This window comes from Amycolatopsis orientalis DSM 40040 = KCTC 9412 (assembly GCF_000478275.1).
GTDB classification, from domain to species: domain Bacteria; phylum Actinomycetota; class Actinomycetes; order Mycobacteriales; family Pseudonocardiaceae; genus Amycolatopsis; species Amycolatopsis orientalis.
In genome coordinates, this window is sequence record NZ_ASJB01000074.1 from 56,527 (window position 1) to 104,399 (window position 47,873).

At 69.5% G+C, this 47,873-nt stretch carries 49 protein-coding genes (1 of these 49 running past the window's edge); 31 read left to right on the forward strand and 18 right to left on the reverse strand.

Annotation, left to right across the window (positions count from 1 at the left end; genetic code table 11):
- The 6 genes from arsB to L324_RS26660 all read left to right on the forward strand — a co-directional run.
- Positions 1-915, forward strand: partial view of an ACR3 family arsenite efflux transporter gene (gene arsB, locus L324_RS26635; protein ID WP_037314376.1) — the 3' portion only. Its footprint begins 171 nt before the window's first position; only the last 915 of its 1,086 coding nucleotides appear in the window; its start codon lies beyond the left edge, outside the window; its stop codon occupies positions 913-915.
- A gap of 124 nt (positions 916-1,039) precedes the next feature.
- The gene (locus tag L324_RS26640; protein ID WP_037314379.1) at positions 1,040-2,689 is read left to right on the forward strand and encodes a fatty acyl-AMP ligase; all 1,650 of its coding nucleotides are present in this window, start codon (positions 1,040-1,042) and stop codon (positions 2,687-2,689) included.
- Positions 2,682-2,945: an acyl carrier protein gene (locus tag L324_RS26645; RefSeq protein WP_037314382.1), complete on the forward strand. Its 264-nt coding sequence runs from the start codon at positions 2,682-2,684 to the stop codon at positions 2,943-2,945. The genes L324_RS26640 and L324_RS26645 overlap by 8 nt, the downstream gene beginning before the upstream one ends.
- A gap of 5 nt (positions 2,946-2,950) precedes the next feature.
- Complete coding sequence (locus L324_RS26650) at positions 2,951-3,262, forward strand: hypothetical protein (RefSeq protein ID WP_037314384.1); 312 nt, start codon at positions 2,951-2,953, stop codon at positions 3,260-3,262.
- Positions 3,262-6,201: a WXG100 family type VII secretion target gene (locus L324_RS26655; RefSeq protein WP_037314387.1), complete on the forward strand. Its 2,940-nt coding sequence runs from the start codon at positions 3,262-3,264 to the stop codon at positions 6,199-6,201. Before L324_RS26650 ends, L324_RS26655 begins: the two co-directional genes overlap by 1 nt.
- Positions 6,202-6,221: 20 nt before the next feature.
- The gene (locus tag L324_RS26660; protein WP_037314390.1) at positions 6,222-6,620 is read left to right on the forward strand and encodes a hypothetical protein; all 399 of its coding nucleotides are present in this window, start codon (positions 6,222-6,224) and stop codon (positions 6,618-6,620) included.
- A gap of 22 nt (positions 6,621-6,642) precedes the next feature.
- On the opposite strand, the gene L324_RS42865 is transcribed toward L324_RS26660, so the two are convergent.
- Positions 6,643-6,786, reverse strand: coding sequence for a hypothetical protein (locus L324_RS42865; protein ID WP_161780885.1), 144 nt, complete (start codon positions 6,784-6,786; stop codon positions 6,643-6,645).
- Positions 6,787-6,969: 183 nt separating this feature from the next.
- On the opposite strand from L324_RS42865, the gene L324_RS26665 reads away from it, so the two are divergent.
- The gene (locus L324_RS26665; protein ID WP_037314499.1) at positions 6,970-7,845 is read left to right on the forward strand and encodes a manganese catalase; all 876 of its coding nucleotides are present in this window, start codon (positions 6,970-6,972) and stop codon (positions 7,843-7,845) included.
- Between the two features lie 66 nt (positions 7,846-7,911).
- On the opposite strand, the gene L324_RS26670 is transcribed toward L324_RS26665, so the two are convergent.
- Positions 7,912-8,736: an arylamine N-acetyltransferase family protein gene (locus tag L324_RS26670; protein ID WP_037314393.1), complete on the reverse strand. Its 825-nt coding sequence runs from the start codon at positions 8,734-8,736 to the stop codon at positions 7,912-7,914.
- 74 nt (positions 8,737-8,810) lie between these two features.
- Here L324_RS26670 and L324_RS26675 point away from each other — a divergent pair, with 74 nt between their 5' ends.
- The gene (locus L324_RS26675; RefSeq protein WP_037314396.1) at positions 8,811-9,410 is read left to right on the forward strand and encodes a TetR/AcrR family transcriptional regulator; all 600 of its coding nucleotides are present in this window, start codon (positions 8,811-8,813) and stop codon (positions 9,408-9,410) included.
- A gap of 296 nt (positions 9,411-9,706) precedes the next feature.
- On the opposite strand, the gene L324_RS26680 is transcribed toward L324_RS26675, so the two are convergent.
- Both L324_RS26680 and L324_RS26685 read right to left on the reverse strand, forming a co-directional pair.
- Positions 9,707-10,765 (reverse strand): hypothetical protein, encoded by a 1,059-nt coding sequence (locus L324_RS26680; protein ID WP_037314399.1) that lies wholly within the window; start codon positions 10,763-10,765, stop codon positions 9,707-9,709.
- Positions 10,766-10,914: 149 nt separating this feature from the next.
- Complete coding sequence (locus L324_RS26685) at positions 10,915-11,838, reverse strand: LysR family transcriptional regulator (protein ID WP_037314403.1); 924 nt, start codon at positions 11,836-11,838, stop codon at positions 10,915-10,917.
- 72 nt (positions 11,839-11,910) lie between these two features.
- Here L324_RS26685 and L324_RS26690 point away from each other — a divergent pair, with 72 nt between their 5' ends.
- On the forward strand, positions 11,911-12,828 hold the full coding sequence (locus L324_RS26690) for a DMT family transporter (protein WP_051174115.1): 918 nt from the start codon (positions 11,911-11,913) through the stop codon (positions 12,826-12,828).
- Here the strand turns inward: L324_RS26690 and L324_RS26695 are convergent.
- A complete protein-coding gene (locus tag L324_RS26695; RefSeq protein WP_037314407.1) occupies positions 12,816-13,706 on the reverse strand; it encodes a LysR family transcriptional regulator in 891 nt (296 codons plus the stop codon). The genes L324_RS26690 and L324_RS26695 overlap by 13 nt on opposite strands.
- A gap of 100 nt (positions 13,707-13,806) precedes the next feature.
- Here L324_RS26695 and L324_RS26700 point away from each other — a divergent pair, with 100 nt between their 5' ends.
- A complete protein-coding gene (locus L324_RS26700) occupies positions 13,807-14,685 on the forward strand; it encodes an NAD(P)H-binding protein (protein WP_037314410.1) in 879 nt (292 codons plus the stop codon).
- 35 nt (positions 14,686-14,720) lie between these two features.
- On the opposite strand, the gene L324_RS26705 is transcribed toward L324_RS26700, so the two are convergent.
- The 4 genes from L324_RS26705 to L324_RS26720 all read right to left on the reverse strand — a co-directional run bounded on the left by L324_RS26705 (position 14,721) and on the right by L324_RS26720 (position 20,102).
- The gene (locus tag L324_RS26705; RefSeq protein WP_037314413.1) at positions 14,721-15,938 is read right to left on the reverse strand and encodes a glycosyltransferase; all 1,218 of its coding nucleotides are present in this window, start codon (positions 15,936-15,938) and stop codon (positions 14,721-14,723) included.
- Between the two features lie 301 nt (positions 15,939-16,239).
- Positions 16,240-16,905, reverse strand: coding sequence for a helix-turn-helix transcriptional regulator (locus L324_RS26710; RefSeq protein ID WP_051174119.1), 666 nt, complete (start codon positions 16,903-16,905; stop codon positions 16,240-16,242).
- A gap of 220 nt (positions 16,906-17,125) precedes the next feature.
- Positions 17,126-17,773: a TetR/AcrR family transcriptional regulator gene (locus L324_RS26715; protein ID WP_037314415.1), complete on the reverse strand. Its 648-nt coding sequence runs from the start codon at positions 17,771-17,773 to the stop codon at positions 17,126-17,128.
- A gap of 79 nt (positions 17,774-17,852) precedes the next feature.
- Positions 17,853-20,102 (reverse strand): ATP-binding protein, encoded by a 2,250-nt coding sequence (locus tag L324_RS26720; RefSeq protein WP_051174116.1) that lies wholly within the window; start codon positions 20,100-20,102, stop codon positions 17,853-17,855.
- Positions 20,103-20,194: 92 nt separating this feature from the next.
- On the opposite strand from L324_RS26720, the gene L324_RS26725 reads away from it, so the two are divergent.
- Positions 20,195-20,839, forward strand: a complete 645-nt coding sequence (locus L324_RS26725; RefSeq protein ID WP_037314416.1) for a helix-turn-helix transcriptional regulator — start codon at positions 20,195-20,197, stop codon at positions 20,837-20,839.
- 9 nt (positions 20,840-20,848) lie between these two features.
- Here L324_RS26725 and L324_RS26730 read toward each other — a convergent pair whose 3' ends face one another.
- The gene (locus L324_RS26730; RefSeq protein ID WP_081736481.1) at positions 20,849-21,418 is read right to left on the reverse strand and encodes a helix-turn-helix transcriptional regulator; all 570 of its coding nucleotides are present in this window, start codon (positions 21,416-21,418) and stop codon (positions 20,849-20,851) included.
- Between the two features lie 491 nt (positions 21,419-21,909).
- Between L324_RS26730 and L324_RS26735 the strand changes: the two genes are divergently transcribed.
- The 5 genes from L324_RS26735 to L324_RS26755 all read left to right on the forward strand — a co-directional run bounded on the left by L324_RS26735 (position 21,910) and on the right by L324_RS26755 (position 26,783).
- Positions 21,910-22,440: a toxin-antitoxin system HicB family antitoxin gene (locus L324_RS26735; protein ID WP_037314421.1), complete on the forward strand. Its 531-nt coding sequence runs from the start codon at positions 21,910-21,912 to the stop codon at positions 22,438-22,440.
- A 49-nt stretch (positions 22,441-22,489) separates the two neighbouring features.
- Positions 22,490-23,335, forward strand: a complete 846-nt coding sequence (locus tag L324_RS26740; protein WP_037314423.1) for a DUF4097 family beta strand repeat-containing protein — start codon at positions 22,490-22,492, stop codon at positions 23,333-23,335.
- 35 nt (positions 23,336-23,370) lie between these two features.
- Positions 23,371-24,321 carry a daunorubicin resistance protein DrrA family ABC transporter ATP-binding protein gene (locus L324_RS26745; protein WP_037314425.1) on the forward strand — a complete coding sequence of 317 codons (951 nt, stop codon included), beginning with the start codon at positions 23,371-23,373 and terminating at the stop codon, positions 24,319-24,321.
- Entirely contained in the window at positions 24,318-25,106 is a 789-nt protein-coding gene (locus L324_RS26750) for an ABC transporter permease (RefSeq protein ID WP_037314427.1), read from the forward strand. The genes L324_RS26745 and L324_RS26750 overlap by 4 nt, the downstream gene beginning before the upstream one ends.
- A 213-nt stretch (positions 25,107-25,319) precedes the next feature.
- Positions 25,320-26,783, forward strand: coding sequence for an alpha/beta hydrolase (locus L324_RS26755; RefSeq protein ID WP_037314429.1), 1,464 nt, complete (start codon positions 25,320-25,322; stop codon positions 26,781-26,783).
- Positions 26,784-26,799: 16 nt separating this feature from the next.
- On the opposite strand, the gene L324_RS26760 is transcribed toward L324_RS26755, so the two are convergent.
- Complete coding sequence (locus L324_RS26760) at positions 26,800-27,375, reverse strand: helix-turn-helix domain-containing protein (RefSeq protein ID WP_037314430.1); 576 nt, start codon at positions 27,373-27,375, stop codon at positions 26,800-26,802.
- An 89-nt stretch (positions 27,376-27,464) separates the two neighbouring features.
- On the opposite strand from L324_RS26760, the gene L324_RS26765 reads away from it, so the two are divergent.
- From L324_RS26765 to L324_RS26775, 3 genes are read left to right on the forward strand one after another with little or no spacing between them, the layout of a single operon-like run.
- Positions 27,465-28,085, forward strand: coding sequence for a class I SAM-dependent methyltransferase (locus tag L324_RS26765; RefSeq protein WP_037314431.1), 621 nt, complete (start codon positions 27,465-27,467; stop codon positions 28,083-28,085).
- Positions 28,082-28,552, forward strand: a complete 471-nt coding sequence (locus L324_RS26770; protein WP_037314432.1) for a DinB family protein — start codon at positions 28,082-28,084, stop codon at positions 28,550-28,552. Before L324_RS26765 ends, L324_RS26770 begins: the two co-directional genes overlap by 4 nt.
- Positions 28,553-28,575: 23 nt before the next feature.
- On the forward strand, positions 28,576-29,568 hold the full coding sequence (locus L324_RS26775; protein WP_037314434.1) for an alpha/beta fold hydrolase: 993 nt from the start codon (positions 28,576-28,578) through the stop codon (positions 29,566-29,568).
- Between the two features lie 63 nt (positions 29,569-29,631).
- Here the strand turns inward: L324_RS26775 and L324_RS26780 are convergent, their stop codons facing one another.
- From L324_RS26780 to L324_RS26790, 3 genes are all read right to left on the reverse strand, one after another.
- Positions 29,632-30,780: a S1 family peptidase gene (locus tag L324_RS26780; RefSeq protein WP_235783664.1), complete on the reverse strand. Its 1,149-nt coding sequence runs from the start codon at positions 30,778-30,780 to the stop codon at positions 29,632-29,634.
- Between the two features lie 319 nt (positions 30,781-31,099).
- Positions 31,100-31,834: a TioE family transcriptional regulator gene (locus tag L324_RS26785; RefSeq protein WP_037314437.1), complete on the reverse strand. Its 735-nt coding sequence runs from the start codon at positions 31,832-31,834 to the stop codon at positions 31,100-31,102.
- Between the two features lie 53 nt (positions 31,835-31,887).
- Complete coding sequence (locus L324_RS26790) at positions 31,888-32,364, reverse strand: DUF6194 family protein (RefSeq protein WP_037314439.1); 477 nt, start codon at positions 32,362-32,364, stop codon at positions 31,888-31,890.
- A 62-nt stretch (positions 32,365-32,426) separates the two neighbouring features.
- Here L324_RS26790 and L324_RS26795 point away from each other — a divergent pair, with 62 nt between their 5' ends.
- Positions 32,427-33,143: a MerR family DNA-binding transcriptional regulator gene (locus tag L324_RS26795; protein WP_037314441.1), complete on the forward strand. Its 717-nt coding sequence runs from the start codon at positions 32,427-32,429 to the stop codon at positions 33,141-33,143.
- A 24-nt stretch (positions 33,144-33,167) separates the two neighbouring features.
- On the opposite strand, the gene L324_RS26800 is transcribed toward L324_RS26795, so the two are convergent.
- Entirely contained in the window at positions 33,168-33,632 is a 465-nt protein-coding gene (locus L324_RS26800; RefSeq protein ID WP_037314442.1) for a peroxiredoxin, read from the reverse strand.
- 43 nt (positions 33,633-33,675) lie between these two features.
- Positions 33,676-33,930, reverse strand: a complete 255-nt coding sequence (locus L324_RS26805) for a hypothetical protein (protein WP_037314512.1) — start codon at positions 33,928-33,930, stop codon at positions 33,676-33,678.
- Positions 33,931-34,182: 252 nt separating this feature from the next.
- Between L324_RS26805 and L324_RS26810 the strand changes: the two genes are divergently transcribed.
- From L324_RS26810 to L324_RS26825, 4 genes are all read left to right on the forward strand, one after another.
- Positions 34,183-36,162: a hypothetical protein gene (locus L324_RS26810; RefSeq protein ID WP_037314443.1), complete on the forward strand. Its 1,980-nt coding sequence runs from the start codon at positions 34,183-34,185 to the stop codon at positions 36,160-36,162.
- 127 nt (positions 36,163-36,289) lie between these two features.
- Entirely contained in the window at positions 36,290-37,852 is a 1,563-nt protein-coding gene (locus L324_RS26815; RefSeq protein WP_037314445.1) for an adenylate/guanylate cyclase domain-containing protein, read from the forward strand.
- Between the two features lie 215 nt (positions 37,853-38,067).
- A complete protein-coding gene (locus tag L324_RS26820) occupies positions 38,068-38,739 on the forward strand; it encodes a papain-like cysteine protease family protein (protein ID WP_152547010.1) in 672 nt (223 codons plus the stop codon).
- A 9-nt stretch (positions 38,740-38,748) separates the two neighbouring features.
- Positions 38,749-39,522: a hypothetical protein gene (locus L324_RS26825; protein ID WP_037314449.1), complete on the forward strand. Its 774-nt coding sequence runs from the start codon at positions 38,749-38,751 to the stop codon at positions 39,520-39,522.
- On the opposite strand, the gene L324_RS26830 is transcribed toward L324_RS26825, so the two are convergent.
- Positions 39,509-40,447: a hypothetical protein gene (locus L324_RS26830; protein WP_037314451.1), complete on the reverse strand. Its 939-nt coding sequence runs from the start codon at positions 40,445-40,447 to the stop codon at positions 39,509-39,511. The two genes, L324_RS26825 and L324_RS26830, sit on opposite strands and share 14 nt — an antisense overlap.
- 148 nt (positions 40,448-40,595) lie before the next feature.
- Positions 40,596-40,991 carry a RidA family protein gene (locus tag L324_RS26835; RefSeq protein ID WP_037314453.1) on the reverse strand — a complete coding sequence of 132 codons (396 nt, stop codon included), beginning with the start codon at positions 40,989-40,991 and terminating at the stop codon, positions 40,596-40,598.
- Between the two features lie 92 nt (positions 40,992-41,083).
- On the opposite strand from L324_RS26835, the gene L324_RS26840 reads away from it, so the two are divergent.
- The 7 genes from L324_RS26840 to L324_RS26870 all read left to right on the forward strand — a co-directional run bounded on the left by L324_RS26840 (position 41,084) and on the right by L324_RS26870 (position 47,691).
- On the forward strand, positions 41,084-42,064 hold the full coding sequence (locus tag L324_RS26840; RefSeq protein WP_037314455.1) for a helix-turn-helix transcriptional regulator: 981 nt from the start codon (positions 41,084-41,086) through the stop codon (positions 42,062-42,064).
- 57 nt (positions 42,065-42,121) lie between these two features.
- Positions 42,122-42,394, forward strand: coding sequence for a hypothetical protein (locus tag L324_RS26845; RefSeq protein ID WP_037314457.1), 273 nt, complete (start codon positions 42,122-42,124; stop codon positions 42,392-42,394).
- Positions 42,395-42,463: 69 nt separating this feature from the next.
- The gene (glmS, locus tag L324_RS26850) at positions 42,464-44,284 is read left to right on the forward strand and encodes a glutamine--fructose-6-phosphate transaminase (isomerizing) (RefSeq protein ID WP_037314459.1); all 1,821 of its coding nucleotides are present in this window, start codon (positions 42,464-42,466) and stop codon (positions 44,282-44,284) included.
- An 82-nt stretch (positions 44,285-44,366) separates the two neighbouring features.
- Positions 44,367-44,726, forward strand: a complete 360-nt coding sequence (locus tag L324_RS26855; protein ID WP_037314514.1) for a YciI family protein — start codon at positions 44,367-44,369, stop codon at positions 44,724-44,726.
- Positions 44,726-45,910 carry an RNA polymerase sigma factor gene (locus L324_RS26860; RefSeq protein ID WP_037314461.1) on the forward strand — a complete coding sequence of 395 codons (1,185 nt, stop codon included), beginning with the start codon at positions 44,726-44,728 and terminating at the stop codon, positions 45,908-45,910. The genes L324_RS26855 and L324_RS26860 overlap by 1 nt, the downstream gene beginning before the upstream one ends.
- 57 nt (positions 45,911-45,967) lie before the next feature.
- Entirely contained in the window at positions 45,968-46,861 is an 894-nt protein-coding gene (locus L324_RS26865) for a carbohydrate ABC transporter permease (protein WP_037314463.1), read from the forward strand.
- 2 nt (positions 46,862-46,863) lie between these two features.
- The gene (locus L324_RS26870; RefSeq protein WP_037314465.1) at positions 46,864-47,691 is read left to right on the forward strand and encodes a carbohydrate ABC transporter permease; all 828 of its coding nucleotides are present in this window, start codon (positions 46,864-46,866) and stop codon (positions 47,689-47,691) included.
- Positions 47,692-47,873 lie beyond the last annotated feature (182 nt).

The following is a 47,873-nucleotide window of genomic DNA, read 5'->3' on the forward strand; positions in this document are numbered from 1 at the left end:
GGGCAGGTGTCGCTGCCGATCGCGCTCGGGCTGCTGCTGATGATGTACCCGGTGCTGGCGAAGGTCCGCTACGACAAGCTCGGCACGGTCACCGGCGACAAGCGCACGATGGTGCTTTCCCTTGTCCTCAACTGGATCGCGGGCCCGGCGCTGATGTTCGCGCTGGCGTGGCTGATGTTGCCGGATCTGCCGGAGTACCGGACCGGGCTGATCATCGTCGGGCTGGCCCGCTGCATCGCGATGGTGATCATCTGGAACGACCTGGCCTGCGGCGACCGCGAGGCCGCCGCGGTGCTGGTCGCGCTGAACTCGGTGTTCCAGGTGATCATGTTCGGTGTGCTCGGCTGGTTCTACCTCGACCTGCTGCCCGGCTGGCTCGGCCTCGACACCACCAGTATCGACTTCTCACCGTGGGAGATCGCGTTCAGCGTGCTCATCTTCCTCGGCATTCCCCTCGCCGCCGGCTATCTGTCGCGCCGCGTCGGCGAACGCGGCAAGGGACGCGAGTGGTACGAGGGCAGGTTCCTGCCGAAGATCGGCCCGATCGCGCTGTACGGGCTGCTGTTCACCATCGTCGTGCTCTTCGCCCTCCAAGGTGACACCATCACCTCCCAGCCGCTGGACGTCGTCAGGATCGCCTTGCCGCTGCTGGTGTACTTCGCGGTGATGTGGGGCGGCGGATACGCGCTGGGCAAGGCGTCCGGCCTGTCCTACGAGCGCACCACGACGCTGGCCTTCACCGCCGCGGGCAACAACTTCGAACTCGCGATCGCCGTGGCCATCGGCGTTTTCGGGGTCACGTCCGGGCAGGCGCTCGCCGGGGTCGTCGGCCCGCTGATCGAAGTGCCGGTGCTGGTGGGGCTGGTGTACGTCAGCCTGTGGTTGCGTTCGCGCTGGACGGCTCGTTCGCGGTAAGGGGCTGAAGGGGCCCTTCACCGCATCTCACGCGGCGAAGGGCGCTTTCCTCGCATGAGATGCGGGGAAAGCGTCCTTCAGCCCTGCCGAGTCGGGGGCGCGGTGGTCCAGTAGGTTGCCGATCATGACCGCGTCGCCGGTGGATGTTCCGGAACAGGTGCTGCGCACCTCGATCATCGAGCGGCTGTTCACCCGCGCCGCCGACCCCCGTCCCTTGTTCACGCATCAGGACCACAGCGCGGGCGTGGACCACACGGTCACCTGGACGGAGTTCGTCTCCCGGGTGCGGGAAGTCGCGGGAACGCTGCGCGGGATCACGCGGCCGGGCGATCGCGTCGCGGTGCTCACCGGTCAGGACCTGAACTATCCGCTCGCCTTCTACGGGGCGCTCGCGGCCGGTCTGGTGGCCGTGCCGTTGATGGCGCCGGGCAGCCCCGCTCAGCGAGGCAGGCTCACCGGGGTGCTGGAGGACTGCGATGCCCGGGTGTGGCTGACGTCTTCGGCCGCCGCGGCGAAAACACGGGAAGCCGGGACGCCCGAACACCTCGTCGTGGTCGACGAGCTTTCCGGGCCGGGCGCGGATCCGCTCCCGGTCACGCCCGGGAGTCCCGCCTATCTCCAGTACACGTCCGGTTCGACGCGGGAGCCCGCCGGTGCGGTGATCCCGCACCGCGCGGTCGTCGCGGCCTGCTGGCAGGCGAGCCGGGCCTACGCCGTCGACGAGGGAACGACCTGCGCCGGCTGGATCCCGTTCTTCCATGACATGGGCCTGATCCAGTTGCTGTGCCTGCCGGTCTTCGCCGGCGCGCGGTCGGTGTTCATGGCGCCCGCCGAATTCGTGCACAAGCCCGCACGATGGCTGCGTCAGCTGGCGGATCATCCGGCCGTGTTCACCGCCGCGCCGAACTTCGCCTTCGACCTCGCCGCCGACGCCGCCGGAGAGGCCGGGGACGACCTCGATCTTTCGGATGTGCGTATCGCGCTCAACGGCAGTGAGCCGGTCCGGCCGCGCACGATCGCGCGGTTCCAGGAGGTCTTCGGCCCGCGTGGGTTCCGGCCCGAAGCCCACCGGCCGTCCTACGGCCTGGCCGAGGCGACCGTGTACGTGGCGAGCGCGGACGAGGAGGGGCCCCGGAGCGCGGTGTTCGACCGCGAAGCCCTCGCGCAGGGCCGGGCGGTGGAGGTGCCGGACGGCACGGAACTCGTTTCGGTCGGCCGTCCCCTCGGACAGCGGGTCAGGATCGTCCGCGACGGGGTGGCGATGCCGGACGGCCAGGCCGGGGAGATCTGGATCCACGGCCCGAACGTCGCGGCGGGTTACTGGGGCCGCGGTGACGCCGCCGCGTTCGGCGGCGGACTCGACGGTGTCCGCGGCTGGCTGCGCACCGGCGATTTGGGCCTCTTCCATCGCGGCGACCTCTACATCACCGGCAGGCTCAAGGATCTCATCGTCATCGACGGCCGCAATTTCCATCCTCAGGACATCGAAGCGGTGGCCGCCGAAGCGCATCCGGCGATCCGTCGCGACCGCGTCGCCGCTTTCGGCGTGGCGGACGAAATGGGCGAAGGGGCAATGGTGGTAGCCGAATGGGCAAAGAACGCCGAAGCCGATGTCAAAGAAGTCGCCAGAGTGGTATTGCGGGCGGTGTCACGCGAACATGATCTGACGTTGCGATCGGTCCGTATGGTTCCCTCCGGTGACCTTCCGCGCACTTCCAGTGGCAAGGTCGCGCGGGCGGCGGCCAAGGCGCGTTATAGTCGGCGCCGTGGGTGATCACCGCGCGGATGTCGCGAACGTCGTCAGCGAGACTTTTCGGCTTGATCCAGCCGAAATCGAGCTGGACGCACCGCTCGAAGAGCTGGGAATCGACTCCAAAGGACGGATAAAACTCCTTTCGGCGCTGGAGATCTACCACGACGTGAAGATCGATCTGGACCAGCTCGACCGGTTCACCGACATCGGGTCGGTGGCCGAAGTACTCGCCGAGGCACTCGGCGACAAGGCCGGCGTATCCGACGAAAGGCGCTGAAAAGAATGAGCGGGGGCTTCACCGCGGCGACCGATGCGCTTTCATCGGCGTCGAAGAACGTCGGGAAACTGACGGATCGGTTGCTGGAGGACAACCCCGATCTGTCGAGTACTCCGGTGAACGCGGCCGGTTTCGGCCAGGCGCACGGCGATCACGCGAAGAAGTACACCGATGGTGTGGCGGCGTTGTGGGCCGCGGTCAACGGCTACAAGTCCACCCTCGCCACGTTCGGCACGAATCTCGGTACGGCGGGCACCACCTACGGCGCCAACGAGGACGAGCAGAAGAACAAGATCACCAAGACGGGGATGCGCTAGTGGCCACCACGACCACCTGGACCGACGTCAAGGCCGTCCTCGACGACCCGAGTGTGCCCGCCGAGCAGAAGAACCGGCTCATCAGTACGTGGATGCGGACGCATCCGGCGCCGCCGCCGTTCATGGCGGATCAGGAACCGGAGGAGATCAAGCAGAAGCGCAAGGAAGCCGAGAAGTACGCGGCTTCCTACAACGCCATGCCGATGCTGGCCTCCGGCGATCTCGACGAGGTCTTCAAAGGCGCGAAGGCGGCCGGCGAGCAGGCCAATTACAACCAGAAGCAAGAGACGAAGGCCGTCACCGAAGGCAACAAGAAGCTGGACGGCACGAAGGAACCCACCGCGGAGGGCGCCGGGACCAAGACGTCGGACGAGATCTTCGACGCCGCCGCGCCGGCGCTCAAGGTGTTCCAGACCTTCGGTTCGCTGCTGGCGAAGCTCCCGGAAGACTGCCGGGGGACCACCCGCGCGCTCGACTTCGAGAAGGACATCAAGAAGCCGTTCGACGAGCAGCGCGGCATCAACTTCAAGAACTTCGTCGACGACGCCGCCCACTTCAAGACCGGCTCGACGACCGTCGACAGGACGATCCAGGACACCGGCTCCGAGCTGAACACCCTTTACGGGACCTGGACCGGTAAGGCCGCGGACGCCTCTTCGGAGAACTACAACGAGAAGATCCTGCCGAAGGCGAAGAAACTCGCGGAGACGCTGAACCACGCGAGTGAGGCGACGCTGAGCACCACCGCCACGGTGTTCAAGCTGTGCAAGGGCAAGGCCGACGCGATCATCGACATGTACAAAGAGGTGGTCGGGCGCGCGGACTTCCCGATGGCGCAGAAGGTGATCGCCATCGCCGCCGGGGAGAAGAGCGGCAAGGAGGACCTCGGCGCGATCGCGGGCTGGATGGACGTCAACTTCGGCTCCAACCTGGTCCAGCAGCTGAACAACGACGGCTGCTGCGACGACGACGAGTTCAAGAAGGCCGGCCAGAACCTCGCCAAGCAGTGGGTGCAGAAGCAGTTCGTCCCGGAGATGTGGGACATCATCTACCAGGGATTCGAGAAGACCTGTAAGGAAACCAAGGAGTTCGTCGACCAGGCCTACGCCGAGCTCGACAAGGTGATGGGCAAGGTCAAGAACGAGTTCGAAGGCGCGGACAAGCCGGGCGGCTCCGGCGCGGGCGGACAGGGCGGTGGCCCTGGCGGCGGACCGGGCGGTGGACCAGGCGGAAGTGGTGCCCCGGACTTCACCGGTGGTTCCGGCGGCGGCCCCGGTGGTTCCGGTAATGGGGGATCCGGCGGCGGCCCTGGCGGTTCGGGCCACGGAGGATCCGGCGGAGGCCCGAACGGCTCCGGCAGCGGTGGTCCCGGCGGCTCGGGCCCCGGCGGCACCGATCCGTCAGGCCAGCAGAAACCTCCTCCGCCGATCCCGAACGTCTCCATCCCCGATGGCGGCTCGGGCGGGGGAGCACCCGGCGGTTCCGGTGGCCCTGGCCCCGACGAGGACAAGGACAAGACCTCGCCCTCGGGCTCGGTCCCGCCGCCGTCCTCCGGTGACGAGCAGAAGGCGGCCGCCGAAGAGGCGAAGAAACAAGCCGCCGCGGCGGCCGAAAACGCGAAGAAACAGGCTTCCGAGGCACTGGGCAAGATGGGCGACGGCCCTGCCGGCGGTGAACTCGGCGGCGGTGGTTCCGGTCCGGCGGGCGGTCCCGGTCCGGCGGGCGGTTCCGGTGGTGGCCCGGGGAGCACGGACGCCGCCGCCGAAGCCAAGGCGGCGAACGAGCGAGCCCAGGAAGAAGCGAAGAAGCAGGCATCCGAGGCACTCGGGAAGCTCGGCGACGCCCCGCTCGGTGGCACGGGTGACGATGCCCGTTCGGATGCCGCCGACGCGAAGGACGCCGCCGACAAGGCGACCGAGGACGCGAAGAAGAAGGCGTCCGACGCGCTGGACAAGATGGGCGACGGGCTGTCCGGGGAAGACGGCGACAAGCTGACCGGCGACAAACCCGGGGACGAACCTGGAGACAAGCCCGGCGAAGACGGCGACAAGGCCGAAGACGGCGAGCGCGAAACCCTCAAGGTCAAGCAGGGCGACAAGACCTTCGAGATGACCGAGCCGGACAAAGACGGCGAGATGGAGATCAAGGTCGGCGACGGTTCCGGGCCGGCCAAGGACTTCAAGCTCGACTGGACCGGCGACGGTGAGGAATCCAAGCTGGGTTCCGCTCCCGGGGCGGACGACGGGCAACCGGGCAAGGACGGGGTCCACCGGCCCGGTCCGGACGGCAAGATCCACATTCAGGACGGCGACGTCAAGATCACCGCCGAACGTCCGGACGGTCCGAACGGCCCGACGGTCGTCACCGTCGACGACGGCACCGGCAAACCGACCACGTACACGCTCGGCGAAGAGAATTCCCGCGCGGACAAGGCGGCGCATCCGCTCACCCCGGTCACCGGCACGGTGCACCCCGAATCCCGTCCGGCGTTCACTCCGCATGGCGGTACAAGCCCTGAAGGCATCCCCGGTACCGGCGGTACCAGTGGCGGTGGAGGCGGTGGTGGCGGCTTCGGTGGTGGCGGCTCGGTGCCGCCGATTCCCCACGACATCGCGGCTTCCGCGACGGGTCAGCCGTCGTCGTTGTCCGAAGGGGTGCACACCGGCGGCGGGACGCATCAGCCGCAGCCCGTGGCTTCGGCCGCCCCGTCGGGCACGATGGGCGCGCCGGCGGGTCAGTCCTTCGGCGGCGGCGCGATGCCGCCGATGGGTGGCATGGGCGGCGGTGGCGCGGGCGGCGGAGCGGGCGGTGACCAGGAACGGTCGAACCGCGCGTACCGGATCGAGGGTGAGGTGTTCGACCAGATCAGCGAACCCACCGGCCGGATCACCGGTTCACTGCTGGACGACGAGGAACAGCCGGTCACCCGCAAGCGGTGAGCCACGGCAGGGGAGAACTTATGAGCGCCGACGAAACGTCCAGTATGAAGACGACCCTGGACGGCCTCGTCCGCGAGCAGGCGGAGCGCCGGGGACTGCGGGATCAGCGTGCGAAGGAGATCAAGGCCGGCGCGCAGGAATTCATGACCAAGCAGGTCCAAACGGCGCAGCGGTACGTCGAGCATCGGCGGGAACTGGGGCAGCGCAAGACGAAATCCGGCTGGAGCACCGACCGGACGCACGCGGAACCGGGGAACGGCTCGGCGTTCGAGGACGCGCCCGGCTTCGAAGCCCCGGCGTTCACCCCGGAGCCGTCCGTCCGCACGCCGCGGGACGCACCCCGTCGCGCTCCACGGCCCCGGCAGGCGCCGGTGGATGACGAGGACGACGCCTTCCTCAACAACCGTTGGCGCGACTGACCTTCCGGGCGGCTCGACGTCGTCAGACGGCGACGTCGAGCCGCAGCACGAGCGGGAGTGAGAGCACCGAATCCAGTGACATGGCCACGGTGTGGGTCTTGAACGTGCTTTGGTGCTCTCCCTGCCGCAGTGATCGAGCGATCGAGATGGCGGTGGCCGGGAGCATCGGGGCGCCCGGCAGGGCAAGGACGGCCCTTGTGCACGCGCGCGGTGCTGGACGGATGGAGTGACGATCTCTTCGCGGCCGCAGGTGTGAAGGGGCAGGGCCGGGGTACCCGGCGAAATGTTCGCCTGGTTCCGGGCTGGAGAAAGCCGTTCCGGAGTCATGCAGAGGCGGCTGACCCGACCCTTGTTCCGCCATACCAAGCTCCTGCAATTCGAAGCCAAGCCCGAAAAGCCCGACCCCGTCTACGCCCGCAAGCTCCAGGAACTGATCGGCGGCGCGTACGGCGAGATGACCGTGACCATGCAATATCTGTTCCAGGGCTGGAATTGCCGGATCGAGGGCAAGTACAAGGACCTGATCATGGACACGGCCACCGAGGAGATCGGGCACGTGGAGATGCTCGCGACGATGGTCGCCCGGTTGCTGGAAGGAGCGCCCGCGACCGAGACGGCCGAGGCGGCCAAGGATCCGGTGATGGCGGCCGTCCTCGGCGGGATGGATCCGCAGCAGGCGATCGTCGCGGGCGGTGGCGCGCTGCCCAACAACAGCCAAGGGGTGCCGTGGAACGGTGGTTACATCGTGGCCAGCGGCAACCTGCTGGCCGATTTCCGGGCCAACGCCGCGGCCGAGGCGCAGGGCAGGCTGCAGACCGCGCGTCTCTACAACATGACCGACGATCCCGGCGTGAAGGCGATGCTGCAGTTCAACCTCGCTCGTGACACCGTGCACCAGAAGCAGTGGCTGGCCGCCATCGAAGAACTCGAGGCGGACGGCCTGGAAGGCGCCATCGCGCCGACCGCCTTGTTCGACGAAGAGAACCAGGACCACAACAACACCGTCTGGCGCCTCTCCGATGGCTCGGATGGAAGCAAGGGCGGCTGGAGCTTCGGCGGCGAAGGGATCGAATACCTGACCGATCCCGAACCGCTCGGTGGCCCGGGCACCGCGCCGAAGCCCGACCCGGCCCTCTTCGGCACTTACGCGCCGATCCAGGACGCCGTCGGCACGGTCAAGGGCAAGGCCAAGGAGGCGAAGTCCAAGGCCACCAGGAAGCGCTAGCCGGCTTGGAGTCGAGCGGTCCGCTCCCCGGCCTCGTCGTGGGTTCGACACGGCGAAGCCGGGGACTCAAGCCCTCGCTTGCATGGCGAGCCAGGTTTCGTGCTGCCCTTCCGTCTTGGCCCAGAGAGCCGCCAGGTCATCGGCGCCGATATCCGCCAGCGGGACACGGAATTCCTTCAGTGTCTCGTTGAATTCGTCTAAAGTGGACAGTGTGTGGCGGACGGTGCCGCCGAGTCCGCCGCGCGTGACCGTCCGCGCGCGAAGGGCCAGTTCGTGGCCATCGCGATGATGTTGTGCCACAAGTACTCTGACGAACGGGGAATCCGGCGACGTCAGCCAGGCCTGGTCGGCGAACTCGGCTAGTTCGCGAGGCTCGGTACGGAAATCCCAGGAGGCGACCGTGCCGGCCGGATGGTGGTGCACCCGCCAGGTGCCGGTGTCGAGGCGTTCCATCCGGTAGGGAAGCTTTCCTTGCCAGTGCGTGCCTTCCCGCAATGGTAGCGGTTCGAGGAACGCGTCCCCGATCCCGGTGTCGGCGAGCCACTGCTCGCCCTCGACGTCGACCACCAGGGCGATGTGGTTGCCCCATTGATCTTCCCCGCGGGTCGCGCGCGAGACGGCGGCTTCCACGATCGTCACCGTGAAGCCCGCCGCCCGCAGCAGAAGGGAGAGCGCGCCGTTCATCTCATAGCAGAGCCCGCCGCGCCCGCGTCGCGTGAACTTGTCGAGTAGTGCTTCCGGGGTGAGCGGGGTCGGCCTGTCGAGCTGGATGTCGAGGTTCTCGTAGGGGATCCGCAGCCGCCACGCCCGATGCAGGTGCCGCAGCGTGGCCAGGTCCGGCCGGACGGGCTTGTGGTAGTCCAGTCGGTCGAGGAACGGGTCGATCGTCATGATGCTCCCATCGATTGATTGACTCTAAGTTTAGAGTAGCTCTAATTTTGAGTCGACTCCAGTATGCTGGACGAATGACCGAACCGGCGGGCTTGCGTGAGCGGAAGAAGTGGCGCACCAGGAAGGCGTTGATCGAGACGGCGTACCAGCTCTTCGAGCGGCAGGGCTACGACCGGACCACCACCGCCGAGATCGCCGCAGCCGCGGAGGTGTCCGCCGCGACGTTCTTCAATCACTTCGCGACGAAGGAGGATCTGCTCCTCACAGACGACGGTGAGCAGATCCTTCGTGCCGGGCTGGACGTGCTCGCGGCGCGCGAAGCGGGCGAGACGGCGGCTGGGCTACTGCGGCGCGCGATGCACCGGATGCTGGCCGCGGCGGGAACCGGAATCCGCGACCCGGCGGGCGAGCCGGAACGGATCCGGCTGGAGCTGATCACGTCGGTGCCGGCGCTGCGCGCGACGATGCTGCAGCGGGCCTTCGATGCTCAGCAGCGGCTTTCCGCCGCGCTGGGCGAGGCCTGCGACGGCGAACTTGACGAGATCGACGCGGCGGCCATCGTCGGTGCCGTCACGGGTGCCGTCTTCGCCGCCGGGCGAACGGCGGTGCGTAAGGGGGTTCCGCTCGACGAAGCGATGGGGCGGGCGATCGACCTCGCGACTGCTTGGAGGTGAAGGACGCTTTCCCCGCATGCGACGCGGGGAAAGCGTCCTTCGCCGCGTGAGACAACCAGTAGGAAAAGGCTCAGTGCGGGACCTCGCAGTTAGTCGACTACTTGCGAGGTCAGGCCCGGTCGTGCGGTGTTCCGTCCGGTCGTGTCGCTCTCACGACACTCGCCCTCCCAGCACCTCTGAACCTCAGGATGAACGAGGCTCATTGCAGGTAAGGCACCTCTTCGTCATGGCGCAGGCCGACGGTGAAGGAATCGGGACGTTGAGCGATGAGGGGAAAGTTCCCTTCAGCCCCCGGCTCACGACCGGTGCCAGGCGATCCCGCGGTAGGTGGAGCTGTCCGGGCAGATGCCGTAACCGATGATGAGATCGCCCGTCGCGTTGATGTGCTGGGCGACGATCGCCGTGAGACCGCGAGGCGACGGGAGCGGGATCGGTGTCGCGTCGGCGTCCCAGCGGACGGGCCGCACCGTGCCCCGTCCCGCCGACTCGCCGACGACGGTCCCGGCGTCGGCGATGTCGAAGCAGGTACTGGTGACGTCGAAGGGGAGGGGCGGGAGCACCGTGGGCCGTCCGGCGCGATCCCAGCGCGCGCAGGTGCCGTGCCGGCCCGGCGTCACGCCCCAGCCGATCGCGACGCCGTGCCGGGAGATCCGGACGACCTGTCCCGCCGTGAAGTCCGGCTCGCCGGTCAGCAGGGTGGTGCCACCGTCGCGGTCCCACACCACCCCGTCGCCGAGGATGGCGCCGGAGTCGGTGATCCCGCAGGCGGTCGCGCGCCGGGGCGGGGGCAGTTTGGCGATCTTCCCCGAGCTGGTCCAGCGCACGGCGGTGCGGGCGCCGGTGCCGTCCTTAGCGGATCCGACGACCTCGTCCAGCCCGTTCATGTCCTGGCCCTGGGTGTCGCCCGCGCCGGGCAGGGTGTCGAGTTCCACGGCCTCGCCGTCGGGTTCCCACCGCAGTGCCCGCCAGCGGTAACCGGGCCGCATCGCGTTGCCCAGTACCGACCCGCGGTCGTTCACCCGGCTCGCCGTACCGCAAACCATGCCCGAGGGGAGTTCGAGGTCGTGCACCCGGCCGTCGGGTCCCCAGCACACGGGCCGCAGGAACTCGCCGGTGTAGAGCGCGCCGACGACGACACCCGCGGCGTTGACATCGGTGGCGCGGCCGCCGGAATGACCGTCGAGGACAGTCAGGGGCGAGGGCCGGCCGTCGCGATCCCAGCGCACCGGTCGCGAACCCGATTCGCCCACGATCACCCCGGCGTCGTTCACGCGGTACGCGCTCGTGCCCTCACCGGCGGACAGCGGCCGCAGGTCGACCGCGGTGAAGCCGGGTCCTGGCGTCGGATCGGGCACGAGTGGGCAGCCTAGTGTGCAAGTCGCTTGCGGTGGGGAAAGTTGCACTGACCGGGTGACGCGAGTGTCCTCATCGGATCCGGACACCGCACTCCACATAGGACTCGCTGCTCGTGAGTGGTAATGACGGTTCTAACCCTCATTACCACTCACGACCCTTGGGCACCCCAGGTGCGGGCCGCCTCGACCAGCGCGGTGACGCATTCCGCGACGGCGGGCCGGGCCTCGCCTTGGGGCTGCACGGCGTAGAGCTGCCGGTGCAGCGGGGGATCGAGCGCGGTGCACACCACGGTCGGCGGCGCGATCGTGGTGGCCATACTCGGCACCAGCGTGACGGCGCCGAACCCGGCGACCACGGCGAACTGGGTGCCGAAACCGCTGACCGTATGCCGCACCGTCGGTTCGATGCCGCGTTCGCGCAGCGTCTGGCGGAGCCAGGCGTTCGCGCGGGTGGGGCGGGCCCAAGCGACCCAGATCTCGTCCGCCAGTTCTTCGGCCCGCACCGATTCCGCGGTGGCGAGGCGGTGCCCGGCTGGGAGCACGATCCTCGCCGAGTCGTCGCGCAGCACCGTCCAGCGGGTGTCCGGCGGCCTGGTGAGCGGCAGGTTCTCCCAGCTCTCGACGACCACGACGTCGAAGACGCCGTCGGCGAGCGCCGGCAGGGCCACTTCCGGTTCGACCTCGTGCAGCCGGGCCTCGATACCGGGGTGGCGGACCGCGAGGCCGGTGAGCGCGGGCGTGATGAACGTGTGCACCCCGGACGGGATGGCGCCGATCTCGACGACGCCGGTCGTCGCCCCGGTGAGGGAGTCCAGATCGGCGCGGGCGGCCCGGAGTTCGGCCAGTACCCGGTCCGAACGTTGAGCGAGCAGCAAACCCGCCGGGGTGAGCCGGACTCCCCGGCCATGCCGGATGAGGAGCCCGGTGCCCGCCTCCCGTTCCAGTTTGGTCAGCTGCTGGGAGATCGCCGACGGCGTCACGTGCAGGACCTCGGCCGCCGCGGCGAGCGATCCCCGTCGCCACACCGCGTGCAGCATCCGCAGTCGCTCCACATTGGACAGATCGCCACTCATTAGCCGAGCTTAACCCTCGCGGTAAGAGGATCTCGCTGGTCCTCCCTGCCGCCCTACGGTCGAATCGAAGCCATGTCCCACCGCGGAATCCTTACCGATCCCCGGGCGCAGGGCCTGCGCGGCGCCCTCGCCATCGCCCTGTCCGCCCCGCTCGTCGCGTTGTCCGGCGTGAGTTCGACGACGGCGACGTTCTTCCGCTGCCTGTTCGCCTTGCCGATCCTCGTGTTCCTGGCGCTGACCCGGGAACGCGGGCACCGGCCCGCCCCGGCGCATCTGCTCGCCGGTGTCCTGCTCGGGATCGACATGGTGCTGTGGAGCGAGGCGATCCTCGCCGTCGGCGCGGGGGTCGCCACGGCGCTGGTCAACGTCCAGGTCGTCCTGGTCCCGCTGGCCGGGCTGCTGTGGTTCGGCGAGCGGCCGTCGCGGTTCTTCTGGCTGTCGATCCCGCTCATGCTGGCGGGGACGGCCTTGGCCGGGGGACTCGCGGACGGCGGTGCCGCGGGCAGCGATCCCTGGTACGGCACGGTCATGGCGGTACTGGCGGGCGTCGCCTACGCCGGCTATCTGATCCTGTTGCGCCGCGCCGGGAACGAAGGCGGCGGACGCACCACGATGCTCGCCACGGCGACCGCGGCCTCCGCGAGTGTGGGCGGCGTTTCCGGTCTGGTGGCCGGAAATCTCGACGTCACGCCGCCCGTTCCGGCGCTGCTGTGGCTGCTCGTGCTGGCCGTGACCGGGCAGGTGCTCGGCTGGCTCCTCGTGGGGAAGGCCCTGTCGGCGCTGCCGTCGAGCGGCGGATCCGCCGTGCTCATGCTGCAACCCGCCGCCGCGATCCTGTTCGGAGCCGTTTTGCTCGGCCAGTGGCCGACCCCGCCGCAACTGGCGGGCTGCGCGCTCGTCGTCATCGCCGTGGGCGCGGTTTCGTTCCTGGGCGGGCGGTCGTCACGGAACCACGGGCACCGGCCGCTGAGCGGCGTTCAGCTCCGGTGACCGAGGGCGTAGGCGGTCGTCACCACCGTGGTCGCCGCGCGGACGAAGGCCGCGACGGCCGGTGACCGGGAATCCTGGGGCCACATCACGGCGAGCGTCGTGGGCTCCAGGTCGTCGACGGCCAGGTACGTGATGCCCGTGCGGCGGTAGCGATCCGCCACCGACACGGGCAGGAAACAGACGATCGTGCCCAGTTCGACGAGTTTGAAGATCTGCGTCAGGTCCGAGACGGGACCGTGTGCCGCCGCGGTGGCGGGCGGTCCGGTCGTCGGTCCCTGGTCGGCTGGAGCGCCGTCGGGGAGGACTCGCCCCGCCAGATCCGCCAGGCTCAGCCGCGACCTCGCCGCCAGCGGATCGTTCGCCGCCAGCGCCACCAGTCGGGGTTCGGTCAGCAACGGCTCGAAGTCCAGGCGGCGCGAGTCGAAAGGGGAAGGGACGAGCGCCACGTCCGCCCGGCCGTCCCGGAGTTGGCGAGGTTGTTCGCCCCGGCCGCCGAGGACCAGTTCGATCGGCAGGGCACCGTCTTCGGCTTCGTAGGCCTCGATGATCTTCGGGAGCAGACCGGCGTCGTGGTCGGCCTTCAGTGCCAGCCGCAGCCGGGGATCGGGACGGCCGGCCTGACGCGCTCGCCGTTCCGCCGCGGCGACGGCCTCCAGCGCGGTCCTGGCGTCCCGCAAGAACACCTCGCCCGCGCCCGTCAGCATGACCTGCCGGGTGGTGCGTTCGAAGAGCCGGACGTCCAGCCGTCGTTCCAGCTCCCGGATCGCCCTGGACAGGGGCGGTTGCGCCATCGAAAGCCGTTCGGCCGCCCGTCCGAAGTGGAGCTCCTCCGCGACCGCGACGAAGTACCTGAGCTGCCGCGTCTCCAGGTCACTCATATCCCCAGGGTATCAATGGCGACCGAGCCGGTCCTTCAGTCCGGCGGCCTTCCGGCCTTGACTGGGTGACGTCGAAATCCCCTATCACCTCGGAGTCTTCATGATCGTCGTCACCGCGCCGACCGGACAGATCGGCAGCCGGGTGCTCGGCACCCTGCTCGAAAGCGGCGAGCCGGTCCGCGTGATCGCCCGCGATCCCGCCCGCCTGCCCGATCACGTCCGCGAACGCGTCGAGGTCGTCAAGGGTTCACACGGCGACCCCGACGTTGTCGACGAAGCCTTCGCGAACGCGGACGCCGTGTTCTGGCTCGTCGCCGCGGATCCGCGCGCCGAGAGTCTCGAACCCGCCTTCGTCGACTTCACCCGTCCGGCCTGCGAGGCATTCAAGAAGCAAGGCGTGGCCAGGGTGGTCGGGGTCTCGGCCCTCGGCCGTGGCGTCGCGAAGAATGCCGGGCACGTTTCGGCGTCGCTGGCCATGGACGACCTGATCGCCGGGACGGGCGTGAGCTACCGGGCACTGACGATGCCCACCTTCATGGACAACCTGCTGTGGCAGGCCGAGTCGATCGCGAACGACGGCGTCTTCTTCGCGCCGATCTCGGGCGACCGCAAGGCACCGCTGTGCGCCACCCGCGACATCGCCGCGGCCGCCGCCCGGTTGCTGCGCGATCCGTCGTGGCACGGCGTGGCCGACGTGCCGGTGCTGGGCCCGGAAGACCTGTCGCAGAACGACCTCGCGGAGATCATGTCCGAGGTGCTCGGGCGGCCGGTCCGGTATCAGCGGGTGTCCCTGGACGCCGTCCGCGCGGCGCAGCTCGTGCGCGGATGGTCCGAAGCGATGGCGCGAGGAATGGCCGACATGATGGCCGCCAAGGAAGCGGGGCTCGACAACGTCGAACCGCGCACCGCGGAGGCCACCACGCCGACGACCTTCCGCCAGTGGTGCGAGGAGGTGCTGAAACCCTCTCGTGAGTGGTAATGACGGTTCTAACCGTCATTACCACTCACGAGCCGTCACGACGCCTTGGCCAAGTCGAAGAGCAGCTTCGCGGCCACCGTCGCTCCGTCGGTCCGGATCTTGTCGGCCACCGCCTTCGCCCGCGTCCGGGTTTCGGGGCTCAGGACCGTGGTCAGCGCGGCGGACAGCGACTCGACGGTCGGCGTCGGATCGTGATGTGCCACCCCGATTCCCAGCTCCGCCACCCTCGCGGCCCAGAGCGGCTGGTCCGCGATCCGGGGGGCGATCACCTGCGGCGCGCCCGCCCGGGAAGCCGTCGTCGTGGTGCCCGCGCCACCGTGGTGCACGACGGCGGCCACCCGGGGGAACAGCGCCTGCTGGTTGACCTCGCCGACGACGAAGCAATCGTCGGCGTCGTCGACGGACGCCAGCCCGGCCCAGCCGCGGCCGAGCAGGACCCGCCTGCCCTGCGCCCGGATCGCCTCGACGGCCACCCGCGCGATGTCCTTCGGCGCGTAGGCGGCCATGCTGCCGAAGCCCACGTACACCGGCGGCGTCCCGGCGTCGAGGAACCTCTCCAGCTCCTCCGGGAGCGGGCGGTCGTCAGGCCGGATCCACGCTCCCGTTTGGACGAGGTCGAGGTCCGTCATCCCCTCCGACGGACACAGGGTCTCGTCCGCCGCCAGCCACGGACTGCCGGTGAAGACGTGGTCGCGGACGTTGTCCACCGGTGGCAGCCCGATCGCCGCCCGATGACTGTTGAGCGCCCCGCCGTACAGGGCGTTCACGCGTTCGGCGTCCTGCCGCCACAGCACCCGCTTGTCGGTCTCGCCCTCCGGGGACGGCGTCCCCGGTCGCTGCCCCGGCGCGAAATGCCGCGACGGCAGCCCGAAAATGTGGAAACACGCGTACACGTAAGGAATTCCGAGTTTCTCGGCCACATCCCGCGCGCCGGCGGGCAGCAGACCGGTCGCCAGGAGCACGTCACAACCCTCCGCCGCCGCGGTGAGCGTTTCGAACCGCGCGGCGACCAGGGCCGGGGCGAGCTTCAGCGCGTCTTCCCCCGTCGGCGGCTTCGGACCGGCGACCACCGAACGTACCGACGGACCGAGCGGCACCAGCGGCACCCCGACCTGCTCCAGCAACGCCGCGAACTCCTCGTCCGGCGGCGCGCACACCCGCGCTTCCGCGCCGAGTTCCCGCAAACCCAGCACGAGCCCCGCCAAGGGCTCGACATCCCCGCGTGACCCCCACGTCGTCAACAAAACACGCACTTCGCGACTCCCATTTCCGCAGGTTTTGGCTTTCGGCGGGCAATTCTGGGGGATGACCCCGGCCTTGCCGCAAGCCCCCATGTCCGCTATAAATTGAAGGGGGCGGGGAAAAGACTTCAGTTCACCTTGCTTTTCGCGCGTCCATTCTGGACGGCCATCAGAGCTTCGAGCGTGGAGGATTTGGGACGTCGAACGTCCCAAATCCTCCATCGTCGGCCTGCGTCCTGGGTCTTCGGCTCCGCACGCCCCACGGCACCCGCTCCTTCGAACGTGGCTTCCCGTCAGGTGTGACGGCGATCCTTCAGATGGAGCCGGTGCGCAGGGCGAAGGCGACGGCGTGCGTGCGGTTGTTGAGGCCATAGCGCGTCATCACCCGGTGGAGGACGTTCTTCACCGTGCTCTCCGAGTAGGCGAGTTCGGCCGCGATCTCCTCCGTGCCGTGGCCGTCGGCCAGCAGGCGGAGGACCTCGCGTTCCCGGTCGGACAACCCGGACAGCGCGAGACCGTTGGGCGCCAGCAAATCCTCCTGGATCCGCTCGAGCTGGGAGAGCAGGCTGCCCTGCAAGCGGGGCGGCAGCGCCCCGGCGCCTTGGCTGACCGCGAGGGTCGTCCGCACCAGGTGCTCGCCGTCGAGGTCGCGCCGCGGCAGCAGCGCGGCCATCCCGCATTCGATCGCCGTCATCAGGACCTGGACCGGGAAATGGTCGGTGACGATCACGCACCGGGGAGGTGGCTCCAGCGAAGACGCGGCACGAACCCGGCGCAGGAACGTGAAAACCGCGTCGCCCACCGAATCCCCGACGGTCACGATCACTTCGGCCAGGCCGAGGTCGGTGCCGGAAAGTACCTGGAGCCGCTCGTCGGCACCGAGAATGGCCGTCGCACCGAGTCCGGCCAGGACGTCCGGGGCGTGCACGGCGACCCTGACGCGGCCGGTCCCCCTGGTGCTCTTCCCTCCGCGATTCATGATCGAAGTCCCCATCCGAAGCGCTCGGAACCCGGAAACGGGCAGGCGGACCGGCTGTCGGCCGTCGGGTGGCGTGGTGGCGACCGATCCGCAGTGAATGGTTCTAGCTATACTTAGAAGCTATAACGAGCGACGGACGCTGTCAACATCGGCACCGCTGACTTCCCCGGCTTCACAAGGCAAGACGCCTGGCGGGGCGAAAAGGTTCGGCGAAGGCCGGTCACCGCGTGGTGAGGTCGTCCAGTTCGTCCGCGATCAGCAGGTCGGGGTCGAACTTCATCCCGGTGAAGTGGCCGGCGAGTTCGAGCGAGAGCACGCCGTGCAGGCGGGTCCAGAAGGCGAGCGCGCGGTGCAGGGTCGCCGACGCGGCCGGATGGCCGTCCGCCCATTCGCGATGGCTGTCCAAATGCGCGTCGAACGGGGTCTCCGGCCGGTCCACGGTGATCGCGGCGCAGGCTTCGAGCAGCACCGCCATGACTTCTTTCGAGATGGCGGTGGTGTCCTCGGGCGCGTGGTAGCCGGGGACGGGCGTGCCGTAGATGAGGAAATAGCGCTGCGGATCGCTCCGGGCCCAGTCCCGGATGGTGACCGCGAGCCCGGTCAGATCGGCGCCGGAGTCGAACGCCGCCCGGACGGTGTCGGCGAGGCTTCGGTAGGCGTCTCGGATGAGCGCGGTGATGAGGTCGTCGCGGCTGGCGAAGTACCGGTACAGGGCCGGGCCGCTCATGCCGACCTGTTTGGCGATCGCGTTGAGCGACAGCGCGGAGACCCCGGCGGTGGCGATCTGCTCCCACGCGTGCTGCTTGATCTCCGCGCGCACCTGGTCGCGGTAGCGCTCTCGCGGGCTCTGCCCGTCCGCGTCCGTCATCGGCCCTCCCGCCTCGTCGGCACGAAGCTTAGTTGCCGGGCTCGTGAGTGGTAATGAGGGTTAGAACCGTCATTACCACTCACGAGGCTTGAGTGGGCAGGAGCGCGAGTTCGGCCAGTGCCTGTTCCCGGCGGGCGCGGAAGCCGGGCTCGGGGGAGAGTTCGACGGCCAGGGTGAGACATTCCCTGGCCTCCTCGACGGCGCCCGCCTCCCGCCAGGCGCGGCCTTCGCGGAGCGCGCAGATCGCTTCCATCGAGCCGAATCCGCCTTCCCACGACAGCCACCGCCCGGCGCGATAGCAGCCCGCAGCCTCCCGCCATTCGGCGAGAGCCCCGTGTACGTCGCCGATGGCGCGCAGGGTCAGTGCCTTCAGCATCCGGTGAAGACCGGGGTAGGTGTCGGCGGCCAGCCGTTCGGCGTCGTCGAGGACGGCTTGGTGGACCGAGAGCGCTTCGGAATGCCGCCCGGCGGCGAGCAAGGCCTGCCCGTAGACGTTCCTCGCCGAACTCTGCCCGTTCCAGAACGGCAGTTCGCCGGCCGATTCGTACCCGCGTTTGGCGAAGTCGAACGCTTCGGCGGGTTCCCCGGCGTAGCGCAGCGCCTGACCGAGGTAGATGGACGCCCAGGTCTGCTCGACGCGGTCCCCGATGCGGGTGGCGATCTCCAGCGCGCGACGGTGCGCCGCCACGGCGCCGTCGTGGTCGTCGAGACACACATTGCAGGCCCAGCCGACGAAGTTGAGCAGTTTCGCTTCGTCCGCGGCGTTTCCGAGCGCCCTCGCCGCGTCCGCGCCGAGCGAGAAGATCTCCCACCACGGCCGCTGCCCGCTCCGCCCGTCGGAGTACCAATGCAGCGCGACGGCGAGATCGCTGACCTCCCGATGCCAGCCCCGCCGCGCCGCCACCCGTTGCGCGGCGACCCAGTTCTCGCCTTCGACGTCCAGCCAGGGGCCTGCCTCGTCCCGCGTGCCGAAGCGCCCGGTCTCCGGCGCGCCCGGGTAGAACAAGCGGGCCACTTCGGTCGCCTTGCCGAGCAGATGGGCGAGCACGGTGTCCCGCTCGGCCGGGTCCTCCTCCGCCTCGAACCGTTCCTCGGCGAACAGGCGGATCAGGTCGTGGAACTGGTGCCGTTCCGGGACGGCCGTGGTCTGCAGAAGGCTGGCGTCGACGAGTTCGTCGAGCTGGTCGCGGACGTCGGCGGCGGCCGCGCCGGACACGACGCCCGCGAGTTCGAGGCCGAAGTCGGCGCCCGGTACGGTCGCCAGCCGCCGGAACAGCAGCCGCGCCCCGGCCGAAACCGCGCGATAGGACAGGTCGAACGCCGAGCGCAGCTGAAGATCGCCAGCCGCGAGCGCGCGCAGCCGGGTGCCTTCGTCGCGCAGCCGGTCGGCCAGCTGGGCCAGTGTCCATTGTGGCCGGGTGGCGAGGCGGTTGCCCGCGATCCGGACCGCCAGCGGCAGATACCCGCACAGCTCGACGAGTTCCCGCGCCGCGGCGGGTTCCGCGCGCACCCGGTCCGCGCCGACGATCATGCCGAGAAGACCGGTCGCGCCGCCGTCCGAAAGCGGCTCGAGCCCCAGCCAGCGAGCGCCCTCGAGCCCGGCGAGCGTACGGCGGCAGGTGATCAGGGTGAGGGAGTCCGGCCCGGTGACCAGCAGCGGCCGGACCTGCGCCTCGTCGGCGGCGTTGTCGAGCAACAGCAGGACTTTCCGTCCTTCGAGCAGCCTTCGCAGCAACGCCGACCGTTCGCCTTCGGAGGCGGGCACCTGTCCCGGGGCGACGTCCAGCGCGCGCAGAAGCCGGTCGAGCGCCTCGCGGGCGCTCAGCGGTTCTTCGTCCATCCCGCGCAGATTCACCGCGAAACGGCCGCCGGGGAAATCCCCGCGCATCCGGTCCGCCGCCGTCACCGCGAGCGCGGTCTTCCCGACCCCGGCCTGCCCGACGATCGCGACCACGCCACCGCCTTCGGCCACCTTCGCCGCCAGCTGCTGCAGTTCGCTTTCGCGGCCGCACAGATCCGAGAGGGGCGCGGGAAGCGCGCAGGTCGCCGCGGCCTGATCGGCCAGCGCCGGGTTCCGGCGACGCCCCTGTTTGGCGACGGTCAGGAAGAACTCCCGGTCACCGCCGGTCAGGCCGAGCGCGTCGGCGAGCACTTCGGCGGAGCGCTGCTGGGCGGCCCGCGCGCGGCCGTGTTCGAGTTCGCGCAGGGCGCGGACACTGAGCCCGGAGGCCTCGGCCAGCCGCTCCTGTGTCCACCCCGCGGCCCGCCGGTGTTCGAGCAGGAGCTTTCCGAACACCGACCGCTTGTCGCCCGCCTCCACCGGTTTCACCGCGGTCCATTCAACCGGCAGGCTTCCGGCGGCGAAAAGCTGCCCCCTGGTTGCGCTTGTCGCGCCTTCTCCGGAGCCGGTTACCTGGAAACATGACGACGATCATGACGACGTCCGTCCGGGCGGGCGTCCGGACCGAGGAGCGCCGTGAGATCCGGGTCGCGGTGTACGCCGACGACCCGCTCGTCCGGGCCGGTCTGCGCAGCGCGCTGGGCACCGGTCCGGGGATCGTCCTGCGGGACGATCCGGCGACGGCCGAGGTCCTCGTCGCGGTCGCGGGAGCCGAGCCCCACCGGATCCCGGTGGGGCCCGCGCGGCTGGTGCTGGTCGCCGATCAGCCGAAACAGGCCGAACTGTGGGCCGCGGTGGAACGCGGGCTCGCCGTCGTCGTCACGCGTTCCGAGGCGACGCCCGCGCGGCTGCTGCGCGCGGTCGCCGACGCCCACGCCGGCCGGGGCGATCTGCCCGCCGACCAGCTCGGCAGTCTCCTGCGGGGGATTTCGCGGCTGCACAAGGAAGTTCTGGAACCGCGCGAGATCACGCTCAGCGGACTGTCGCCGCGGGAGACCGAGGTGCTCCGGCTCCTCGCCGACGGGTTCGACACCGGTGAGATCGCCCGGCGCGTGGCGTACTCCGACAGGACCGTGAAGAACATCCTCCACGGCCTGCTCAGCCGGTTCGGCCTGCGCAACCGCACACACGTCGTGGCTTACGCGCTCCGCGAAGGCCTCATCTGACCGGCGCCCTCAGATCATTCCCTCCCGGATCGCGTAGGCCACCGCGTGCGACCGGTTCCGCAGCCGCAGCCGATCGGTGACGGCGTAGATGATGTTCTTCACCGTCCGTTCCGAATAGGAGAGTTCGACGGCGATCTCGCCGGTGTCGAACCCGTCGGCCATCAGGCGCAGGACGTCGGTCTCGCGCGGGGAGAGACCGGTCCCGGACGACCTGCGGGGCGCGAGCACCTCCCGGTGGAGCCGCTCGGTGTCTTCGGCGAGCTTGCCGAGTAGCTCGGAGGGCGAACCCACGCCGCCGGACGCGGCGAGGCGGACGCTGTCGGCCACCCGGGTGCCGGTCACGGCCGAACGCGGCAGGATGGCGACCACCCGGCAGTCCACCGCGGCCGCGAGCCCGCCCGCCTCGATCCGGTCGGTCACCAGCACGATCGGCTTGCCGAATTCGGTCGTGACCGCACGCAGCGCGGCGACCGCGTCGGCCGAAAGCCGGTCGAAGGCGGCGACGACGACTTCGGCTTCGTCCCGCGCCCGGTCGTCGACCACCCGCACGGAGGTCTGGTTCCCGAGTCGGTCGGCCATCCCGGCCTCGGTGATCGGGTCGAGGGCGCACACGCTCACCCGGACTGCCGCTTCCATACGTTCGTCTCCTGTCCGGTCCGGACGGTGCCGTGTCCACTGTGGAACATCGGTTGTCAAGAGCCGCCAGGGCACAAAGCCTTGCCCGCGCGAGCGGGCGGAGTTCTTGTAGCGTGGATTTCGCCTGGGGACCTCGGTACCCGGGTAGCGACCTGCCTCGGCGACCCCCAGCGCCTGACGGCAGGTCGCTCCCCGTCTTCCGGCGGCTCGCGGCAATCCTCACCCGCCGGGAAAGCCGCGGCAACGTCTTCGGCCGGGCGCTGGTTCCCCGGTCAGAAGAGAATGACCGAATGGGCACCTCGTGCTCGGACGAATACGCGTTCAGTCGACTGATTGCCCCAGATTAGGGACCTGAGCTGCGAAAACGCCAAAGTGGCGCATGCTGGCGCCAACTTGGACTTGCTATGGCGCCACTGTGGTGCCATGATGGCGTCATGGACCTGACGCCTTTCGTGGACAACGTTCGCCGGGAACTCGCCCTCGCCGCCGAGGCGGGCGGGCCCGAGGCGAGCGCACTCGCCGAACGCCTGACGGCGCCGCTCGCGTCGGCCATCCGGCTCGCCCTGCTGGACGCGTTGTCCGCCGCGTCCGACGAGATCACGCGGGATCTCGCGCCCGGTTCGGTCGAGGTCCGGCTGCGCGCCGGGGAAGCCAGCTTCGCCGTCACGCCTCCCGTGGCCGAGCCCGCCGAACCGTCCGGGCCTGCCGCCGCTTCGGCGCCGGAGCCCCCGGCACCGTCACCGGCGGACGAAGAGGGCGCCACGGCCCGGATCAACTTCCGGCTGCCTGAACACCTCAAAGCACGGATCGAAGAGGCCGCGGCCGCACAAGGCCGTTCGGTCAACGCGTGGCTCGTGCGTGCCGCGTCCGCCGCGCTGCAGCCGGCGGAACGGCCGGCCACGCCCGGCTCGCCGGGGGTGGTGGGCCGTCGCGCCGCCCAGCGCTACACCGGCTGGGTCAGCTAGTACTCCGACCAGCACAAACACCGATCACATCACCTTCGAGGGGACAACCATGCCTACTTTCGCCACCCCGGAACCCATTCTGGCCGATCTCGAACCGGTCGTCGGCAACATTCGCATCGTCGCCGGCGACCGCACGGACACCGTCGTCGAAGTCGCTCCGCTCGACGAGAACAACGAGTCCGATGTGGACGCCGCGAAGCGGACCGTCGTCGAGTTCTCCGGCGGCACGCTGACCGTGCGGGCGCCGAAAATGCGCCTGCTCGACTTCTCCAACCGGACGAGGTCGATCGACGTGACCATCGAACTGCCCGCCGGTTCCCGGGTGCAGGGGAGTACCGGCCTCGGCGACCTCACCGCGACCGGACGGCTCGGCGTCTGCCGCTACAAGTCCGGCACCGGGCACATCCGGCTCGACCACACCGGCGAACTGAAAGTGCACTCCGCGTCGGGGAGCATCGTCGTCGAACACGTCGAGGGCAACGCCGACATCAGCACGAGTTCCGGTCGCGTGCACATCGGAACGATCGAGGGCACCGGAGTGGTCAAGAACTCCAACGGCGCCACCACGATCGAGATGGCCGGTGACTCGATCCGCCTCCGCTCGGCCAACGGCGACATCACCGTCGACCGGGCCGATGCCGGCGTCGAAGCCAAGACCGCCAACGGTTCGGTCCGCGTGCTCGACGCCGCCCGAGGCACGCTTTCCCTCGAGACGTCGATGGGCGACGTCGAGATCGGCATCCGCGCGGGCAGCGCGGCCTGGCTCGACGTGAACACCCGGTTCGGGCGGGTCATCAACGAGATGGACGCCGCCACGGGGCCCGATGCCGCGGCCGACAAGGTCGAGGTCCACGCCGGCACTGCCGTCGGCGACATCGTCATTCGCCGTTCCTGACCCGATCGGGTCACTGAACCTCAGGGGGAATCCACATGAGCCACCCGGCCATTTCCGCGACCGGCCTGCGCAAGTCCTACGGTGACAAGGTCGTACTGGACGGCATAGACCTGCACGTCCCGACCGGCACCGTCTTCTCGTTGCTCGGCCCCAACGGCGCGGGCAAGACCACCACGGTCAACATCCTGTCCACTTTGGTCAGTCCGGACGGCGGCGGCGCGACCATCGCCGGATCCGATCTGGCCACCGACCCGGACGGCGTCCGCGCCGCCATCGGCCTCACCGGCCAGTTCTCCGCGGTCGACAATCTCCTCACCGGCGAGGAGAACCTGTTCCTCATGGCGGATCTGCACCATCTGCCGCGCCGTGCGGGGCGCGAGCGTGCCGCCGAACTCCTGGAACGCTTCGAGCTGACCGATGCCGCCAAGAAGACACCAGCCACCTTCTCGGGCGGCATGCGCCGCAAACTCGATCTGGCGATGACGTTGATCGGCGACCCCAAGGTCATCTTCCTCGACGAGCCGACCACCGGTCTCGACCCGCGCAGCCGCCGCACCATGTGGCAGATCATCCGCGACCTCGTCAGCGACGGCGTGACGATCTTCCTCACCACGCAGTATCTGGAGGAGGCCGACCAGCTCGCCGACCGCGTCGCCGTACTCGACGGCGGCCGGGTCGTCGCCTTGGGCACGCCCGACGAACTGAAGCGGCGCGTGCCCGGTGGGCATATGCAGCTGAAGTTCTCCGACGCCGTCTCGTTGCGTGACGCGACCCGTGCGCTTCGAGTGTCCACTTCGGACGAAGAATCCCTGGTGCTGCGCGTGCCGACCGACGGCAGCGTCACCGCCGTCCGCGCCGTGCTGGACCGGCTGGACGCCGAAGCCGTCGCGGTCGACAGCCTCACCGTGCACACCCCGGATCTCGACGACGTGTTCCTCAGCCTCACCGGTCACCGGACCGACACGACCAAGGAGATGGCCCGATGACCAGCCTGTCCCTCTCGATGCGCGACTCGGCGACCATGCTGCGCCGCAACATCCGGCATATGCGACGGTATCCGTCGCTCACCATCATGCTGATCGGCCAGCCGATCGTGTTCCTGCTGCTGTTCGTCTACGTCTTCGGCGGCACACTCGGGAACGGGCTCGGCGGTGGAGGTGGGCGCGCCGAGTACGTCGGCTACGTGACGCCCGCCATCCTGCTCGTCACCGTGTGCAGCGCCGCCCTCGGCACCGCCATCTCCGTCGCGACCGACATGACCGAGGGCATCATCGCCCGCTTCCGCACCATGGCGATCAGCAAGGCCTCGGTGCTGACGGGGCACGTCGTCGGCGCGCTCATCCAGACGGCGTTCGCCCTCGCCGTCGTGTTCGGGGTGACGCTGCTCATCGGGTTCTCGCCGACGGCGGGGGTCGGCGAGTGGTTCGCGACCGCCGGCCTGCTGCTGCTCCTGACGATCGCGCTCACCTGGCTGTCGGTGGCGCTGGGGCTGGCGGCCAAGAGCGTCGAGACGGCCAGCAACACACCCATGATCTTCATGCTGCTTCCCTTCCTCGGCAGCGGTTTCGTGCCCACCGACTCGATGCCGGCGTGGCTGCGCTGGTTCGCCGACTACCAGCCGTTCACCCCGGTCATCGAGACCATCCGGGGCCTGCTGCTCGGCACGCCGATCGGCGACAGCGGCTGGTTCGCCGTCGGCTGGTGCGCGGTGCTGTCGATCGTGGGGTACGGCTGGTCGAAGTCGCTCTTCGCCAAGGAACGCGATCGGTGACCGCCTGGTCGTGAGTGGAGGGGCTGAAGGGCCCCTTCCCCTCATCTCACGCGGCGAAGGGCGCTTTCCCCGCATCGCATGCGGGGAAAGCGCCCTTCAGCTCCTGAAAACCCCCGCCGAGGCTAGACGGATAAGCCTGGAGACGGACGCCTCGCCGGCGGGTGCGTCCCTAGCCTGAGGTCAACGATTTCGTCAGACCTCAAGGAGTTCGCGTTGCCCAAGAGAACAGCCATCGTGGTGGCGCTGCTCGTCGCCGGGGTGTTGGCCCCGGCGGCGCCCGCCACCGCTTCGCCTTCGATCACCTGGCACGGATGCGCGACGGGCCCCGGCGACCGTCTTGGCACCGAGCTGGACAAGGCGGGCGCGCAGTGCGGTGACGTCGTCGTGCCGGTCGACCACCGCCGTCCCAAAGGGCGCGGGATCACCCTCGCACTGGCGCGGATCAAGGCCACCGATCCCGCGCGCCGCCGCGGCACGCTGATGCTCAACCCGGGCGGACCGGGTGGCCCCGCCATGGAGCTGGTCCTGGCCGGGCCGCTCATGCCGGAGATCGCCGCCCGGTACGACCTCGTCGGCCTGGATCCCCGGTTCGTCGGGCGCAGTTCACCGCTGCGGTGCGACTGGAAGACCGACACGTTCGCGCGCTCGGCCGGGCCGACCCTCCGCACGTTCGGTGAGAGCGTGAGACTCGCGAAGGAGCTGGCCCGCGGCTGCTCGGGCAACGATCCCGAGTTGTTGCGGGCCGCGTCCACCCGCAACACCGCCAGGGACATGGACGTCGTGCGCGCCGCGCTCGGCGAACGGAAGATCTCCTACCTCGGCGCGTCGTACGGGACCTACCTCGGCGCGGTGTACCTCCAGATGTTCGGTGCGCGAGCGGACCGGTTCGTGCTCGACTCGTCGGTGGATCCGGAGGCGTTCGGGCCCGGGCTGCTCCGGCAGACCGCCCCGGCTGTCGACGCCGCGTTGCGGAACTGGGCGAAGAGCGCCGTGGGACAAGGGCTGGGGGACACCGCGGACGAGGTCGTGACGACCGTGCGGGACATCGCGCGGACGGCGGAGCGGCGGCCGCTCCGGGTCGGGAAGTACACAGTGGACGGTCACATGGTGCCCTACCTGTTCTTCGCGCACCTCTACGACGACCGCCCCGCCGCACAGGCCGGCTTCGTCGACACCGTACGTACCCTCCGCGACGCCGCCGCGGGTCTGCATCCGACGCCCGCTCCGGCGCTGGCCGCGCTGCTCGACGGCCTGACGACCGGATCCGGTTCCGCGACCGACCGGGCCGGCACGCCGGTCGTCTGCGCCGATCGCGCGACCTCCCGCGACCCGGCGACGTACTTCCGGGACATCCAGGACCATCGGGCCGCCGAGCCGCTGTTCGGCCCGCTGGCCCGCAACATCACCCCGTGCGCGTTCTGGCCCGTGGCGCCCGCGGAACCCGCCACCCGGATCCACAACGCCGCTCCGGCCCTGCTCCTGGGCTCGACCGGCGATCCCGCGACGCCTTACGCCGGGCAGCTCGCCATGCACCGGGCTCTCGCCGGTTCGCGTCTGGTGACGGTGGAAGGGGCGTTCCGGCACTCCGTCTTCCTGAAGGGTGACCGGTGCGTCGACACGGCGGTGCGGGACTACCTCGTGGGCGGAGAGCTGCCCGCGGACCGGAGCTGCCGCTGAGCAGACACGGCGGGCTTCAGGAACGCGCCCGGACGTGGGCGCGTTCACCCTGCGGTCCGAACAGGACGAGGGTTTCGACGGCGCCGCCGTCGGCGGAGCCGAGCCAGTGCGGGAGCGACGTGTCGAATTCGGCTGCCTCGCCCGGAGGCAGGATCAGGTCGCGGTCGCCGACCACCAGCCGCAACCGTCCATTGAGGACATACACCCATTCGTAGCCGCCGTGGGTCTTCGGCGCGGGCTCCGCCGGTTCGTCGCGGCCGGGGATGAGCATCTTGAAGGCCTGCACCCCGCCGGCCCGGCGGGTGAGCGGCAGGAAGGTCATCCCGTGGCGGTGGATCGGCCGCAGATGGATCCGCGGATCGCCGGTGCGCGGGGCGCCGACGAGGTCGTCGAGGGGGACGCCGTGCACCCGAGCCAGCGGCAGCAGTAGTTCCAGGGTGGGCCGCCGCCCGCCACTTTCCAGCCGGGACAAGGTGCTTTCCGAAATCCCGGTCGACGCCGACAGATCGGCCAGGGTCAGTCCCCGGTGCTTGCGCAGGGCGCGCAACCTCGGGCCCACCGCGTCCAGTACCTCGTCCGTCTCGTCCGCCATGCCGTCGATCTTGCCACCTCGGCAAGTTTTCGTGCGTTTTCCCGGTGACCAGGGCGAAGGTGGTCCGGAACAGACCATGCGAGGTGAAAATGAACGCTCCGGACCGTGCCACGGAATTCTGGGATGAGCTCTATGACCGGCGAGCCACCGCGGCGCCGAAAGTGAATCCGAGGCTGGCCGAGATCGCCGGGCCGCTCAGGCCGGGGGCCGCGCTCGACCTCGGCTGCGGCGGCGGGGGAGACGCGCTGTGGCTGGCGGGACGGGGCTGGCGGGTCACCGCGGTCGACATCTCCGGATCGGCGGTGCGCTCGCTCCAGGAGCGCGGTGAGCCGATCACGGCGCTCCGTGTCGATCTCGCCCAGGACTTTCCCGACGGCACCTTCGATCTGGTGTCCGCGCAGTACTTCCACACGCCGTTCGAACTCGACCGCGCCCGCGTGCTGCGGACCGCCGCCCAGGCGCTGAACCCGGGCGGACGGCTGGTCGTCGTCGATCACGGCTCGACCGCGCCGTGGTCGTGGAACCAGGATCCGGACCTCCGGTACCCGGCACCGCGGGAAGTGGCCGAAGAGCTGGCCCTCGATCCCGTGGAATGGCCGATCGAACGCGCCGATGCCTTGGCGCGTCAGGCGACCGGTCCGGCCGGCCGGACCGCGACCGTCGTCGACCACGTCCTGGTGCTCCGGCGGATTCCGGGGCCCCGGCGATGAGCGCCCGGCGGAAACGCGACATCGGGCCGCCGTCGACGGGCCCCGGCGAGAAGGACGTCCTCGTCGGCTTCCTCGACTACCTGCGCGCCGCCGTCGCGGCCAAGGTCGACGGGGTGCCGGAAACCCGCGCGAGGGTTCCCGGGGTGCCGTCGGGCACGAACCTGCTCGGCCTCGTCGGCCATTTGGCCGCGGTGGAACGGCATTGGCTGCTCGGCGAGAAGGTCACCGACTGGAAGGCGACCTTCCATCCGGCCCCGGACGCGACGACCGCGACGGTTCTCGCCGCGTACCGGGAAACCATCGCCGCGACGAACGACGAGATCGCGTCCTGGGACGACCTCTCCGGAGCGGGTCCGCGTTCGGCGTCGAGGCGATGGACGCTGACCCACCTGATCGAGGAGACCGCGCGGCACGCGGGACACGCCGACATCCTGCGCGAGCTGACCGACGGTTCCACCGGACGCTGACCACCGAAACGGAGATCCATCCCATGCTTCACCGAACCTTCCGGCGAACCACGGCCGCGTTCGCCGCCGCCCTAGTCCTGCTGACGTCGGCGTGCGGGACGGCGGGCGATCCCGTGCCCGCCCACGAGAAGGTGACTCGGGGCGACGCGGGTTTCGCCCAGCGGTTCCGTCATGAGTTCGCGGACGTCGACGGGGTGAAGATGCACTATGTCACCGGCGGCCGGGGCGCGCCGCTCGTCCTGCTGCATGGCTGGCCGCAGACCTGGTACGGCTGGCACCGCGTCATGCCCGCGCTGGCCGACCACTTCACGGTGTACGCCCTCGACCTGCCCGGCCTCGGCGACAGCACGGGCGCGCCGCCCAGCTACGACAAGGCCACCCTCGCCCGCTACGTGCACGGCCTGGTCGCCGGACGGCTCGGCCTGCGCGACGCCCGGATCGTCGGCCACGACCTCGGTGCCGCGGTCGCCTTCCAGTACGCCGCGCAGTTCCCGGACGATCTCACCCGCCTCGCCTACCTCGACCTCCCGCTGCCGGGGCCCGCGCTCGACGGGGCGGCCTACCGGAAGCTGAGCTGGCACATCGCCTTCCACTCGCAGAAGACCGTTCCGGAGGCGATCGTCGGCGACGACGTCCGCGAGTACCTTTCGCTGTTCTATCCCCAGGTCGCCTACACCGGTACGGCCTTCGGCGGACCCGGGGCGCCGCCGCCGTTCGACGAGGCCGAGGTCGGCGAGTACGCCCGCACCTACAGCAGGCCGGAGGTGCTGCACGGCGGATTCGAGCTCTACCGCACCCTCGGCCAGGACGCGGCCGCGAACGCGGGCGCGAAACCCATCACCACGCCGACCCTGCTGTTGACAGCCGAAGGACTGCTCGAACCCCAGAAGGCCACGCTCGTGCCCCGCGTCGCCAATCTCGTCCGGGCGGTCGAGGTGCCGCGGGCGGGACATTGGCTGGCCGAGGAGAACCCGGAGTTCGTCACGGCGGAATTGCTCGATTTCCTCAAGAAGTGACCCGACGCTCGTGAGTGGTAATGACGGTTCTAACCGTCATTACCACTCACGAGGCGATCTGGGTCAGGAACGGGTCAGCGTGACCCCGTAGGTGTTCGCCGCGTCCACGACGGGCTGGTAGTACGAGTACGAACCGGTCGCGTTGGCGCCCTCGTTGTAGCCGCAGTCGTGTCCGTCGTTCGGGCCGCCGGAGGTCATGCCCTGCGCGGTGTTGCCCGCGATGTAGGCGCCACCGCTGTCGCCGCCTTCGGTGCAGACGGTCGACTTCGCCAGCCCGCTGGTGGCGACGCTTTCCCCGCTGTAGCGGACGGTCTGGTTGTAGGCGGTGATCTTGCCGCAGGTCCAGCCGGTGGTGTTGCCCGCCTTGCACAGCGTGGTGCCGACCGGCGCCTTCGAGCTGCCGGTGATCCGGACCGTGGTGCCCTTGCGGGTGTCGACGTAACCCCGGCCGGTGTCCTCGTCGTCGATGTCCATCAGGCCCATGTCGGTCGACGGGAACTCGGTGGCGACGCCGCGGCCGATGTGGACGCCGTTGCGGTTGAGGATGTCGGGGTTCCCCTCGACGCAGTGCCCGGCGGTGAGCAGCACGTTGTCGCCGTCACTGGTGGTCCCGGGGAAGCCGAGGGAGCAGTTGGTGCCGGGGTCGAGGTCCATGATCTGGCCGGGGATGACGTCCGCCTGCGTGGTGTTGCCGTTGGCGATTCCGGTTCGGACGGTCACTCCGGACAGTGCCGAAAGCCGCCGGACGAGGGCGCTGTCGGCGCCGGGCGCCACGGTGACGACGACCTGGTCCGCCGCGAGTTCCGGGCCCCAGGACTGCACCTGGGTGACATCGGCGCCGATGACTTCGCCGACGCGGGCGGACAGGGAGTCCAGCGCCTTCTCCCCGCGGGCGCCGGTGCGTGGCGTCAGGCCCGCGGAACGGAGCGCCTGCGCGGATCCGGCGTCGGGGGTGTTCACCACGAGGGTGCCCGAGTCGTCGAAGTACGCGCCGTCGGTGCGAAGGCCGCGCGCTCTGATGTTCTCCAGCGACGAGATCAGGTTCTTCTCGTGGTCCAGCTTCTGCGCGGCCTGCAGCGGGGTGACCCGGAGCTGGGCGGCGAGTGTTTCGAGCATCGTCTGGTCGTAGGCCGTGGGCGGCTGGCCGGGAGCGGCCGTCGCCGGGACGGCGAGCGCGCCGATTCCGGCGCAGACGCTCAGGAGAGTGAGCATGACGGGTCCGCGAATTCGCATGCGAATTTCCTTCGGTAAAGGAGGGGACGACGAACCGCCGGATATGGTGGGAATGGCAGGGACCGGGCGGTTCATCTCGACGTGACGCACATTACGAGCGCCCGACTATCCCGTCGTAGCGCCGAAAGTAGGTTCCATGATCGTGGTCCTACTTTCGTATGCGGAAAGTGCGAATCGCCGCGTATTCGATTTGCGCGAAAGTGTCATTGGCCGAAAAGTGTCATGCGCGTGTGCTGTCGCAAGTAGTCGACTACTTGCGAAGGTCTACAGCGCGAACCAGGATCGAAAAGCTCAGTGTCTACGCGGAGCCGTTCCGCGTCGTCGCCGTCGGATCGGCGAGGTAGGCGTCCAGCGCGGCGGCGCCGGAGAGCAGGGCCCGGCTCCTGGCCGCGAGGCGGTCGTGCCAGCCGCGTAACGCCGATTCGAGCGGCACGACGCCTCCGGCCGAACGAACCTGCTCGATCAGCGGCGCGATCTGCGCCAGCGGATAGCCGCCCCGCCGGAGCTGGCGGGTCAGTTTGGCGTCGCGCACGTCGGCAGCGCTGTAGACGCGGTAGCCCGTCCGCGGGTCGCGGTCCGGCCGGAGCAGACCGGCGCTTTCCCATTTGCGCAGGGTGGCCGGCCGGACCCCGAGTTTCCCGGACAGCGGCCCGACGAACAGGTCGCCCCGTTCCTGCGGCACGGGTTCGAGCTCCCGGAGCGCGGCCGTGACGGCTTGCAGCGTGCGGCGGTCGTCGAGCAGCTGGGCGTGGGTCTCGTCGATGAACCGGAGTGCGTCCTCGAGCGCGCCCCGGTTGACCGCTGCCATGATCGACGTCGCCGTCGCGTGGCCGTGCCCGGGGACGAGGGCGAGGAAAGCGCGCAGGGCCAGCGCGTGCCGTGGCGTGTAGGCGCGGTATCCCTGCGGGCCGCGTTCGGCGGCGGGGAGGATGCCGTCCGCCTCGTAGTTGCGGACGGCCTGCGTGGAAAGACCGTGCTCACGCGCCAGATCGACCGGCCTGAGCCGCTCGCGGTCTCGAAGGTCTCGCCCCACTGGCCAAGGATAAGCGACCCTTGACCGCTGACACCTTGTCCGGCGGCTCCGGCTCACTCGCGCGAGGATTCCGCCTTGCGTTCGAACCGGGAACGCGCCAGCCGGTAGGCCGTACCGAGCAGTTCCCGGGTGACTTCTTCGGTCTTCGACGCCGGGTTCACCACCGCCAGCCAGCCCCCGTTTCCGTAGACGGGATGGGCGATCACGGTGTCGGCGACGGCGGCGTCGACGTCGGTTTCGGCCGCCTCCCGGGGTGAGCGGCCGAGCCGACGGGTGAACTCCTCCTTCCCGGCGTGGATGTTCACGCGGAAGGTGTCCGGGCGGTCCAGGCGCGAGGTCTCGTCGCCGGGATAGTTCTTGGTCACCACCGTCGCGAAGGGCTGGACGTTCGTCGGCACGACGCCGTCGGGGGAGTAGTAGAAGAACGCGTCGCCCCAGCTGAGCTCCGGCCACTCGTCACCGGGCGCGGGGGTGAGGGTCAGGACGCCGTCGAAGCCCGACACGAAAGTGATGATCTCGTCGATGGTCATGTGTTCAAGCGTCACATTAAAGTGGTTATGGAGGGTTCAAGGCCGTTTTCGATGGAGTATGGATGTCAAGTCTCAACTCGGCTGGGATGCGCACGGCGGAGGTCGCGCGGAGGTCGGGGTATTCGGTCCAGCAGGTGCGCAACCTGGAACGCGACGGCGTGCTCCCGGCGGCGGCGCGTACGCCGTCGGGTTACCGGATCCACGGGGAGGTCCATCTCCGGTCCGCGCTGGCCTACCGTGCCCTCGCCGCGGGGGTGGGGCCGGTCGAGGCCAAGCGGATCGTCCGCGCCGCGCACCGGGAACCGGCCGCGCGGCTGCTGGCCCTGCTCGACGCGGCCCATGCCGGGCTCCACGCCGAGCGCGCGGATCTGCGGGAGGCCAGGGAAGCGGTCCGGGTGATCTCGGCCGAACCGATCGGCGATGTCCGCGGCTCGGATTCGATGAGCGTCTCCGAACTCGCGACCGCACTAGGGCTTCGGCCGTCGACATTGCGGCATTGGGACGCCGAAGGGCTCGTCGTTCCGGACCGCGACCCGCGGGGGACGCGGCGGTACACCCCGGCCCAGGTGCGGGACGCGCGGATCGTGCACCAGTTGCGGCTGGCGGGCTATCGCGTCGCACCCCTGCGGGCATTGATGCCGGAGCTACAGCGATCGCGGCGGCTGGAGGACGTCGCCACCGCGCTGGCGGCCAGGGACGCCGCCATCGCCGCGCGCTCCCGTGCCCTTTTCGACGGTACAGCCGCGCTTTCCGGTCTCGTGAGTGGTAATGACGGTTAGAACCGTCATTACCACTCACGAGACTCAGGCGTCCTTGGGTGTCCGGTCACGCAGTGCCGCGAGCGCCTTGTCGGCGTGGACGTCGAACTTCAGTTCGCTCTTGATCACTTCGAGGATCTTGCGGTCGGTGCCGATCACGAAGGTGCGCCGCTTGGCGTGCAACGGGCTGAACCTGCGCCATACCCCGAACTGTTTGGCCACCGTACCGTCCACATCGGACAGCAACGGATAGTCGAAGCCGTGCAGGACCGAGAACTGACGCTGTTTGGTGATGCCGTCCGGGCTGATCCCGACGCGGTGGGCGCCTACCTCGCCGAATTCCGCGGCCAAGTCGCGGAAATGGCAGCTCTCGGCGGTGCAGCCACCGGTCATCGCGGCGGGATAGAAGAACAGCACGACCGGGCCGGTGGACAGGAAGTCCGACAGCGTGCGGTCCTGGCCGGTGTCGTCGGGCAGGGTGAAGTCCGGAGCGAGGTCGCCTGGTTCCATGTCCGGGTTTCGGAGCCGCGCGAGGACCGGATTGGTCCCGGCTTCAGCGCGTGCAGCGCCAGAAGACCGTCGCGTCATACGGTGAGATGACGAGCTTGAAGTACTCTTCGCAGTCGGAGAAACCGGCTCGGTCGGCCTGGTTCCTGGCGTCCTGACGGGCGTAGAAGAGCGCGAGGCCGAAGTCGCTCGACCCGTGGCCGACGAATTCCCTGGTTTCCAGCGCGCTCGCGGCGGCCGGGGTGGCGATCGTGCCCATCACGGCGGCCGCGCCGAGCAGCGCGAGCAATATTTTCCTCATGATGACCACGCTAGAACGGGACCGGTTCGCGATTCGCCCGCTGGATGGGCGCTCCCTCGGCCTCCGTCCGTCGTAGGTGAGTTCCCACGACGAGCGACGTCAAAGTCACTGAACTGCGGCTGCCATGCCCCCGGAAGTCGTCCGAAATGCCCGGAGGTCCGGCCAGAGGCCCCGGGGACCGGCGTGCCGGATCACCGCCCTCGGCGGCGTCCGGCATGCTGGGCGCGCACACGAACGTCGGGGAGGGGTGGCATGACCGAGGCAGGGGAATCTGCGGTTCCGGAGCGGGTGGAGAGCCCGGTCCGGCAGGCGGCGCCGTCGGGCAAGGCGGGCCGGTGGCTGATGGAGCACCGGGTCCAGCCGGTCGGGCCGGAAAGCCACGACGAGCACACCACTCCGCAGTCGTGGTGGAAGGTCATGTGCCTCACCGGTGTGGACTACTTCTCCACGCTGTCGTACCTGCCCGGCATCGCCGCGCTGGCCGCGGGCGCGCTTTCGCCGCTGGCGACGTTGCTGATCGTCGCGCTCACCCTGCTCGGCATGCTGCCGATGTACCGGCGGGTGGCGAAGGAGAGCCCGCACGGCCAGGGTTCGGTCGCGATGCTGGAGAACCTGCTGCCGTTCTGGCGCGGCAAGCTCTTCGTCCTGGTGCTGCTGGGTTTCGTCGCGACGTCGTGGATCATCACCATCACGCTGTCCTCGGCCGACGCCACCGTGCACGCGCTGGAGAACCCGCTCGCCCCGGCGTTCCTGCACGGGCACGAAGTGCTGATCACGGTGATCCTGCTGCTGATCCTCGGCGGGGTGTTCCTGCTCGGGTTCAGCGAGGCGGTCGGGGTCGCGATCCCGCTGGTGGCGATCTTCCTGGTGCTGAACGCGGTGGTCGTGGTGGCCGGCGTCGGCGAGGTGATCGCCGAGCCCGCCGCGCTGGACCGCTGGCTGGACGCGCTGACCTCCGGCGGAGGTGGGATCGGCGGTGTGATCGGCCCGGCGATCCTGGCGTTCCCGTTGCTGGTACTCGGGTTGTCCGGTTTCGAGACCGGCGTCAGCATGATGCCGCTCGTCGCGGCCAAGGGGGAGAACGCCGAGCAGCGGCTGGCGAACCGGATCCGCAACACCCGCAAACTGCTCACCGCCGCCGCGCTGATCATGTCGGTGTACCTGATCGCGACCAGTTTCGTCACCACGATCCTCATCCCGGCGGAGAAGTTCAAACCCGGCGGCGAGGCCAACGGCCGCGCGCTGGCGTACCTCGCCCACGAGCTGATGGGCGAATGGGTCGGCACCGCCTACGACATCAGCAGCATCCTGATCCTGTGGTTCGCCGGGGCTTCGGCGATGGCCGGGCTGATCAACATCGTCCCGCGCTATCTGCCCGCCTACGGGATGGCCCCGGACTGGGCCCGTGCCGTGCGCCCGGTGGTGCTGGTCTACACCGCGATCTGCGTCCTGGTCACGATCATCTTCGGTGCCGACGTCAACGCCCAGGCCGGGGCGTACGCCACCGGGATCCTCGCGATGATGGTGTCGGCCGCGGTCGCGGTGGCCATCTCCGCGGCGAAACGGCGTCAGCGCAAGGCCGCGATCGCCTTCGCCGTGCTGACCCTCATCCTGATCTACGCCTTGGTGGAGAACGTCGTCGAGAAACCCGACGGGCTCACGATCTCGGCGTTCTTCATTCTCGGGATCATCATCGTGTCGCTGATCTCGCGGGTCACCCGCACCACCGAACTGCGGGTCGATCACATCGAGTTCGACGAGCCCGCGCGCCGGTTCATCACCGAGTCGATCGAGCACGACGACGCGCTGACCATCATCGCGAACCGCCGTCAGGCCGGGGACGCGGACGAGTACCGGGCGAAGGAGGCCGAACAGCGCGGCATGAACCCGGTCCCCGGCGCCGCCGACGTCCTCTTCCTCGAGATCGACGTCATCGACCCGTCCGGTTTCAGTGACGTGCTGAAGGTCCGCGGTGTCGAGATCGAAGGGTTCCGGGTGCTCCGCGCGGAAAGCCCCGCGGCCCCGAACGCGATCGCCGCGATCCTGCTCGCCCTGCGGGACACCACCGGTGTGCGGCCGCAGTGCCATTTCGAGTGGAGCGAGGGAAATCCGCTCGGGCACCTGTTCCGCTACCTGATCCTCGGCCGCGGCGACACCGCCCCGGTGGTCCGCGAGATCATCCGCACCAGCGAACGCGATCCCGCGCTGCGGCCCGGAATCCACGTCGGCTGACCCCGCGTTTCGTCCTCTGGATGCGGTCATTGCGCCCCGCAACCACCGCATCCAGAGGACTAAATGCGGGCGGCGGGGAGTTTCGGTGTACATTCGTTCACTCAAACCGGGTGAACGGTGGGGACGGGTGCGACCAGTCAAGGACTCCTCTGCGCAGGGCCGAGGCCAGGGGCCGTTCGGCTCGTGGCTGCTCGGTCCGCTGTACCAGGACACGGCCGTGTTGCGCCGCCGCGTCCAGGGGCTGCTCACCGGGACACTGATCGCGACCAACGTCATCGGCGCGCTGGTCGTGGTCGGGCTGGCGGCGCTGCTCATGCCCGCTCCCGGCATGTCCGGCGACCTGGTCATGGTCACCTCGATCGCGGTTCCCGTGTATGTGGTCTCCGCGGTCGTCGTGGGGGCCCTGTGGGGCACCCGCGGCGCGCTGCGGACCTTGCGCTGGGCAGCCGACGGCCGGACGCCGACCGACGCGGAGCGTGCCGCGAGCCTCCGGGTCCCGTTGCGCCTGACCCTGGTGCAGGCGGTGCTGTGGGGTGTCGCGACCGCGGTGTTCGGGGTGCTGGCCGCGCTGGTGCAGCCGCGGGTCGTGCTGACCGAACTGCTCGTCGTCGCGTTCGCCGGGGTGGTCGTCTGCGCGATCGCCTACCTGGCGGGCGAGTTCATCCTGCGGCCGTACGTGGCCTTGGCCCTGGCGGGTACCTCGCCGGAACGGCCGCTCAGCGGCGGGGTCAACCTGCGGATGCTGCTGTTCTGGTGCCTGGGCACCGGGGTGCCGGTGGCCGGGCTGGTGGTCACGGCGGTACTGGCGTGGGTGCGCGGCGACGTGTCGACCACGAAGCTCGCCGTCTCGGTGGTCGTGCTCGGCCTGGTGGTGCTGTGCTTCGGGCTGCTGGTGACCGTGTTCACCGCCCGCGCCGTGGTGAACCCGATCCGGTCGGTGCAGCACGCTCTGGGCCAGGTCAGGGCCGGGGATTTCGCCGTGGAGATCCCGGTCTACGACGGCACCGAACTCGGCCTGCTGCAGGCGGGCTTCAACGGGATGGCCGCCGGTCTCGCCGAACGCGAACGTTTGCGCGATCTGTTCGGCAGGCATGTCGGCGAGGACGTCGCGATCGAGGCGATGCGCACCTCCGCCGAACTCGGCGGCACGGTGCGGACGGTGTCGGTGCTGTTCGTCGATCTGATCGGTTCGACGACGCTGGCCGCGAGCCGTCCGCCCGAGGAGGTCGTCGGGCTGCTCAACCGGTTCTTCGCGGTGGTGGTCGACGAGGTCGACCGCCATCACGGGCTGGTCAACAAGTTCGTCGGTGACGCGGCGCTCGCGATCTTCGGCGCGCCGGTGCGGCTGGCGGATCACGCGACCCTCGCGCTGTCCGCCGGTCGTGCGATCGGGCGCAGGCTGGCGGCGGAGGTACCGGAATGCCCGGCCGGGATCGGCGTGGCGACGGGTGAGGTGGTGGCCGGGAACGTCGGTGACCCGCGGCGGTTCGAGTACACGGTGATCGGGGATCCGGTCAACGAAGCCGCCCGGCTGACCGAGCTGGCGAAGAACGTCGAAGCCCGGTTGCTCGCTTCGTGGACGGCGATCGAGTCGGCGGCCGAAGCCGAGGCCGCGTACTGGAAGGCGACAGAGGACGTCATCTTGCGGGGCCGGACCCGGTCCACGACACTCGCGACACCGAAGTCCTGAACGGTGGCGGATTCACAGCCTTTGTGAACGGGGCGTGAATCTTGCGCGGGAGCCCGCGTCTCGCCGTCCCCGGACCCGTCGTTTCCTGGCACGCATCGCGACCCGGACGCTGTGAACGATCACAGCGTCGCTCTCGCGCCCGGTGAGGGCGTTGTCCCCGGAAGTCCCGGCGGCGCACGGTGATCACCCCCATCCCCGTGTCAAAGGAGACATCCGTGATGAGACTTCCGAGGGCCGCGCTGGCGACCGGTGCCGCCGTCTTCGCGCTGAGCATGCTGCCCGCCACCGCCCTCGCGCAGCCCGGTGGCGACGGAGACCGGCCCACCGGGCTGATCAAGACCCAGACCCACACTCAAGTGCGCGAGGTCGCACCGGTGGCGGGGACCGCGAGCACGGTCGCCGTTTCGGCCGCCTCCAAGCAGCTGAACTACACCCAGCAGGTGCAGCAGTACAACCAGTGGTGCTGGGCCGCGGACGGTTCGAGCATCGAGCAGGCACTGGGCGGAACCGCGAGCCAGGCCCAGTTCTGCGCCGCGGGCAAGGGAACGTCGGCCGGATACTGCCCGAACCAGGCGGCCCAGATCTACGAGATCGTCCGCGGTTTCCGGGGCACCGGCTTCTCCGCGCAGGACGCGGGCGGCCCGATCGGCTTCAGCTCGGTCGTCAGCCAGATCGACGCCGGGATCCTGAACCTGACAGGGATCTACTGGACCTCCGGTGGCGGGCACGCCGAAGTGATCTACGGCTATGACTCGGCGAACCAGTCGATCATGGTCGGCGACCCGTGGCCGACCTACCAGCGCTATCAGACCTGGAACTACAACCAGTACCGCAGCAACGGCCAGTTCCGCTGGAACGACACCATCGTCAACATCCGGAAGGGCTGAGACGCGGTCATGAAGCAGATCTGCCGGAAGTTCTCCCGTGGTCTCGTGGTCGCCGTCGCGCTGCTCGTCCCGGTCGCGCCGCCCGCCGCGGCGGGCGAAGGAGTCGTCCCGCCCTCGGCCGACGAGGTCGCCGCCGCGGTGCGCGTCGCGGGTGAGCCGGGAGCGATCGGTCTCGCGAAATCGAACTTCCGGCAGGTCGACCACATCGAACCGCGGCGGATCACGGTCAGCGGGCACGGTGTGCCGGTGTACACCCTCAATCCCGACTTCGTCCGCGCGACGGCCGGGGCACCGGCGGGTGTGCTGAAATCCGTCACTGTGACGGCCACCGCCGATTCCGGTCAGAAGGCCACCCTGCAGGTGATGCCGGAGGGTCCGGGGGCGTGGGTCGCGGCGGGCGCGTTCTCCGGGAACGACGAAGAGACCTTGAGCGCACGGCTGCGTCCCGGTTCGGTCCTGCTCAACGAACCCCAGATCAACGGCTGGTACGACCTCGGCCGGGACGATGTCGTACTCCTGCAGGCGAGTCTGCCGCAGACGCCGGTGGGGAAGTCCGTCCCGCTTTCCGAGTACCGAAAGGATGTGCACGGCCGCTACGCCGACAAACTGGCGGGCTCGGACTATCAGCGCAATGGCGGGATCGGCTTCGCGCAGGCGGGTGCCGTGCCCGTCGAAAGCGGCCTGCCGGCCGGGGTAGTGGCCGGGCTGATCGCGGCGGGCGCCGCCGGGCTGGGAGCCGTGCTGTTCGTGGTGCGCCGGAACCGCCGCCTCACTCCCAGATGAGGTCGATCCCGGCTATCCCGACGCCGAGATCCTCGAAGTACGCGCTGACCGTCGCCCCCGGACCGCAGAACAGCGGTTCGCTGACCACCGGTGCGAGTTCTTCGCGCTCCCGCACGGTTTTGACGCAGCGGGCGGGGATCGCGTCCGGGTCGAACCGCATCCGGAGCAGGTACGCCGACATACGGGACCGCACCGTGCGGTGAAAACAGGTCGACCGGATCGAAGCGGCGAGCCGCAGCGTGAAGGCGAAGGTATGCGTTTCCCCTTCGGCGAGGCCGCGATCGAAGAGCAGCTCGAACACCATTCCTGGCGACGAAGTGCTTCGGCGCACCCTGCCTCTTCGGCAGCCGTCGGCGGCGAAGACCGTCGTGGCCTCCATGTCGGTGCCGGGTTCGTCCTGGTGGGTCACCACGAAGCCGTCCGCGCCGGATCGCCGTGCCCGCACCACCATCGTCGAAGTGATCTCCGAGATCCGGCCTTCCGCCGTCATCGTCAGCACGTCGACGACGGTCACGACGTCGAGCTTCGCGTTCCCCGCCGCACCGGGGGATTCGCTCAGTTCGTCCAGCAGCGTGCAGGTCTCGCTCCAGCTCTGGCGCAGTTCCGCGAGGGAAGGCCTGCGGTCGCCGTCGACGGCGGGCCGCCGCTGCGGGCCGATCAGGACGACCAGGCTGTCCGCGGGGAGACCCAGCACCGCTTCGAGCGCACGGACGATGTCGAGTGATCGCGGTGTGGAGGGATGCCGGAGTCCGCGCTGCCAGTAGCTCAACGTCGACTCGGCCACGGAGACGCCGCGCGCGGCCAGATGCGCCCGGATACGGGACAGGGACAACCCGCGATGGTCGACCGCTTCGGAAAGCGCCCGGGAGAAAGGACCGAACCTGACCGCGCTCGCTGTGCCGGGTTCCTTGCGTTGCTGGTACATGGGCCACCCCCACCACCGCCGGATTGGCGCACAGCATGCGCAGTCCGGCGGCGGACGGCAACCGTCTAAGGTCGAAAACCGGACTTTCTCCCCCGCCGTCTCGTGAGTGGTAATGACGGTTCTAACCGTCATTACCACTCACGAGGCCTCAGGCGACGGCGGTTCCTTCGAGTTCGATCATCAGGGAGGGGAGCGCCAGCCGGGTCACCCCGAGCATCGTGGTGGCCGGAGCCACCCCGGCCGCGCCCAACCTCGAGGCCAGCACGCCGTAGTGCTGGAAGAGCAGATCGACGTCGGTCGTGTAGACGGTGAGCCGGACGAGGTCCGAGAGGGCCATCCCGGCCTCACCGAGGACGCCCTCCAGGTTGTCCAGACTCAGCGCCAGCTGCGCCGCCATGTCACCGGCGTGCCGGGGTTCGCCCTCGCCGCTCATCGCGGTCTGCCCGGCGCAGTACAGGGTCCGGGTCTGCCCGGAGACGACCTCGCCCTGGTTGTAGCCCATCGCCACCGACCACGGCCACGGGTTGACCGCCGTTCGTTCCATTGCCACTTCTGCTCCATTCGTTTTCGTCGACAGCGGAAGCCTCCCAACGAATCACGACATCCTGTGTCGTGTATTCCGCTACGGTTTCCGCCATGCGTGCCGACCGTTTGGTCTCGCTGGTCCTGCTGCTGCGTCAGCGCGGTCGGCTGTCCGCGGCCACGCTGGCCCGCGAGCTGGAGGTGTCCACCCGCACCGTGCTGCGCGACATCGAGGCGCTGTCCGTGGCGGGCGTCCCGGTCTACGCCGAACGCGGCAGGCACGGCGGTTTCGCGCTGCTGCCCGGTTTCCAGACCGAGCTCACCGGGCTGACCCACGACGAGGCGCTCGCCCTGCTGATCGCCGGATCGCGGCGCGGCGCGCAGGCGTTCGGCCTCGGCTCCGCGCTGGCTTCGGCCATGCTCAAGGTGGTCGACGCGCTCCCCGAAAGCCATCGGGACACCGCCGCCGGCGTGGCCGAGCGGCTGCTCATCGACCCGGAGACCGATCTCCTCTCGCGCCGCGTGGTCGCCGAGGAGGTGCCCGACGCCATCGTGGCCGAGGTTCGGCGCGCGGTCTTCGCCGGGCACAAGCTCCGCATCCATTACGTGGCGGCGGGCCGGAAACCGCGATGGCGCACGGTCGACCCGATCGGCCTGGTCACCGTGCGGGACCAGGGTTACCTGCTGGCCACGCGATCCGGCGAGGACCGCACCTACCGGCTGTCCCGCATCCGGGCCGCCGAGGAACTCGACGAACCCGCGCAGCGACCGGACCGGATCGATCTCGACCGGGCCTGGAAGGACCGCGGCACGCGGTTCCGGACCGGTGGCGACCAGGTCGCCGTGCTGGTGCGGGTACATCCGGTGCGGCGGGAGGAGCTGCTGGACACCGCACTGGCCGTCCTGTCCGAAGAGGCGGACGAGGACGGGTGGTTACGGCTGGAGGTGACCTTCCAGGATTCACGGCACGCCGAGTGGGCTCTGTGGCAGCTCGCCGCAGGCGCGGAAGCGCTGGCCCCGGCGTGGCTGCGCGCGTCCCTGCACGATCGCGCCACCGCGATCGCCGCCCGCTATCGAGCTCCGGAACTGAGCTGAATCAGTAGTTCTTGCCCGATTTCGGGCAAGAACTGGCATTTCGAGACCTCGCTGTGCATGATGGGGACCGTGGAGGACGCGGACATCGTCGAACAGGTGGCCTTGTCGACAGGTCTGTCGACGGCCATCGCCGTCCGTGTCGTCGAGGACGTCCTGGCGTTCTACCGGCAGCCGGTCGAGGAGTACGTCCGGTCGCGGCACGCCCGGTTGCAGGGCGAGGGCAGGAAGAATCCCGAGATCTTCGCCCTGATCGCCGGTGAGCTGAGCAGGCGGCTCGTCGCGCCTCCCGATCTGTCCGAGCGGCAGCTGCGCCGCATCGTCTACGGCTGACGGACCACGTCGCGAGGCCGAAGCCTTCGCGCGCGTCCGTCCGTTCTTTCTTTGTGAGGGTGACTCGTCATGTGCGGAATCGTCGGCTACATCGGTGGCCAGAACGCCGCCCCGATCCTGATCGAGGGGCTGACGCGGCTGGAGTACCGCGGCTACGACTCGGCCGGGATCTCGGTACTGGGCGGTAAAGGCGCCCAGGTGCACCGGATCGTGGGGCGGGTGCGGAATCTGACGGCGGCCCTGCCCAAGCGGCTCGCGGGCAAGGTCGGCATCGGGCATACGAGATGGGCCACGCACGGCCCGGCGACCGAGGCGAACGCCCATCCGCATGTCTCCGAGGACGGCCGGATCTCCGTGGTGCACAACGGGATCATCGACAACGCCGTCAGCCTGCGCGAGCAACTCGGCCAGGCCGGGGTGACCTTGACCTCCGAGACCGACACGGAGGTGCTGGCCCACCTCATCGCGCGGTCGGGTGCCAAAACCCTCGAAGACGCGGTCGTCGAGGCCGTTTCGCGGATCACCGGCACCTACGCGATCGCGGTGACCGACACCGAGCACCCCGACCGCGTCGTGGTCGCGCGCAACGGTTCGCCGCTGATCATCGGCGTCGGCGACCGGGAGATGTTCGTGGCCAGCGACCTCTCCGCGCTGGTCCGCCACACCTCGCAGGTCGTGCATCTCGACGACGGCGAGTTCGCCAGCGTCTCGGCCACCGGCTACCGCACCTTCACCGTCGACGAGAGCGACACCGGCAAGGCCGCGACCGCGATCGACATCAAGGCCGACGACCTCGACCTCGCCGGTCACCAGCACTACATGTACAAGGAGATCCAGGAGCAGTCCGACTCGCTGGAGCGGATGATCCGGGGCCGCCTCGACGACCGGTTCGGTGTGTCCCGTTTGGACGGTCTGAACCTGACCCCCCGCGACCTGCGCGGCTTCGCCAGGGTGAAGATCCTCGGCTGCGGTTCGGCCTACTACGCGGGCCAGATCGGCGCGACCATGATCGAGGAGCTGGCGCGGGTGCCCGCCGACGCCGAAGCCGCGTCGGAATTCCGCTACCGCAACCCGATCATCGAAGCGGACACCCTCTACATCGCGGTCAGCCAGTCCGGCGAGACCGCGGACACCGCCTTCGCCGTCGAAGAGGTCAAACGCAAGGGCGGCCGGGTGGTCGGTCTCGTCAACGTCGTCGGCTCGACGATCGCGCGGGCCTGCGAGGGCGGCCTGTACCTGCACGCGGGTCCCGAGATCGCCGTCGCCTCGACCAAGGCGCTCACCAACATGGCCGTCGGGTTCGCGATGGTCGCGCTGGCGCTGGGCCGGGTCCGCGATCTGTCCAACGCGGACGGGCAGCGGATCGTCGCGGCGATCCGGGCGCTGCCGCGGCAGGTCGCGGAGATCGTCGCGGCGGAAGCGGAGATCGCCGAGCACGCCAAGACCTGCGCGGACGCCCGGAGCCTGTTCTTCGTCGGCCGTGTCCGGGGCTTCCCGGTGGCGCGTGAAGGCGCGCAGAAGTTCAAGGAGATCTCGTACCGGCACGCCGAGGCCTACCAGACCTCGGAACTCAAGCACGGCCCGCTCGCGCTGATCGACGACTCGGTGCCGACGGTCGCCATCGTGCCGTTCGACGACCTCGCCGACCGGAACCTCGCCGCGGTACAGCAGATCAAGGCCCGCAAAGGCCCGGTTCTGGCGATCACCCATGACGACGTGGACTTCGGCGATCTCGACGTGCCACGGTTCGTGGTCCCGCGTTCGGAGCCGGAACTCGACCCGATCCTGCTCACCATCCCGTTGCAACTGCTGGCCTACCACGCCGCGCTGATCCTCGGCCACGACATCGACAAGCCGCGGAACCTCGCGAAGTCCGTCACCGTGGAATGATCTCCGCCGGTGGTGTCGAATGGCGCCCCGCCCGTTCGTGGTCAAGGTGAGAGACAAGCCTGATCCGTCGAAGGAGTTCGCCATGAGGCAGTACCTGCTCGCCGTCCAGCTCGACGAGAGCGCGCCGCCGGAGCCCGAAGAAGAGGTCCAGGCGATGATGGCCAGGACGGGCAAGGTCACCGACGAGATGAAGGCCGCCGGTGCGTGGGTGTTCGTCGGTGGGCTGAGGCATTCGGACGCCGCCACGGTCGTCCGCCCCGGCAACGGCACCATCACGATCACCGACGGCCCGTTCGCCGAGACGAAGGAACAGCTCGGCGGGTTCTGGGTGATCCAGGCCGACGATCTCGACCAGGCGCTGGCCTGGGCCGAGAAATGCGCGCTGGCCTGCGGGCAGCCGATCGAGGTTCGCCCGTTCGACGACGGTTCGCGTCGGCGCTGATGGACCTGGACGGCGTTTACCGGGCGGAGTACAGCCGTTGCGTGGCAACGCTGACACGCCTCCTCGGCGACATCGGGCTCGCCGAGGAGGCCGTGCAGGACGCGTTCGCGGTGGCCGTCCAGAAATGGGACGAGACGCCGCCCAACCCCGGCGCGTGGATCGTGACCACCGCCCGCAACCGGGCGATCGACCGCCTGCGCCGGGAATCCACCAGGGAGGACCGGCACGCGCAGGCGTTGCTGCTGCGGCGATCCGACGAGCCGGAGGAGGTGGGCCCGGTGCGGGACGACCAGCTTCGCCTGATCTTCACCTGCTGTCATCCGGCGCTTTCGCCGCTCGCGCGGACCGCGCTCACCCTGCGTTTGCTCGGCGGGCTGGAGGTGCCGGAGATCGCGCGGGCCTACCTCGTGCCGGAGGCGACCGTCTTCCAGCGGATCGTCCGCGCGAAGAAGAAGATCCGCGACGCGGGCATTCCTTACCGGGTACCGGGGGACGCCGAGCTGCCCGATCGGCTGGCCTCCGTCCTCACCGTGCTCTACCTGGTCTTCAACGAGGGCTACACGTCCACGTCGGGGGAGCTGGTGCGGACGGACCTGTGCCTGGAGGCGATCCGCCTGGCGCGGGCGCTCGCCGACCTGATGCCCGACGAGCCCGAGGTGATCGGGCTCCTGGCGCTGCTCCTGCTCACCGAAGCGCGGCGCCCCGCGCGAGTGGGGCCTTCGGGGGAGCTGGTCGTCCTCGCGGAGCAGGACCGGTCGCTGTGGGACCGGGAGCTGATCGCCGAGGGACATGACCTGGTGCGGCGCTGCCTGCGCCGGGACAGCCCGGGGCCGTACCAGGTGCAGGCCGCGATCAACGCCGTGCACACGGACGGGCAGGCGACCGACTGGACCCAGGTGCTGGCGCTCTACGACCAGCTCCTGTTGCTCAGCCCGACGCCGGTCGTCGCGCTCAACCGCGCGGTCGCCGTCGCCGAGGTGCACGGTCCGGTGTCCGCGCTGGCCGTCGTCGACGAGCTGGACCTGCCGGGTTACCACCTGCTGCCGTCGACCCGCGCGGATCTGCTGTCCCGCCTGGGCCGCGTGGCGGACGCCGTCGCTGCCTACGACGAGGCGATCGCCCTGGCCACCAACGACACCGAGCGGGCCTTCCTGGAGAGCCGGCGGTCACGTCTCGTCTCGTGAGTGGTAATGACGGTTCTAACCCTCATTACCACTCACGACTCAGGAGGAGGTGTCAGGTTGAGGCGAACGGGCGAGCGGCTCGCCGGCTACCTGATGACAGCGCCGTTCTTCGTCCTGTTCGGCGTTTTCGGTCTTTTTCCCTTGCTGTACACCGCCTGGGTGGCGCTGCACCACTGGCATCTGATCAACGGCGACACCGGATTCGCCGGGCTCGGCAACTTCGCCGTCCTGCTGCGGGATCCGCATTTCTACAACGCCCTCTTCAACACGGTCAGCATCTTCGTCCTCGCGACCGTCCCGCAGCTGCTGGCCGCGCTCGGGCTCGCCGCGCTGCTCGACCGTCCGTTGCGCGCGCGGACCCTGTGGCGCGCCAGTGTGCTGCTGCCCAACGTCGTCTCGGTCGTCGCGGTGGCGCTGGTGTTCGGCCAGCTCTTCGCCGAGGACTACGGCCTCGTCAACTGGGCGCTCGGGTTGGTCGGCCTCGACCCGGTGGACTGGCGGTCGGATCGGTTCGCCTCCCACGTCGCGGTGAGCGTGATGGTGATGTGGCGCTGGACCGGCTACAACGCGCTGCTCTACCTCGCCGCCATGCAGTCCGTGCCGCAGGAACGTTACGACGCCGCCATGCTCGACGGCGCTTCACGCCGGCGCACGTTCTGGTCGATCACCGTGCCCGCGATCCGGCCGACCATCGCCTTCACCGTCGTGGTCTCGACCATCGGCGGGTTGCAGCTGTTCGCCGAACCGCAGTTGTTCGACGACACCGGGGTGGCCGGGACCGGCGGCGCCGACCGGCAGTTCCAGACCCTCGCCATGTACCTGTACGAAAAGGGGTTCGGCGAGTTCGACGCCGGATACGCGGCGGCCATCGCGTGGCTGCTCTTCCTGCTCTCGGCCGGGTTCGCGCTGGTCAACTTCTCGCTCGTGCGCCGCGTGCGGGGCGGTGAGTGACCATGGCCGGGAGGGAACGAAAAGGCTTCGTCGTCTACGGGCTGCTGCTCGCCGTCGGTATCGCCTCCCTTTTCCCGTTGTACTGGTCGTTCGTGGTGTCCTCAAAGGACAATTCCGCGCTCGGTGAGGCCACCCCGCCGTTGCTGCCCGGCGGCAACCTGGTCGCGAACGTGCGCCGGGTCTTCGAGACGGTCGACTTCTGGCTGGCGATGCAGAACTCGCTGATCGTCGCCGGCACGGTGACCGTGTCGAACGTCCTGCTGTCCAGCATGGCCGGATTCGCCTTCGCCCGCCTGCGTTTCCCCGGTCGTGACTCGCTCTTCCTGGTCGTCATCGGTACCGCGATGGTGCCCGCGCAACTCGGCGTCATCCCGCTGTACCTGGTGGTCGGCGAACTCGGCTGGTACGGGCGGCTGGAGGCGGTGATCGTGCCTGGACTGATCGGCGCCTTCAGCGTGTTCTGGATGCGGCAGGCGTGCGAGGAGGCGATCCCCGGCGAACTGCTCGACGCCGGACGCGTCGACGGCTGTTCGCCGATACGGCTGTTCTGGAGCGTCGCCCTGCCCGCCGTCCGGCCCCAGGCCGCCGTGCTCGCCATGCTGACGTTCATGACCGCGTGGAACGACTTCTTCTGGCCGCTGATCGCGCTCGACCCCAACGAGCACCCGACCGTCCAGGTGGCGTTGTCCCGGCTGGCCAGCGGCTATTTCACCGACTACTCGCTGATGCTCACCGCGGCGACGATCGGTGTGCTGCCTGTGATCGTGCTGTTCATCCTGCTGGCGAGGAAGGTGGTCGACGGGGTGATGCGGGGCGTGCTACGGGCCTGACGGCCGTGGTCGGGCTGAGAGGTTGGGGCCCCGGGCTGGTGGCTCGGCGGTGGTCGTTTTTCGGCGATGGCGCCTTGTTGTGTGGCTGCGTGTGGTGACCGCAGGCTGCGGGGACTTTGGGTTGTGTCCTCGTGGTCGGGTGGTGGCCGTTTTTCGGCGACAGTATGTCGTCGCGTGGGCGG

Excerpts from the sequence above, each read along its gene's own strand:
- L324_RS26745 (WP_037314425.1), top strand. The coding sequence starts at position 23,371 with ATGAGCCACCCGGCCATTTCCGCGACCGGCCTGCGCAAGTCCTACGGT.
- L324_RS26700 (WP_037314410.1), top strand. The coding sequence starts at position 13,807 with ATGATCGTCGTCACCGCGCCGACCGGACAGATCGGCAGCCGGGTGCTC.
- L324_RS26695 (WP_037314407.1), bottom strand. The coding sequence starts at position 13,706 with ATGAGTGACCTGGAGACGCGGCAGCTCAGGTACTTCGTCGCGGTCGCG.
- L324_RS26800 (WP_037314442.1), bottom strand. The coding sequence starts at position 33,632 with ATGGAACCAGGCGACCTCGCTCCGGACTTCACCCTGCCCGACGACACC.
- L324_RS26715 (WP_037314415.1), bottom strand. The coding sequence starts at position 17,773 with ATGACGGACGCGGACGGGCAGAGCCCGCGAGAGCGCTACCGCGACCAG.
- L324_RS26750 (WP_037314427.1), top strand. The coding sequence starts at position 24,318 with ATGACCAGCCTGTCCCTCTCGATGCGCGACTCGGCGACCATGCTGCGC.
- L324_RS26810 (WP_037314443.1), top strand. The coding sequence starts at position 34,183 with ATGACCGAGGCAGGGGAATCTGCGGTTCCGGAGCGGGTGGAGAGCCCG.
- L324_RS26855 (WP_037314514.1), top strand. The coding sequence starts at position 44,367 with ATGAGGCAGTACCTGCTCGCCGTCCAGCTCGACGAGAGCGCGCCGCCG.
- L324_RS26840 (WP_037314455.1), top strand. The coding sequence starts at position 41,084 with ATGCGTGCCGACCGTTTGGTCTCGCTGGTCCTGCTGCTGCGTCAGCGC.
- L324_RS26725 (WP_037314416.1), top strand. The coding sequence starts at position 20,195 with ATGACGACGATCATGACGACGTCCGTCCGGGCGGGCGTCCGGACCGAG.
- L324_RS26760 (WP_037314430.1), bottom strand. The coding sequence starts at position 27,375 with ATGGCGGACGAGACGGACGAGGTACTGGACGCGGTGGGCCCGAGGTTG.
- L324_RS26730 (WP_081736481.1), bottom strand. The coding sequence starts at position 21,418 with ATGGCCGACCGACTCGGGAACCAGACCTCCGTGCGGGTGGTCGACGAC.
- L324_RS26685 (WP_037314403.1), bottom strand. The coding sequence starts at position 11,838 with ATGAGTGGCGATCTGTCCAATGTGGAGCGACTGCGGATGCTGCACGCG.
- L324_RS26650 (WP_037314384.1), top strand. The coding sequence starts at position 2,951 with ATGAGCGGGGGCTTCACCGCGGCGACCGATGCGCTTTCATCGGCGTCG.
- L324_RS26640 (WP_037314379.1), top strand. The coding sequence starts at position 1,040 with ATGACCGCGTCGCCGGTGGATGTTCCGGAACAGGTGCTGCGCACCTCG.
- L324_RS26740 (WP_037314423.1), top strand. The coding sequence starts at position 22,490 with ATGCCTACTTTCGCCACCCCGGAACCCATTCTGGCCGATCTCGAACCG.
- L324_RS26735 (WP_037314421.1), top strand. The coding sequence starts at position 21,910 with ATGGACCTGACGCCTTTCGTGGACAACGTTCGCCGGGAACTCGCCCTC.
- L324_RS26775 (WP_037314434.1), top strand. The coding sequence starts at position 28,576 with ATGCTTCACCGAACCTTCCGGCGAACCACGGCCGCGTTCGCCGCCGCC.
- L324_RS26795 (WP_037314441.1), top strand. The coding sequence starts at position 32,427 with ATGTCAAGTCTCAACTCGGCTGGGATGCGCACGGCGGAGGTCGCGCGG.
- L324_RS26670 (WP_037314393.1), bottom strand. The coding sequence starts at position 8,736 with ATGACGATCGACCCGTTCCTCGACCGACTGGACTACCACAAGCCCGTC.
- L324_RS26660 (WP_037314390.1), top strand. The coding sequence starts at position 6,222 with ATGAGCGCCGACGAAACGTCCAGTATGAAGACGACCCTGGACGGCCTC.
- L324_RS26825 (WP_037314449.1), top strand. The coding sequence starts at position 38,749 with ATGAAGCAGATCTGCCGGAAGTTCTCCCGTGGTCTCGTGGTCGCCGTC.
- L324_RS26835 (WP_037314453.1), bottom strand. The coding sequence starts at position 40,991 with ATGGAACGAACGGCGGTCAACCCGTGGCCGTGGTCGGTGGCGATGGGC.
- L324_RS26830 (WP_037314451.1), bottom strand. The coding sequence starts at position 40,447 with ATGTACCAGCAACGCAAGGAACCCGGCACAGCGAGCGCGGTCAGGTTC.
- L324_RS26790 (WP_037314439.1), bottom strand. The coding sequence starts at position 32,364 with ATGACCATCGACGAGATCATCACTTTCGTGTCGGGCTTCGACGGCGTC.
- glmS (WP_037314459.1), top strand. The coding sequence starts at position 42,464 with ATGTGCGGAATCGTCGGCTACATCGGTGGCCAGAACGCCGCCCCGATC.
- L324_RS42865 (WP_161780885.1), bottom strand. The coding sequence starts at position 6,786 with ATGCTCCCGGCCACCGCCATCTCGATCGCTCGATCACTGCGGCAGGGA.
- L324_RS26710 (WP_051174119.1), bottom strand. The coding sequence starts at position 16,905 with ATGAATCGCGGAGGGAAGAGCACCAGGGGGACCGGCCGCGTCAGGGTC.
- L324_RS26805 (WP_037314512.1), bottom strand. The coding sequence starts at position 33,930 with ATGAGGAAAATATTGCTCGCGCTGCTCGGCGCGGCCGCCGTGATGGGC.
- L324_RS26870 (WP_037314465.1), top strand. The coding sequence starts at position 46,864 with ATGGCCGGGAGGGAACGAAAAGGCTTCGTCGTCTACGGGCTGCTGCTC.
- L324_RS26860 (WP_037314461.1), top strand. The coding sequence starts at position 44,726 with ATGGACCTGGACGGCGTTTACCGGGCGGAGTACAGCCGTTGCGTGGCA.
- L324_RS26780 (WP_235783664.1), bottom strand. The coding sequence starts at position 30,780 with ATGCTCACTCTCCTGAGCGTCTGCGCCGGAATCGGCGCGCTCGCCGTC.
- L324_RS26770 (WP_037314432.1), top strand. The coding sequence starts at position 28,082 with ATGAGCGCCCGGCGGAAACGCGACATCGGGCCGCCGTCGACGGGCCCC.
- L324_RS26675 (WP_037314396.1), top strand. The coding sequence starts at position 8,811 with ATGACCGAACCGGCGGGCTTGCGTGAGCGGAAGAAGTGGCGCACCAGG.
- L324_RS26690 (WP_051174115.1), top strand. The coding sequence starts at position 11,911 with ATGTCCCACCGCGGAATCCTTACCGATCCCCGGGCGCAGGGCCTGCGC.
- L324_RS26845 (WP_037314457.1), top strand. The coding sequence starts at position 42,122 with ATGATGGGGACCGTGGAGGACGCGGACATCGTCGAACAGGTGGCCTTG.
- L324_RS26765 (WP_037314431.1), top strand. The coding sequence starts at position 27,465 with ATGAACGCTCCGGACCGTGCCACGGAATTCTGGGATGAGCTCTATGAC.